The sequence below is a fragment of the Amycolatopsis saalfeldensis genome (assembly GCF_900110575.1).
Classification (GTDB): domain Bacteria; phylum Actinomycetota; class Actinomycetes; order Mycobacteriales; family Pseudonocardiaceae; genus Amycolatopsis; species Amycolatopsis saalfeldensis.
Genome location: NZ_FOEF01000003.1, coordinates 548541 through 605013, shown reverse-complemented (window position 1 = coordinate 605013; position 56473 = coordinate 548541). Strand labels below are relative to the sequence as shown.

Here is a 56473-nt window from a genome sequence, read left to right as displayed (position 1 = left end):
CGCCGACGGCAACGTGCTCGGGCTACTCCAGGACAGCTGAGGACCCGCCCGGACCTGCTTAGATGAGCCAGCGACGTAGCACGAGACGGAGACACCGATGAGCAAGACCGCCAAGCCGGGCCCGCAGTCGGCGGCGCCGCACGAGGCCGACCGCCACGACCTGATCCGCGTGCACGGCGCCCGGGTGAACAACCTGAAGGACGTCAGCGTCGTGCTCCCGAAGCGGCGGCTGACGGTGTTCACCGGCGTCTCCGGCTCGGGCAAGAGCTCACTGGTGTTCAGCACGATCGCCGCGGAGTCGCAGCGGATGATCAACGAGACCTACAGCGCGTTCGTGCAGGGCTTCATGCCGGCGCTGGCGCGGCCCGACGTCGACGTCCTCGAAGGGCTGACCACGGCGATCATCGTCGACCAGCAGCGCATGGGCGCCGACCCGCGCTCCACCGTCGGCACCGCCACCGACGCGAACGCGATGCTGCGCATCCTGTTCAGCCGGCTCGGCACCCCGCACATCGGCTCGTCCCAGGCGTTTTCGTTCAACGTCGCTTCGATCAGCGGGGCGGGCGCGGTCACCGTGGAGCGCGCCGGGCGGAGCACGAAGGAACGCCGCAGCTTCAGCATCATCGGCGGCATGTGCCCGCGCTGCGAGGGCCGCGGCTCGGTCAACGACATCGACCTCACGCAGATCTACGACGAGGGCAAGTCGCTCAGCGAGGGCGCGCTCAGCGTCCCCGGCTACAGCATGGACGGCTGGTACGGCCGGATCTTCGGCGGCTCCGGCTTCTTCGACATGGACAAGCCGATCCGCAAGTTCACCAAGCGGGAGCTGCAGGACCTGCTCTACAAGGAGCCGACCAAGATCAAGGTCGACGGGATCAACCTGACCTACGAGGGGCTGATCCCGAAGCTGCAGAAGTCGATGCTGTCCAAGGACGTCGACTCCCTGCAGCCGCACATCCGCGCCTTCGTGGAGCGGGCGGTCACCTTCACCGTCTGCCCCGACTGCGACGGCACCCGCCTGAGCGAGCTGGCCCGCTCGTCGAAGATCAACGGCACCAGCATCGCCGACGCGTGCGCGATGCAGATCAGCGACCTCGCCGAGTGGGTGCGGAAGCTGGACGAGCCGTCGGTCGCGCCGCTGCTGGGCTCGCTGCGCCACACGCTGGACTCGTTCACCGAGATCGGTCTGGGCTACCTGAGCCTCGACCGCCCGGCGGGCACGCTCTCGGGCGGCGAAGCCCAGCGCACCAAGATGATCCGCCACCTCGGGTCGTCGCTCACCGACGTCACCTACGTGTTCGACGAGCCGACGATCGGGCTGCACCCGCACGACATCGAGCGGATGAACGCCCTGCTGCTCCAGCTGCGGGACAAGGGCAACACCGTGCTGGTCGTCGAGCACAAGCCGGAGGCGATCGCGATCGCCGACCACGTCGTCGACCTCGGTCCCGCCGCGGGCGCGGGCGGCGGGGAGGTGGTGTTCGAGGGCACCGTCGACGGGCTGCGGAACAGCGGGACCCTGACCGGGCGGCACCTCGACGACCGGGCGTCGCTGAAGCCGTCGGTGCGGAAGCCGACCGGGGCGCTGGAGGTCCGCGGCGCGGACACCCACAACCTGCAGAACGTCGACGTCGACCTGCCGCTCGGCGTGCTGACCGTGATCACCGGCGTGGCCGGGTCGGGCAAGAGCTCCCTGATCCACGGCTCGGTCGCGGAAGGCGAGGGCGTGGTGGCGGTCGACCAGACCCCCATCCGCGGTTCGCGGCGCAGCAACCCGGCGACCTACACCGGGCTGCTCGAGCCGATCCGCAAGGCGTTCGCCAAGGCCAACGGGGTGAAGCCGGCCCTGTTCAGCGCCAATTCCGAGGGTGCCTGCCCGGCCTGCAACGGCGCCGGCGTCATCTACACCGACCTGGCGATGATGGCCGGCGTCGCCACCACCTGCGAGGTGTGCGAGGGCCGGCGGTTCATGGCCGAGGTGCTCGAATACACCTTCGGCGGCAAGGACATCAGCCAGGTGCTCGCCATGCCGGTGGCCGAGGCGGCCGGGTTCTTCGGCGAGGGCGACGCGAAGATCCCGGCGGCGCACAAGATCCTCACCCACCTGTCCGACGTCGGGCTCGGCTACCTCAGCCTCGGCCAGCCGCTCACCACGCTGTCCGGCGGCGAGCGGCAGCGGCTCAAGCTGGCCACCCACATGACCGACAAGGCCGGCGTCTACATCCTCGACGAGCCGACCACCGGCCTCCACCTGGCCGACGTCGAGCAGCTGCTCGCCCTGCTCGACCGGCTCGTCGACGCGGGCAAGTCGGTGCTCGTGATCGAGCACCACCAGGCGGTGATGGCGCACGCCGACTGGATCATCGACCTCGGCCCCGGCGCCGGCCACGACGGCGGCCGGATCGTCTTCGAGGGCACGCCCGCCGAACTCGTGGCCGACCGCTCCACGCTCACCGGCGAGCACCTGGCCGCCTACGTCGGCGGCTGATGATCACCGAACGCGGCGGCCGGTAAGGTGGGCGGGAAATCGGCCGGCCGAGGGGAGAACGGCGGATGGTCACCCGCGCCGAGCGGAACGCGACGGATCCCGATCTGGGCGTGCTGGCGGGCCGGCTGCTGTTCGCGGTGCAGCGGGAGCTGTTCACCGAGCTGGCCGCACGGGGCTTCGACGACCTGAACCACCGCCACGGCGCCGTGCTCGCCTACCTCGACCCGGACGGCGTCCGCGCCACCGACCTGGCCCGGCTTTCGGGGCAGCACAAGCAGATCATCGGCACCCTGATCGACGAACTGGAAGCCCTCGGCTACGTCCGCCGGCGCCCCGACCCCCGCGACCGCCGCGCGAAGCTGGTCTGCCCCACCGCCCGCGGCCTGGCCCAGTCCGAGGCGGCGGACGCCATCATGGCGACCATCCAGCAACGCCACGCCCGCCGCCTCGGCCGCACGGAGTACGACCGCTTCAAGCAGCTGTTCACCGACATCACCGAACACCAGCGGCGGCACACCGGCACCTGATTCCGGGGCGGTCGCCGCGCGGCAGAACACGCTCGGCGAAAGCCCGGGGCCACGGTACCGTCGGGCAGATGGACACCTTGGCGGCCTTCCGCATCGTCCCGCTGTACCTGGCCCTCTTCGCGTGGCCAGTGCAGCCTCGCCGCGCGCGGTGAGCAATTCCCGTGGCGCGGGGACCCGGTGGACGGCAGCCGAAATCCCGGACCAGAGCGGGCGTACGGCCGTGGTCACCGGCGCCAACAGCGGGCTCGGGTACGAGACCTGCCGGGTGCTGGCGGCCCGCGGCGCGCACGTGGTCATGGCCTCGCGCGACGAAGGCCGGGGGCTCGCCGCGCTTGGGCGGTTGCGCGCAGAGGGCGCCGGGGAGTTGGAGATGCTGCGCCTCGACCTCGCGGACCTCGGCTCCGTGCGCGAGTTCGCCGCCACGCTCGGCGCGCGCGGGCGGCCGATCGATCTGCTGGTCAACAACGCGGGCATCGGGATGCCGGGGCGTTCGCTGACCGCGCAGGGGTTCGAGTCGCAGTTCGGGGTCAACCACCTCGGGCACTTCGCGCTGACCGGGTTGCTGCTGCCCCTGTTGCGGCGGGGCACCGGCGCTCGAGTCGTCACGGTCAGTTCGGAGGCCTACCGCGACGGGTCGATCGACTTCGACGACCTCCACGGCGCACGGGTGTACCGGCCGCTGAAGGCGTACCGGCAGTCCAAGTTCGCGAATGTCCTCTTCGGACTCGAGCTGGACCGGCGGCTGCGCGCGGACGCGGTGCCGGTGGCGAGTGTGCTGGCGCACCCGGGGTTCACCTCGACGAACCTGCCTTCGTCCGGTGCGCGCGGGTTCGCCGGGCTGCTGCTGCGCGTGGGCAACGCGCTGGTGGCGCAGCCGGTCGGGCGCGGCGCGGCGAGCCAGCTGCGCGCCGCGACCGCGCCGGACGTCGAGGGCGGCCAGTTCTTCGGGCCGGGCGGGCGCAGCGGGATGTACGGCCCGCCGGTCCCGCTGCGGCCCGGCCCCCGCGCCACCGACCCGGACGCCGCCGCGAGGCTCTGGGAGATCTCCGCGGAACTCACCGGCGTCCGGTACTCGTTCCGCTGACCGGCCGGGGCTCAGCCGAGCGCGCCGACCACCCGCTCCAGGACGGCGCTCGGGCTGGGCTGGGTGGCCATCTCGTCGCGGACCTGCGTGGCCGCGGTGCGGAAGGCCTCCTCCTCCAGCAGCCGCCCGACCATGGCGCGGACGGTGGCGACGTCCACAGTGGCCGGATCGTGGGTCAGGCCCACCCCGCGGTCGGCGACGCGCTGCGCCGACATCGGGTTGTCCGCGAACGCCGGCAGCACCAGCTGCGGGATCCCGTAGAACAGCGGCGCCGCGGTGGTGCCCGAGCCGCCGTGGTGCACGATCGCCGCGCAGGTCGGCAGGAACGCCGACAGCGGCAGGAAACCGACCGAGTCCACATTGGACGGCAGCTCGCCGAGGCCGGTCAGGTCGGCCGTGCCGGCGGCGAGCACCACGTCGACGTCCATCCCGCCGAGCGCCTCGATCACCACGCGCAGGCTGCTGACCCCGGACATCGCCGGCACCACCGTGCCGAGCGTGACCGCTACCCTCGGCCGCTCCGGGCGGTGCAGCGCCCACTCCGGGACCACGGTTCCGCCGTTGTAGGGCACGAACCGCATCGGCCACCACGGCACGCCGTCGCGCTCGTCGGCGTGCTCCTCGCCCGCGCCCATCCCGCCCATGCTGGGCGCCCGCGGGTCGATCCGCGCGACGACTTCCGCCTTGGCGTCACCGATCCCGAGCTTCTCCCGCATGATGACGCTGACCTCGTCCTCGCCGAACGGGTTGCGCCCGGCCTCGCGCCAGTCCATGTCCCGCATCGACCACGAGACGCGGTTGCCGACCTCCAGCGCCGGCACGCCGAGCGCCGCGGCCGCCAGCATCCCGGCGGCGTGGTCGGAGGTGTAGACGACCAGCTCGGCGCCGAACGCGCGGCCGGCCTTGATCGTCCCCTCGGTCATGGTCACCACGAACAGCCCGAACGGGTTGCCGGCCTCGCGCGCCAGCCGGTACTCCTCCGGCACGTCGTCGTTCGACCCGGCCCCCGGCCGGATCGACGACATCAGGTCGTGCCACACGTCGCGCTGCGGGAAGACGTCGCAGACCGGCAATCCGGCGCGGGCGCCCGCGTCGGTCATCTCGGACGTGGTGGCCAGCAGCACCTCGTGACCCGCGGCGCGCGCGGCCCAGATCAACGGGATCAGCGGCAGGGTCAGCCCGTAGCCGGGCGCGGAGCAGAACAGGATCTTCACCCACCCGAGCTTGCCAGATCCGCGCCGCCCGCGGAGACGTTCACGCAACCGCGGCCGCTGAAGCCTTTCGGCGGAAATTCCCGGCTGTCCCCGAGTAGCGGCCACACCCTGTCCGCTTCCCCTGCCAGAATCGTGGTGACTCGATCACGACCGGAGGAAGCCACCACCGTGAGCACCCACTCTCGACCCCGAGCGCGCCGACCTCGTCACCCGCGAGGTCCCGCAGTGGACGATCGCGCACCAGCACGAGTACGGCCGGAAGTCCCATTGAGTCAAGGGAATCGACGAAGAAGCGGCATGGTGAACCTCTGTGGGCCGGGTGGACCGGCATGACCGTGCTGGACGCCCGGGCGCTCAATCGCGCGACGCTCGCCCGGCAGCTCCTGCTCGAACGCGCCGGCCTGCCGGTGCTCGACGCCGTGACGCACCTCGGCGGGCTGCAGGCGCAGGAGCCGCAGGCGCCGTTCACCGGGCTCTGGTCGCGGCTGCGCGCGTTCGGCCCGGCTTCGCTGGACGAGCTGCTGACCGGGCGGGAGGTGGTGCGGACGCACCTGATGCGCCGCACCGTCCACCTCGTGGCCGCCGGCGACGCACTGGCCTGGCGGGCGCGGCACGACGCCATGCTGCGGCAGCGGGTGCTCGGCACCTACCGCGGCGAGCTGGCCGGGGTGGACCTCGGCGAGCTCGCGGCGGCCGGCCGCGCGGTGCTGGCCGACGGCGAGCCGCGCACCATGGGCGAACTCGCGCGGGCCGTCGCCGATCGCTGGCCGGAGCCGGGCCCGCAGGCGCTGGGCGAAATGCTGATCGCGGCCCTCATCCCGGCGGTGCAGGTGCCGCCGCGCGGGCTGTGGCGCACAAAAGCGGGCGCCCGGTACCTGCCGATGTCCGATTGGCTCGGCCGCGAGGTCGACCCGCTGCCGTCCGGCGGCTCCACGGGCGCACCGGCTCCGGCCGGGAAAGCCGACCCAGCGGGAAAAGCCGATCCGGCCGGGAAAGCGCTGGCACGACGCTACTTGGCCGCCTACGGCCCGGCCGCGACGGCCGACCTGCGCGGCTGGAGCGGCGTCGCCGGGCTGCCGGGCGCGGTGGCCGCGATCCGCGACGAGCTGGTGTCCTTTCGCGACGAACGCGGCCGGGAACTGCTGGACCTGCCCGGCTCGCCGCGACCGGACCCCGAAACCCCCGCCCCGGTGCGATTCCTGCCCGCGTTCGACAACGCGGTGCTCGGTTACGCCGACCGCGGCCGCATCATCGACGACGCCCACCGGGGCCTGTCCGTCGCCGGCGAGCGCTTCGTCCTGGTCGACGGCCGGGTCTCCGCGACCTGGACGGACGACGCGGGCACCGTGACCGTCCACCCCCTGCGCCGCCTCTCCCGGGCCGACCGCACCGCCGTCACCGAGGAGGGACAGCGGCTGTCCGCGTTCCTCTCCGACGGCGCTGAGGAAAAAGTAGTGGTCACAGACGATTGCTAGCATGCTAGTATCGACCGGTGGCCGAAGAGGACGTCAAGCAGTTCAACGTGTACCTGCCGGTCGGGTTGATCAAGCAGGTGAAGTTCCGCGCCATCGAGACGGGCTCGTCCCTCTCGGCACTGGTCGCGGACGCGCTGCGCGCCTACCTCGACGAGCCCAGCGAACAGCGTCCACCGGGGAAGGAACCATCATGACCACTCAAGGGATCGAAGCCGTGTTCCTGGAGACCCACAACTGGGGCAAGGCGGCGAAGTTCCTCCAGGCACTGGGTTTCGAGCTGGATTTCGAAACCGACCACAACTCGGGTCAGCTGCGGGGCGGCGACGGGCCGCGGGTGTTCATCGTCGAGGTGCCCGAGGACCAGGATACCCGGTCGCGGCTCGTGCTGACGGTGCCCGACGCCGACGCGTTCGAACCGGATCCCGCGCTCGAGGTCGTCGCCCCGTTCGAGGAAACCCATTACGGCACCAGGGAAATGGCCGTCCGCGATCCCGACGGGCGGATCTGGGTCCTGCAGGCACCGGGATCGAAGTGACCGGCGAAGCGACCACAGTGGACACTATGGACACCGAGCCGGACCACACCGCCGTGCGCGTCGCGCTCTGGCGGGCGCTGCACCTGGAAGCCGACGCGCCACCGCACGTCTTCGAGGACGATTTCGCCCTGCGGCTCGCCGATCCCGGCGAGGGCTGGCGACGGCGGCCCGACATGGACCCGGACGGCACCCGGCCGTTCCGGGCCGGGGTGGTGTCCCGCGCGCGGTTCGTCGAAGACCTCGTCGCCGAGCAGGCCGGGCGCAGCGTCGGCCAGTACGTGCTGCTGGGCGCGGGACTGGACACCTTCGTCCAGCGCCGGCCGGACCTGGCCGCGCGGCTGCGGGTGTTCGAGATCGACCAGCCCGGCACCCAGGCGTGGAAACGGCGGCGGCTGCTCGAACTCGGCCACCCGGTGCCCGATTCGCTGCGCCTGGTGCCGGTCGACTTCGAATCCGGGCAGTCCTGGTGGGACCGGCTGGTCGCGGCGGGCTTCGACCCGGCCGAGCCCGCGGTCGTCGCCTCGACCGGCGTCAGCATGTACCTCGCGAAAGAGACCACCCGGGCGACGCTGCGACAGCTCGCCCGGCTCGCCGCCGGGTCCACTGTGGCCATGACGTTCCTGCTGCCGCCCGAGCTGCTCGACGAGGCCGACCGCCCGGGGCTCAAGACGGTCCGGACCGGTGCGAAGGCCTCCGGCACGCCGTTCGTCAGCCTGTACCCACCGCGGGAAATGCTGGAAATGGCCCGGGAAACGGGCTTCACGGACATCCGGCACGTTCCCGGAACCGCACTGTCCGAACGCTACTTCGCCGGCCGCCCCGACGGCCTCCGCCCGTCCAGCGGCGAAGACTTCCTGGTCGCCGCCACCTGAACCACCCGGGAGGTGAACACCGGCTGACGCGCGGCGGTGCCGGCGCGACCGGGGCGGCCGGGCCGGGCAGACTGACCCGGTGAGCTCTGAGCAGAACGAAGCGAAGCCGTCCGCCCACGGCGCCGGGCACCCGCGGCGGTCCGCGGGCGCGGCACTGGCCCTGGGCGCGCTCGGGGTGGTGTTCGGGGACATCGGCACCAGCCCGCTGTACGCGTTGCAGACCGTGTTCTCGATCGACAACGGCGCGGTGAAGCCGGTGCCCGACGACGTCTACGGCGTGCTGTCGCTGGTGTTCTGGTCGATCCTGGTCGTCGTCTCGGTGAAGTACGTGCTCTTCGTGATGCGCGCCGACAACGACGGCGAGGGCGGCATCCTGGCGCTGGCCGCGCTCATCCGGCGGCAGATCTCGGACCGGAAGCGGCTGGTCGCGGTGGCCACGATGCTGGGGGTGATCGGCGCGTCGCTGTTCTTCGGCGACAGCGTCATCACCCCCGCGATCTCCGTGCTGTCCGCGGTGGAGGGCATCGACGTCGTCGCCCCCAGCATCAGCGGGTCCATCCTGCCCATCGGCGCGGTCATCCTGATCGTGCTGTTCCTCGCGCAGCGGTTCGGCACCCACCGGGTGGGCCGGCTGTTCGGGCCGGTGATGCTGCTGTGGTTCCTGGCGCTGGCGGTGCTCGGCCTGCCGCACATCTTCGAGCGGCCGGGGATCCTGCGGAGCCTCTCCCCCACGTACGCGGCGGGCTTCTTCTTCGATCACCCGTACATCGCCTTCATCGCGATGGGCGCCGTGGTGCTGTCGATCACCGGCGCCGAAGCGCTGTACGCCGACATGGGGCACTTCGGCCGGCCGCCGATCCGCCGGGCCTGGTTCGCCGTCGTGTTCCCCGCGCTGATCCTGAACTACCTCGGCCAGGGCGCGCTGATCCTCGGCGAGCCCGGCTCCGTGAAGAACCCGTTCTACCTGCTCGTCCCGAGCTGGGCGCAGATCCCGATGGTCGTGCTGGCCACCTTCGCCACCGTGATCGCGTCCCAGGCGGTCATCTCCGGCGCGTTCTCGGTGACCCGGCAGGCGATCCGGCTGGGCTTCCTGCCGCACCTGACCGTCCGGCACACCTCCAAGGAGGAGAGCGGCCAGATCTACGTGCCCGGGGTGAACTGGATCCTGATGGGCGCGGTGCTGGTCCTGATGGCCACGTTCGGCTCGTCGGCTTCGCTGGCCACCGCCTACGGGGTGGCCGTGACCGGCACGCTGCTGCTGACCACCGCGCTGTTCCTGATCCTGGCCGCCTCCGTGTGGCACTGGCCGCGATGGCAGCTGACGCTGGTGGCCGTCGTCTTCGGCGGTGTCGAGCTGATCTTCTTCGCGGCCAACCTGACCAAGGTCGTGCACGGCGGCTGGCTGCCGCTGCTGCTGGGCGGGACGGCCGTCACGATCATGCTGGTCTGGCAGCGCGGGCGCCGCCTGATCACCGACCGGCGCACCGAAACCGAGGGCAAGCTGTCGGACTTCGTCGACCAGCTCCACGAGAACCCGCCGACGCGGGTACCCGGCACGGCGGTGTTCCCGCACCCGACCAAGGAGACGGTGCCGCTGGCGTTGCGCGCCAACGTCGAGTTCAACGGCGCCGTCCACGAGCACGTCGTGATCGTCTCGGTGATCTTCGAGAGCGTGCCGCACGTGTCGCGCAACGATCGCCTCGCCGTCGACTCCCTCTCCCACGCCGACGACGGCATCGTGCACCTGTCGGTCCGCTTCGGCTTCTCCGACGACGCCGACATCCCCGCCGCCCTGCGCGACGCGTTCATGCTCACCAGCGAGCTGGAGACCGACCTGGACAGCGCGTTCTACTTCCTCTCCAGGGTCACCATCGAGCCCGGCCCGCCGGGCGGCATGCCCACGTGGCAGAAGCGGCTGTTCATCGGCCTGGCCCACAACGCCGCGTCCCAAGCCGCCTCGTTCCGCCTGCCGGTCGACCGGACCGTGGTGATGGGGACCCGGATCGAGCTGTAGAAAGCGGTTGTGGCAAGAGCACTGGCCCGAAGCAAGGGGGGCCCGGCCGCGATCGCGGCCGTCGCCGGTGCGGCCGCCATACAGGGCAAGTCCGGCCTGGCGAGGTAGCCGCAGCCTCGCGGGCAGCGGGCGCGGCTGCGGTGATAGTGACCGCCTTGGCGTGGATAGCACTTGCGTGGCTCGGGTTGGCGTCGCCAAGCGGCACGCACCCGCTGTTCTACTTCGGACTGATCTTTCTCGGCGCCGGCGCGTTCGCGCTGCTGCTTTCCGGGATCGGAGCACTCACCAGCTCCCGCATCGCGGCCCGTCAGCCACTGCCGAACGGTGTGCGCACACTCCTGCTCGCCATGTGGCTGTGCGCGATAGTGGTCGATATTTTCGGCTGCCTCATCGTGCTCGCGGTGTCCGGCGGCAGAGGCAACACGACTCCCCTGAGCACCACGGCCCTGGTCGCAGTATTTGTGACCGCAGCGCTGACCGTAGCTTGTGCGACCGTGGCCTCATTCACCCTGCGTCGGCGTCTGCCTCGGTTCTGAAGCGTGAACCGGCGGGGCGGCTCCCGGCGCCCCAGTCTTACTGTTGGGACTCGCACCGTCCGACCCACTACGTGAGAGGAACCGCGTCCGTGAGCGAATGGCAGCTGCCCGAGACCTTTCCCAGCAGCGCCGGCGAAGTCCGGTGGGCCGAGCTGGGGCCGCGTGGGCAGGACCCGGTCGTCCTGGTGCACGGGACACCGTTTTCATCCTACGTCTGGCGGGCGGTGGCGCGGTCGCTCGCCCGGCGGCATCACGTGTTCGTCTGGGACATGCCCGGGTACGGGGCTTCGGAGCAGGCCGCCGGCCAGGACGTCTCGCTCGCGGCCCAGGGCCGGGTCTTCACCGAGCTGCTGGCGCACTGGGGGCTCGACCGGCCGCTGGTTGTCGCGCACGACTTCGGCGGGGCCGTCTCGCTGCGGGCGCATCTGCTGCACGGCGCCGATTACCGCGCGCTCGCGCTGGTCGACCCGGTCGCGCTCGCGCCGTGGGGCTCGCCGTTCTTCCGGCTCGTCGGGCAGCACGCCGAGGTCTTCGAGCAGCTGCCGCCCGCGCTGCACGGCGCGCTGGTGCGCGAGTACGTCGGCTCCGCGAGCAGCGCCGGCCTGCACCCGGCGGTCCTCGACCGGCTCGTCGCGCCCTGGCTCGGTGAAACCGGCCAACCCGCCTTCTACCGGCAGATCGCCCAAGCCGACCAGCGCTTCACCGACGAAGTGCAGGACCGGTACGGCGAACTCGCGATCCCGGTGCTCGTCTGCTGGGGCCAGGACGACACCTGGATCCCGCCGGCGAAGGGACCCGAGCTGGTCGCCCGGATCCCCGGCGCGCGGCTGGAGCCCATCGCCGGCGCGGGCCACCTCGTCCAGGAGGACGCGCCCGCCGAGCTGACCGCGGCGCTGCTCGCCTTCCTCGGCGAAGCCCACTGACCACAAAGGACCGTGCCGTCCCGGACAGGACGGCACGGTCACTACCTCAGTGGCTGCGGATGCCCGGGTCGGTGAGGCTCAGCGACCCGCATTCCACGTGGCCCGCCAAACGGCGGATCGTGGTCCCGGCCGTGACGGTCAGGTCGTACCAGCCCGCGGTCGCGCCGGTGCGGACCGTGTGCTCCGTCCGGGCGCCGGGGCGGAGGCGGTGCGTCTCGGGCCCGGCGTAGCCATACCCGGCGGCGGCGCGGACCGCGACCGTGACCGCGGCGGTGCCCTTGTTGGTCAGCACCAGCGTGAGGTCCCCGCCACGACGCGAGGTGACCGCGGTGACCTCGACTCCGGCGCCCGGCCCGGTGAACTGGCGGAAGAACCCGTTCGGGCCGTGCACGGTGTAGTCGTAGTTCCCGGACACCGCCCAGCTCCCGGTGGTCTGCTGCCCGGCGCCGGCCGTGTAACTCCACGGGCCGTTCTTGTCCGTGGACGAGGTCACGTGGAAAACCGCCCCGGCCGCGCCGTGGCTGGCGAACTTCACCGTCAGCTTGCCCTGGTCGACCGTGCCGTCGGCGGCCAGGTCGTAGGGCAGCGGCAGCGCGGGCCGCTGGCCGGGCTCCTGCTTCGGCAGGGCCGGGTTGCCCGGCGGCACCGGCTTGTAGTCCGGGTGCCGGTCGTGGTCCGGCGGGACGTACGCGGCGGTCGAGGGCAGGCTCGGCACCTTGGGGTCGGTGCCGGAGAAGTCGAACGCCGAGGTCAGGTCGCCGGTGATCGCGCGGCGCCAGGTCGAGATGTTGGTCTCCCGCACGCCGAACCGGCGTTCCAGGAACCGCAGGATCGAGGTGTGGTCGAAGACCTCCGAGCACACCCGGCCGCCCTTGCTCCACGGCGAAACGACCAGCATCGGCACGCGCTGGCCCAGCCCGTACGGCAGCGAGTCGTTGATCTCGTACTTCGTGTCGACCGTCGAGCCGCCCTGCGCGGCGGTGGCCGGCGGGTACGGCGGCACGATGTGGTCGAAGAACCCGTCGTTCTCGTCGTAGGTGATGAACAGCGCGGTCTTGCTCCACACCTCGGGCGAGGCGGTCAGCGCGTCGAGCACCTGCGAGACGTACCAGGCGCCGTAGTTGGCGGGCCAGTTCGGGTGCTCGGTGAACGCCTCGGGCGCGACCACCCACGAGACGCTCGGCAGCTTCCCGGCCTTGACGTCGGCCTTGAAGACGTCGAAGAAGCCGTCGCCGTTCTTCGCGTTCGTCCCGGTCCGTGCCTTGTCGTACAGCGGGTCGCCCGCCTTGGCGTTGCGGTACTGGTTGAAGTACAGCAACGAGTTGTCGCCGTAGTTGCCGCGGTAGGCGTCGGGGATCCAGCCCCACGAGCCGGCGGCGTCGAGGCCGTCGCCGACGTCCTGGTAGATCTTCCACGACACCCCGGCCTGCTCCAGCCGCTCGGGGTAGGTCGTCCAGCTGTAGCCCTTTTCGTCGTTGCCGAGGACCGGGCCGCCGCCGACGCCGTCGTTGCCGGTGTACCCGGTCCACATGTAGTAGCGGTTCGGGTCGGTCGACCCCATCATCGAGCAGTGGTAGGCGTCGCAGATGGTGAACGCGTCGGCCAGCGCGTAGTGGAACGGGATGTCGTCGCGGGTCATGTGGGCCATCGTGGTGGTGCCCTTGGCGGGCACCCAGTTGTCGTACTTCCCGCCGTTCCACGCGGAGTGGGTGTCGCTCCAGCCGTGCGGCAGGTCCTGGACGAACTGCAGCCCGAGGTTGCTCACCTCGGGCCGGAACGGCAGCACGTCCTTGGCCCCGTCCGGCTGATTCCACACCGGCTTGCCGCTGGGCAGCGTGACCGGGCGCGGGTCGCCGAAGCCGCGGACCCCGCGCAGGGTGCCGAAATAGTGGTCGAACGAGCGGTTCTCCTGCATCAGCACGACAACGTGCTCGACATCCTGCAGGCTGCGGGTACGGTGGTTCGCCGGGATGGCCGCGGCTCGGGCGATGCTGCCGGACATCATGGACGCGGCGGCGGTGCCGCCCGCCACCTGGAGGAACCGGCGTCGGTTCAGGTCGGTCATGCGCCCAGTCTCATCACAGCGGGGGGCGGGCACACAACCTACTGGAGAAGGTTGGGCGAACTCCTCGCTCGGCCGGGCGGGTAAACGAAGTGCGGACCACCGGCCCGGTCGGCAGACTCCGATCATGACTTCTCCACCCGCCCCCGGCTCCGCCGCGACCACCGGGGCGACCGAGACCACCCGCTGGATCACCACCCCCGTCACCGCGGACCTCGTGCGCGGCGCCCTCGAGCTGGAGCCCACCGCGCACGGCCTGGCCCCGCACCGGCTGCCGGCCTGGGCCCGCGCGCAGTGGTCCGACGGGCAGCTGGCCATGGCCGAAGCCCAGCCCGCCGGGGTCCGGCTGGTGTTCCGGACCGCCGCCACCGCCGTCGAGCTGGACACGCTGCGCACCCGGGTCGGCTACCGCGACATCCCGCCGCGCCCGGACGGCGTCTACGACCTGCTCGTCGACGGCGTGCCGGCCGGTCAGGCGAGCACCACCGGCGGCAAGGTCCTGCTGCTGGACATGGCCACCGGCACCGCCGAGACGCAGGACGGACCGGTCGGCACGGTCCGGTTCGAGGGCCTGCCCGGCCGGGTCAAGGACGTCGAGATCTGGCTGCCGCACACCGAGATCACCGAGCTGGCGCAGCTGCGGACCGACGCCCCGGTCGAGGCCGTGGCCCGCCGAGGCCGCCGTGTCTGGCTGCACCACGGCAGCTCGATCAGCCACGGCTCCAACGCCGCGAGCCCGGCCACGACCTGGACCGCGCTGGCCTCGTCGCTCGGCGGGGTGGACCTGGTCAACCTCGGCTTCGGCGGCAGCGCGATGCTCGACCCGTTCACCGCCCGCACCCTGCGGGACACCCCGGCGGACCTGATCAGCGTCAAGATCGGCATCAACCTGGTGAACGCCGACGTGATGCGGCTGCGGGCGTTCGGCCCGGCCGTGCACGGCTTCCTCGACACCATCCGCGAGGGCCACCCGGAGACGCCGTTGCTGGTCGTCTCCCCCATCCTCTGCCCGATCCACGAGGACACCCCCGGGCCGGGCGCGGTCGACTTCAGCTCCGGCACGCTCCAGTTCGCCGCCACCGGGGACCCGGCCGAGCGCGCGGCCGGGAAGCTGACCCTCAAGGTGATCCGGGACGAGCTGGCCCGCATCGTCGCGCAGCGCGCCGCCGACGATGCCGCTCTGTACTATTTGGACGGTCTGACCCTTTACGGCGAGGCCGACTTCGCCGAGCTGCCCCTGCCCGACCGCCTCCACCCGGACACCGCGGCCCACCGCCGCATCGGCGAGCGCTTCGCCGCGCACGCGTTCGGGAGCGACGGGCCGTTCGCCGAGGTGAAGGCTTGAGGCGACCGGTGCGCGGAACCGGGCCGGTTCCGCGCACCGGGGTCACTCCTCGGGCAGCAGGTCCTCGATCATGATCGGGATGTGCCGGACCCGGATGCCGGTCGCGTTGGCGATCGCGTTCGCCACCGCCGCCGCCACGCCCACGGTGCCGATCTCGCCGAGGCCACGGGCGCCGACCGCGTTGTGCAGCGTGTCCAGGTATTCGACGAAGCGGACGCCGATGTCGGGGATGTCCGCGTTGACCGGCAGCAGGTAGCCGGCGAAATCGCCGTTGGCCAGCCGGCCGTTCTCCTCGATCTCCAGCCCCTCGTGGAGCGCGGCCGAAACGCCCCAGATCATGCCGCCCATGATCTGGCTGCGGGCGGCCTGCCCGTTGATGATCCGGCCGCCGTCGAACACGCCGAGCATCCGGGAGACCCGGGCCTCGCGCGTCCACTTGTGCACGCGGACCTCGCAGAACTGCGCGCCGAACGAGCTGAACGAGTGCTTGGTCAGCTCCTCGCCCGGCGCCGAGGAACCCGTGACGTGCAACGACGGGAGGTCCAGGGCCCGTAGCAGCTCGCCGAAGGTCATCGACCGGCCGCCGGCCAGCACGCGACCGTCCGCGTACAGCGCGTCCTGCCCGTCGAACGGCGCGCCCGGCGCCGACGCCAGCGCCAGCAGCTCGTCGATCGCCTGGTTCGCGGCGATCATGATCGCCGTCCCCACGCTCGCGGTGGCGGTCGAGCCACCGGAGAGCCCGCCCGGCGGCAGCCTCGAATCACCCAGCTGCGGGACGATCCGCTCCGGCGCGATGTCCAGGGATTCCGCCCCCACCAAGGAAAGCACGGTCAGCAGGCCGGTGCCCGGGTCCGCGCCGCTGGTCGCGACCTCGGCCGTGTCGTCGTCGCGCAGCGTGATCCCGACCGTGGCCGGGAAGCGCAGGGCGGGGAACATCGCGGTGGCCGCGCCCATGCCGACCAGCCAGTCGCCTTCGGTGCGCCCGCCCGGCCGCCGGCCGGTCCAGCCGAACTGCGCCGCGCCGACGCGGAAGCACTCGTCCAGGTGCTTGCTCGACCACTGCAGGTCCTTGCCGGGCGGCGCGGTCGAGCTGTTGCGCTGCCGCAGCTCGATCGGGTCCATCTCCAGCGCGACCGCCAGCTCGTCGATCGCGCTCTCCAGCGCGAACGAGCCGGGCGCCTCGCCCGGCGCGCGCATGAACGTGGTCGGCGGGATGTTCAGCGGCACCATCTTCTGGCTGATGGCCAGGTTCCGCGTCGCGTACCACTCGCGGGACGTGCCGTGCGAGGTCGGCTCGACGAACGACCGCTGCGCGTCGGTGCTGCACCACGAGTCGTGGCGCAACGCGACCAGCGTGCCGTCGCGCTCCGCGCCGAGGGCGATCTTCTGCACCGTCGCGGCCCGGCCGGCGGTCGCGGTGAACACCTGCTCACGGGTGAGCGCGGCCTTGACCGGGCGGCCGAGGGCCCGCGCCGCGGCGGCCGCCAGGAACGCGGGTGAGGCCGTGCGGCCCTTGCCGCCGAAGGCCCCGCCCACGAACGGGTTCACCGAGTGGACTGCGGACGGCTCCAGCTCCAGCGCGCTGGCCAGCTCCAGCGCGTGCAGGTGCGAGGCCTGGTTCCCGCTGTACACCGTCATGACGCCGTCTTCCCACACCGCGACCGCGGAGTGCGGCTCCATCGCGGCGTGGTTCTGGGTCGCGGTGGAGTAGGTCGCCTCGACGACCACCGGGCTCGCCGCCAGGGCGTCCTCGATGGACTCGACGCCGGGTGCGAGCACGGCCAGCGACGAGGGCACCCCACGCGACTCCGGCGCGTCCTCGGCCGTGGCCAGGCCGTCGGCCAGCGAGGTCAGGGCCGGCCGCGGGCGGTACGAGACGCGGACCAGCATCGCCGCGTCCCGGGCCTGCTCGAAGGTCTCCGCCACCACGAAGCCGATCGGCTGGCCGTAGTAGGTGACTTCCTTGTCCTGCAACGGAACCCAGGTCTCGCCGAACATCGGCGAGCTGGCGGTGCGCAGGGCCAGCGGGTCGAACGGCGAGTACACGCCGACCACCCCGGGCGCGCTCTTGGCCGCCGTCACGTCCATGGCCTCGATCTCGCCGTGGGCGATCGTGCTGACCACGACGTAGCCGTAGACCATGCCGGGCAGGGTGCGGTCCAGCCCGTAGCCGGCCCGGCCGGTGACCTTCAGCGGTCCGTCCACCCGGGTGAGCATCAGCGGTTCCCCTCGGTCAGTTCGAGCAGCGCGCGGACGATCGTCCGGCGCAGCAGTGACGGTTTGAACCCGTTGGCGGACAACGGTCGCGCCCCCTCGGCGGCCACCGCGGCAGCAGCCTCGAAAGCCTCCTGGGTGACCGGCGCGCCGCGCAGGGCGGCCTCCACACCGGGCAGCCGCCACGGCACGGTCGCGACGCCGCCGGCCGCCACGCGGGCGTCGGCGATCCGGCCGTCCCGGATGTCCAGCGCGACCGCGGCGGAGCACAGCGCGAACTCGTAGGACTGCCGGTCCCGCACCTTGACGTAGGTGGAGTTCTCGGCCCAGTCCAGCCGCGGCACCCGGACCTCGGTGATCAGCTCGCCGGGGCGCAGGTCGTGCTCTACCTCGGGGGTCTCGCCCGGCTCGCGGTAGAACTCGGCCAGCTTCACCACGCGGGTGCCGTCTTCGCCGGCGAGCACGACCTCGGCGTCGAGCGCGACCAGCGCGACCGCCACGTCACTGGCGTGGGTGGCCACGCACGCGTCGCTGGTGCCGAGGACGGCGTGCATCCGGTTGGCGCCGGAGATCGCCGGGCAGCCGCTGCCGGGCTCGCGCTTGTTGCACGGCATGGCGACGTCGCGGAAGTACGAGCAGCGGGTGCGCTGCAGCAGGTTCCCGCCGATGCTGGCCATGTTCCGGATCTGCTGCGAAGCGCTCAGCAGCAGCGCCCGGGAAATCGCCGGGTAGACGCCGGGGTGTGCGGCGATGTCGGCCATCCGCTCCAGGGCGCCGAACCGCAGCCCGTCGCCGGTTTCGATGCCCAGCAACGGGATCTGGTTGATGTCCAGGACGTGCTGCGGGGTCAGCACGTTCAGCTTCATCAGGTCGACGAGCGTGGTGCCGCCGGCCAGGAACGTGCCGGTCCCGGCGAGCGCGTCTTCGACCGTGGTGGGGGCAGTCAGCTCAAACGGACGCATCGGCCCGCCTCGCCTGCTCGATCGCCGCGACGATGTTCGGGTACGCCGAGCAGCGGCAGAGGTTGCCGGACATGAACTCCCGCACGTCTTCGACGCCGGTCTCCACCGCGGCCACCGCCGACATGAGCTGGCCGGACGTGCAGAACCCGCACTGCAGCGCGTCCTGGTCGAGGAAGGCCTGCTGGACCGGGTGCAGCTCGTCCTCCGTGGACAGTGCTTCGACCGTGGTCACGGGCTGGCGGACCGCGGCGGCGAGGGTGAGGCAGGCGAGCACCGGGCGGCCGCCGACGTGCACCGTGCAGGCGCCGCACTGGCCGCGGTCGCACCCCTTCTTCGGGCCCGTGACCGACAGCCGCTCCCGCAGCGCGTCCAGCAGGGTCACGCCCGGATCGACGTTGAGGCGCTCGGTCGCGCCATTGACTTCGAGTACGATGTCCACTACATCTCTTTCCCGCAGAACGTCGGGCAGATCGCCCCTCGCAGATCGGATATTTATCCGCTCGGCCCCTCGACGCGAGGGTATCGGATGGGAATCCGCTCCGCAATGAACCTTCTCACCCTTGAGTTGCTCCAGGTCAAGTGCTTGCCTGCACTAACATCCCTGCGAGGCGGAGAGCAACGGGAGGGACGATGACAACCGGATCGGTCAGCCCCCGGCGTGCGGACACCCGGCGCAACCACGAGCGCATCCTCACCGTGGCGGCGGACTCGCTGGCCCGGTCGGAAGAGGTCTCGTTCAACGCCATCGCGAAGCGGGCCGAAGTGGGCGTCGGCACCGTGTACCGGCACTTCCCCACCCCGGAGGCGCTGATCCTGGCGGTCTACCGGCGCGAGGTGCAGCAGATCGTGGACATCGTGCCGCGGCTGCTCGAAGCCCACCCGCCGGAACAGGCGTTCCGGCTCTGGGCCACCGATCACGTGGCGCACTACATGATGACCAAACGCGGCCTGGCCAACGCCCTGCGCACCGCCACCGCGTCGCGCGGCGAGCTGCCGATGGACCCGTACCTCGCCATGGTCGACGCGGTCGCCACCCTGCTGGCGGCGAACGTCGAGGCCGGCACCGTCCGCCCGGGCCTGGCCCCGGAGACGGTGCTGCGCGGGCTGGTCGGGATGCTGTTCCTCAACCCGGAGAGCGAGTGGCGCGGCCTCGCCGCCGATCTGGCCGACCTGCTGTGGCGGGGCATGTGCGCGCGCCCGTGCGGCGAGGACGGCTGAGAAGCCGTTACCGCGCAGGCAGAATCCGCCCGCGGACCTCGCCGAAGCCGATGCGGCCGCCGTTCGCGCCGGGGGCCGTGGCGGTGATGACGACCTCGTCGCCGTCGAGCAGGAAGCTCCGCTCCTCGCCCTTGACCGTGACCGGTTCCTGGCCGCCCCAGGTCAGCTCCAGGAAGGCGCCTCGCTGGTTCTTGGCGGGGCCCGAGATCGTGCCGGAGCCGTAGAGGTCGCCGGTGCGCGACGAAGCGCCGTTCACCGTCATGTGGGCCAGCATCTGCGCGGGCGACCAGTACATCTCGCGGTACGGCGGGCGGCTGACCTCCTCGCCGTTCCACTCGACGGCGAGGTCGATGTCGAGTCCCCACGAGCGGCTCTCGCGCAGGTAGGGCAACGGCTCCGGGTCGGTCTGGCCCGGCAGCGGGACGCGCGCGGCCTCCAGCGCCAGGATCGGCACGACCCACGGCGAGATCGACGTGGCGAAGCTCTTGCCGAGGTTCGGGCCGAGCGGCACGTACTCCCACGCCTGGATGTCGCGGGCGGACCAGTCGTTGAGCAGGACCGCGCCGAAGACGTGCCGGGCGAACTCGTCCACCGGGACCGGGGTGTTCAGCGGGGTGCCGGTGCCGACGACGAAACCCAGCTCGGCCTCGATGTCCAGCCGGGTGCTGGGCCCGAACGACGGCAGCGCGTCGCCGGGCGCCTTGCGCTGCCCGCTCGGGCGCACGATGTCCGTGCCGGACACCAGCACGGTGCCGGCCCGGCCGTGGTAGCCGACGGGCAGGTGCTTCCAGTTCGGCAGCAGCGGCTCGGCGTCCGGCCGGAACAACCGGCCGACGTTCGACGCGTGGTGCTCGGAGGCGTAGAAGTCCACATAGTCGGCGACCTCGAACGGCAGGTGCAGCCGCACGCCGGCGACCGGGTGGACGGCGCGGTCCGGGACGTCCCCGGCGATCAGCGCGGTGACCTGCTCGCGGACCGCCACCCAGCGCTCGAAACCCTGGGCCATGAACGGATTCAGCGTCGGCGCGGCGAACACCCCGGAACCGAGCGCCACGGCCAGGTCGACCACCGAATCACCCACCCGGACCCCGACGCGCGGGCCGTCCCCGCCGACGGAAAAGACGCCGTAGGGCAGGTTCTCCGGCCCGAACGGCGAGCCGGCGGGAATGTCGAGCGCGGTCATGCGGCTCCTCCGGGTTCGGTGAGCAGGCCGAACCCGGCCAGCTCGGTCAGCGGATCGGTGACACTGCAGGTGCCGAACGAGATGAACCGGGCCCGCGCCGCGGCGGTCCGCTCCGGCCCCATCTCCCGCACCCCCGCAGCGACGACAGCCCCATCCCGCTCCGCGAGCAAGCCCCGGACGATGGCTTCGACGGCGCCGCTGCGCTCGGCGGCGGCTTGGGTGGCAGTGATCCCGCGCGCTCCGTCGGCGGCAGCTTGAGTGCCCGCGATCCCGCGCGCTCCGTCGGCGGCGGCTTGGGTGGCAGTGATCCCGCGCGCTCCGTCGGCGGCGTCCTCCTTGGTGCCGCGAGCAGCCGCGTCGGCGGCGAGCAGGAGGTTGAGGAAGCCGTGCTGTTCGAAGCCGGTGTCCGGGTCGGTGTTGCGCAGGGCGTGGTGCAGCCCCGCGGTGGCCTTGAACGGCACTCCGGCTTCGACCGCCGCGAGCACGGCGGCGGCCAGCTCGGCCTCGTCGGGGTAGAGCTCCGCCCGCACCCCGCCGGTCCGGAACTTCGCCCGGTACCGGGTACCCGCGAGCGCGGCGAGCAACGGATCCCGCCGCGCGTCACGGGGGATCTCGACGAAAACCTCGGGCCGCACGGCCTCCGGCGTCACCGCTTTGGGCAACGCGGTGGCAAGTGCCGCAAGCAGCTCACCCGGCTCCATCCCGTCCGGGACGGCGATTTCCAGCGCCTCCAAGGAAACCGGCAGCTCGGCGCTCGCTTCCAGCGCTTCGGCGACCCGCGCGGGCCCGCCGGGGAAGGTCAGCGCGAGCCGCAACGTGCTTCCGGCACCGGCGTCCGCGCGCAGCACCTCCGCCAGCTCACCCAGTGCGGAACCCGCGATCACCAACGGCCCCACCAGCGCGCCGTACCAGGCGGCCTCGTGCCGGCGGTGCGCCGCCACCGCGTCCGGCAGCGGGGCCAGGCCGGGTGGGAACACCGCGGCGTCGTCGAGCAGGCCGAGGGCGAACAGCGGGAGCGACGGGAGCGGCCCGGTCACGCGGGGCCCCGGCCGGCCCAGGTCCAGGCGTACGCGGAGTCCTCGCTCGCCAGGCCGCCCTCGCCGAGGTCCAGCGGGCGGAAGGTGTCGACCATGACGGCCAGCTCGTCGAAGAACTCGGCGCCGAGGGATCGTTCGACCGCGCCCGGCTGCGGGCCGTGGCTGTGCCCGCCCGGGTGCAGGCTGATCGAGCCCTGCCCGATGCCGGAGCCCTTGCGCGCCTCGTAGTTCCCGCCGCAGTAGAACATCACCTCGTCGGAGTCCACATTGGAATGGTAGTACGGCACGGGCACGGCCAGCGGGTGGTAGTCCACCTTGCGCGGCACGAAGTTGCAGATCACGAAGTTGGCACCCTCGAACACCTGGTGCACGGGCGGCGGCTGGTGCACGCGCCCGGTGATCGGCTCGAAGTCGGCGACGTTGAACGTGTACGGGTACAGGCAGCCGTCCCAGCCGACCACGTCGAACGGATGCGTCGGGTAGACGTAACGCGTGCCGGTGATGCCCCGGGTGCTGCGATGCTTCACCAGTACCTCGACGTCTCCGCCGTCCTCGGCCACCAGCGGCTCGGACGGGCCGTGCAGATCGCGCTCGCAGTACGGCGAGTGCTCCAGCAGCTGGCCGAAGCGCGACAGGTAGCGCTTGGGCGGCGCGATGTGCGAGTTCGCCTCGATCGCGTAGGCGCGCAACGGTTCCGTTCCGGTCGGCACCCAGCGGTGGGTGGTCGCGCGGGGCAGGATCACGTAGTCCCCCGGCCGCGCGGTGAGCACGCCGAAGACCGTCTCGACGCGCGCCTCGCCGGACTCGACGTACACGCACTCGTCGCCGATCGCGTTGCGGTAGAGCGGTGAGGACTCGCCGGCGGCGACGTAGGAGATCCGCACGTCACCGTTGCCCAGCACCAGGCGGCGGCCGGTCACCGCGTCGACGCTTTTCCAGTCCTGGCCGGAAAAGAGCGTGTGCAGCTTCAGGTGGCGCGGGATCAGCGGGCGGTTCTCGGTGAGCGTCTGGTCCGGCAGCTCCCACGGCGTCGCGTCGACGATCGCCGACGGCACCCCGCGGTGGTAGAGCAGCGACGAGTCCGAGGAGAAGCCCTCCTCCCCCATCAGCTCCTCGCGGTACAGGCCGCCCTCGGGGGTGCGGTGCTGGGTGTGGCGCTTCGGCGGGATGCTGCCCGCGCTGCGGTAGTAGGCCATGGCCGCCTTCCCACTCGGTGAATACCAACTGATCAAAGTATTAACTACCCGGACCCCAGGCTAACCCCGCGCGGGCGGTACCGGAAGGGGTCAGCTCCGGCTGCGGGCGTCGAACTCCGCGCGGCTGGTGATCAGCTTGTCCAGCAGCATCACCAGCACGCGCTGCTCGGCTTCGGTCAGCGCGTTCGTCCAGCTGAACTCGCGCTCGTTGTGCTCGCGGAACACCTCGACCATCTCGGCGTGCCCGGCCTCGGTCAGCGAAAGCCGCACCGAGCGCCCGTCGTGCTCGACCGGGGTCCGGTCCAGCAGGCCGTCCGCGATGAGCGTTTTGCCCAGGTTCGACACGGCGGCGCGGCTCATGCCGGTCAGCCGGGCCGCCTCCTTGGGCTCGAGCGGCCCGGCCAGCCACACCACGAACAGCAGCCGGAAGCCCGACCAGGACCGCCCGCGGGGCCGGTGCACGGCCGCCTCCAGGTCGTAGGTGACCAGGTCCGAGGCGCGGTTCAGGGTGAGCAGCACCTCGGTGGCCAGCTGGTGGCGGAAGCCGTACTCCTCGTGCAGCCGCCGGTTGGCGAGCGCGACGAACGACCAGAAGTCCAGCTCGGCGGGTGACTCGGGCATGCCGAACCCTAACCCGGGCCAGACCCTGCGAGAAAGTCAAAGCCTGAATTACTTTCGCGCGCCGCGGGTCCCGGCCTCACGCGGCACCTTGAGGAAGGCGAGCATGATCGCCGACAGCACCAGGCAGCCGATCGGGAAGTACAGCCCGACCGTCACGTCGGTGTCGGTCGCGGCCAGCCCGATCGCGTAAGGCCCGAAGAACCCGCCCAGCGCGGCGATCGAGTTGATCGCCGCCAGCCCGACCGCGGTGTGCTCCTTCGACAGCACCTTCGACGCCATCGCCCAGTACGGCGCGAGGTAGCCGAGCACGCCGATCGCCGCGAGCGAAAGGCTGATCAGCGACAGCACCGGCACGGACTTGAACTGGATGGCGCCGAAGAACCCGACCGCGGCGACGAGCACCAGCACGATCACGTGTCCCTTGCGCTCGCCCGTCCGGTCGGAGTTGCGGGCCAGCAGCAGCATGCCCACCGCCCCCACCACGTACGGGATCGCGCCCAGCAGGCCGATGTTGGTCGAGGCGTAGCCCGGGTCCAGCTGCTTGACGATCAGCGGCAGGAAAAACGTCAGCCCGTACAGGCCGCAGGCGATGAACAGGTTCGAGAACGCCAGGTGCAGCACCTTGCCGTCGCGGATCGCGCGCAGCTGGCCGAGGAAGGTCTCCTTCTCCTCCGGCACGTACTCCTGGTCGATTTCGGCCTGCAGCCAGGCGCTCTCCTCCTCGGTGAGGAACCGCGCGCCGGCGGGCCGGTCCGGCAGGTAGAAGAACGTGACGACCCCGATCAGCACCGCGGGCACCCCCTGCAGCACGAACACCCACTGCCAGCTGCTCAGGTTCAGCCAGTGCACGTGGTCGAGGATCCAGCCGCCGGTGAGGCTGCCGAGGATCAGCGCGATCGGCTGGGCCAGTGCGAGCGCGGCGATGGCGCGGCCGCGCTCCTTGCCGCGGAACCACAGGGTCAGGTACAGCAGCAGCCCCGGGAACAGCCCGGCTTCGGCGATGCCGAGCAGGATCCGCGCGATGACCAGGTGCGTCACGCTCGCGACGAACCCGGTCAGCACCGTGACGATGCCCCAGCTGACCGCGATGCGGCTCAGCCACAGCCGCGCGCCGACCTTCTTCATCACCATGTTGCTGGGGATCTCGAACACGACGTAGGCCAGGAAGAAGATCGCGGACGCGGCGCCGAAGGTCGCGGCGGTGATGGTCAGCTCCTTCGCCATGCCGAGCTGGGCGTAGCCGATGTTGGCCCGGTCCATGTAGTTGAAGACGTAGAGCAGGCCGATGATCGGCATGATCCGCACCGCGACCTTGCGGACGGTGCGCCTGCCGAGTTCGCTCTCGGCCGGGGCCGGGCCGGTGTGCACGGACATCTGGTTTCTCCTCGACGGTGAGTGAAAACTCTGGGTGGCGCTCAGGTTCCCGAAGCGTTTTCCGCGGCGGCGCGGCCGGCGATCCGGCCCATGGTGATGGCGTTGGCGACGGCGTTGCCGCCCCCGACGTACCGCGGGCCGAGCACCCCGGCGCCCGCCTCCCCCGCGGCGAACAGCCCGGGGACCGGGTTCCCCCGCTCGTCGAGGACCGCGGCGCCGGCGTTGATCTCCAGGCCCGCGTGGGTGCAGACCAGTTCGGCGGGCAGGGTGCGCGCCGCGTGGAACGGCGGCTGCCCGATCGGCTCCGGCGGCCCGGTCACGCCCTTGGCCGCCAACGTGCGGTGCCGCAGGAACTCCGGGTCCTCGCCGCCGGCCGGGAGCTGGGTGTTCCAGCGGTCGACGGTCGCGCGCAAGGCCGCCGCGGGCACGCCCATCTTCCCGGCCAGCTCCTCGACGGTGTCCGCGCGCAACGTGCGTCCGGCCTCGGCTTCGGCGAGGACGTGCGCAGCGTCCCAGTGCGCGTACCCCGGGGGCAGCCCGGCCCGCGCGCGCTCGTCGAAGACCGTCCACACTGGACCGTCCTGGGCGCTGATGATGCCGCTGGACACGGCGTACGACGCGTCCTCGTCCATGAAACGGCGGCCATGGGCGTTGACCAGGACCCGTGACGGCGGCGGGAAACCGGACTGCCAGTGGTGCAGCCGCTGGAAGTAGGCCGTGGGCAGCAGCAGGCCCCAGCCCTCACCCGCGATGGACGCGCCGACCTGCTCGCCGAACCCGAAGTGGTCGCCGCGCGAGCCGGGGGCCGCGACGACGAACAGGTCTTCCCCCGCCGCCTCGGCGTCCGGGTAGTACCGGGCCCGCAGTGCCGGGTCCCGGGCGAACCCGCCGGTGGTCACGACCACCGCCCCGGCCCGCACGTCGATCCCGTCCGCGACCACCCCGGCGACCCGGCCGCCGTCCACCAGCAGCCGTTCGACCCGGGTGTTCAGCACCGCCTCGGCGCCGAGCCGCCGCCGCGCCCGGTCGAGCACCTGGACCAGCCCGTAACCCTGGTCCTTCGGCACGTGCCCACGCCAGACGTCTTCCACGCCCGCCCGGGTCAGCCCCGGGGTGTGCGCGTCGTGGGACACCTTCGCGGGGATCTCCACGCCGAGCCCGAGCAGCCACTCGACCGAAGGCCCCGCGTGCTCGCAGAACGCGCGCACCAGGCCGGGTTTCAGCAGCCACTGGTTGAGGTCCTGGTAGTGCTGGAAGAACTTTTCCGCGCTGTCCTCGACGCCGAGCCCGGCCTGCACGCTGGTGCCGGCCGCGGTCAGCATGCCCGCGGACAGCTGCGTCGAACCGCCCAGCTCCCGTTCCGCTTCGAACAGCAGCACCGACGCACCCTGCTCGGCCGCGGAGACGGCGGCGGCGAGCCCCGCCCCACCGCCCCCGATCACCACGACGTCGACCTGATTCTCGCTCATCCGAGGTCACCTCCGGCGCCCGCGAGGATGCGGTGGTAGAGACCGTTGGAGACCAGGCCGCCGTCGACGGTGACCTCGCTCCCGGTCAGGTAGGTGGACCGGTCCGAGAGCAGGAAGAGCACCGCGTCGGTGATCTCGTCCGGCGTGCCCACCCGGCCCGCGGGGATACTGTCCACAGCGGACTCGACGAACGCGTCCGCGCCGGCCAGCAGCGCCGTGCCGACCAGCCCGGGGTGCACCGAGTTGACCCGGATGCCCCAGCGGGCCAGGTTTCCCGCCGCGGACTTCGACAGTCCGGTCAGGCCCCACTTGCTCGAGGAGTACGCGGGCGAGAAGTAGCCGATCTGCCCGGAGATCGACGAGATGTTGACGATCGACCCGCCGCCGGAGTCCCGGATCAGCGGTGCCGCCGCCCGCATCCCGTGGAACGGGCCGGACAGGTTGACCGCCAGCACCCGGTCCCAGACTTCCGCGGTGGTGTCCATGAACTCCAGCCGGCGGGAGATGCCGGCGTTGTTGACCAGCCCGCCGAGCGAGCCGTGGTCCACCCGGATCTGCTCGACCACGGCCGCCCACCGCGCGGGGTCGGTCACGTCGAGCGTGTGCGCCGACGCCGAGCCGCCCGCGGCGGCGATCTCCCCGACGACCCCGGACGCGTCGGCCACGTCCGCGGCGCACACGTGCACCCCGCGGGCGCCGAGCGCGCGGGCGTGGTGGGCGCCCATCCCGTTCGCCGCGCCGGTGACCAGCACGACGTCCGGGTAACGCACCGGTTCGCGGGCCTCAGACATGCCGGGAGCCGCCGTCGACCGCGATGCTGTGCCCGGTGACGTACCGCGCGCTGTCCGAGAGCAGGAACAGCAGCACCCCGAAGACCTCCTCGGGCGAGCCGATCCGGTGCAGCGGCACGGCTTCGAGCGCTTTCGCCAGCGCGGGGGCGTCGTCCTGGATCCAGCGCGTCATCTCGGTGTCGATGTAGCCGGGGGCGATCGCGTTGACGCGGATTCCCTGGTCCCCCAGCTCGACCGCGAGCGATTCGGTCAGGTGCGCGACCGCGGCCTTGGAGCTGCAATAGGCACCCCGGCCCCGGCGCACGCGCACGGCGGACACCGAGGACATGTTCACGATCGCGCCGCCGGGCCGCAGGTGCGCGGCCGCCGCCTGGGCGCCGAACAGCACCCCCTCGACGTTCACCGACAGGGTCGCGCGGATCTGCTCGGCGGAGATGTCCGCGACCTCCGCGAACGGGAAGATCCCGGCGTTGTTGACCCAGAAGTCGATCCGGCCGAACTCGTCGACGGCCCGCCGCGCCAGCGCGAGGTGCTCCTCCGGCTTGGTGACGTCCACAGTGGACGCGACGATCCGGCCGGGCTTCTCTTCCAGCGACCCGTTGGCCGCGTTCAGCTCTTCGGCGGTGGCGGTCATGGCCTCGCCGTTGATGTCGCCCGCGACGACGTCGACGCCCCGCGTCGCGAGTCCGGCCGCGAATCGGGCGCCCATCCCCCGCGCCGCCCCGGTGATCACCGCGACCTTGCCCGGCAGCTCCGGGTAGCGCGCGGTCACCGGCTGGTGCAGCACCCGCCCGGAACCGGTGGGCTCATAGCTCGTCATGCCTGCGTTCTCCTTTTTTCTTTGGTACTACGGCTGTTCAGGCGTCGCGATGAACGGTGCGACGCCGGATCCGCCAGCCGTCGGCGGTGCGGCGCAGTTCGTCGGCGACCACGGTCAGCCGGTGCAGCCGCGGCGGTGACCCGCCGATGATCTGCAGGTACGCGTGGGCGGACAGCTCGTCCGGCGCGTCGCCAGGGTGGACGTCGACCGTGCTGATCACGTGCCGCAGCGTCTCGCCCGAGGCGAGGCAGCCGGCGTGGAACCGCTCGGCGAACGCGACCAGCTCGGCCGTACCGGCCGAGGGCGCCGGGTAGCTGGGCGAGACGAACTCGCCGTCCGGGGTGAAGGTCGCGGCCCACTCGTGCGCGCGGCCCGAGTCGATGGCGTGGCTCTGGCGGCCGTAGAGCTGATGCACCGCGAGCACGTCCTCGGCCGGGACTCCCTCTGTCATCGGAACCTCCATTGCCCCGTCACCGTTAAACGTGCTATATTCGCACGCAGTGTGCGAATATGAGAAGACAGTAGGTCGCACCATCGGCGGTAGTCAAGGGAGTCGTGTGTCCATTCCGGATCCGAGCGGGCCGCCGGGCGCGTCGGGCACGTCCAAAACGCTGCACCACGGGCTGCAGGTGCTGGAGCTGCTGGTCACGCACCCGCAGGGGCTGTCGCTGACCGAGATCGCCGAGGGCATCGGGGTGCACCGCACGGTCGCGCACCGGCTGGTCCGCACGCTCGAAGCGCACCACCTCTGCCGCCGGGACCGGTTCAAGCGGATCTCGCTGGGCACCGGGCTGGTGCGGCTGGCCGAGCCCGTCGAGCAGGATCTGCGGACCCTCGCCCGGCCGGTACTGGAGGAGCTGACGGACGCGGCCGAGGCGTCGGCGCACCTGGTCGTGCGCGAAAACGCGGAGCAGGTCCGGATGCTGATGATCGTCGAGCCGCGGCAAGCCCGGATGCACGTGGCGTTCCGCTCCGGGCAGCTGGACCCGATCGGCCGCGGCTCCGCCGGGCTGGCCATGCTCGCCGCGCGCCCCGCGGTGGCGGGCGAGCGCGAAGAGGTGGCCCGGGCCCGCGAACGGGGTTACGCCGTGTCGACCGGGGAGATAGCGCCGGGCATCACCGGGATTTCCGCGGTGGTCCCGACCGGCCGGGACGCCGCCGAAACCAGCATCGGGCTCTCCCTGTTCGAAGCCCCCGACCCGGACCGGCTGGGCCGGCTGGTCGTCGCCGCGGCCCACCGGCTGGGCGCGCTGCTGAAGTAGGGGCTGCCCGCCTCCGCCCGTTGCCCGGCATGGAGCCGGGCGCCGGGGTCAGCGCCGCGAGACCGGCAGCCGGACCGCCGGTGGCAGCTCGGCCGCGACCGGCTCCGCCTGGAAAGACTGGAGCATCAGCGCGGCGAACCGGCGTGAGGCGGCCACTCTGGCCCCGGGCGAGGCGGCGCGGATGCCCTCGTTCGCCATCAGCGCCAGGCTGATGTCCTCCAGCACGAAATCCGCGCGCAGGGCACCGGTTTCCTTGGCGCGCCGCACCAGTTCGAGCAGCAGGCGCAGCGTCCGGTCGCGGTCTTCGGCGAATTCGGCCGGGTCCGGGAACCGCGCCGTGAACACGCGGGCGAGGCCCCGGTCGAGGGCACGGACCTCCATCAGCCGCTCGATCACCAGGCCGAACCCGCGCCACGGGTCGGCCGCGGCCAGCCCCTCCTCGACGATCGCCGAGCACGGCGTCAGCTCCTCGGCGAAGGCTTGGGCCAGCAGTGCTTCCTTGGTCTCGAAGTGCCGGTAGACGGTCGCGACGCCGACCCCGGCACGCCGGGCGATCTCGCGGATCGGCACCGTGAAGCCCTCCGCGGCGAAGGCGGCGCGAGCGGCCGCGAGGATGCGCCCGCGGTTGTCACGGGCGTCCGAGCGGAGCTGCGTTCCCACTTGAGCCGTCACCACTCTCACTTTAGCCAACCGGGCGGGGTGCCCCGGTTACGTTCGATTCATGAGAGCAATCGAGTTCACCGATTACGGCCCGGCCGCCGACGTGGTGCGCGTCGCCGAAGTGCCGGAGCCGCACGCCGGAGCGGGTCAAATCCGCATCGCCGTGCGGGCCTCCGGGCTCTCGGCCGGGGAGGTCCGCATCCGCTCCGGGGAGATGCGCGCCGCGGTGACGCCGGAGTTCCCCTACCGGACCGGGTTCGACGCCGCGGGGGTCGTGGACGAGATCGGCGAAGGCGTCACCGGCGTGGCCATGGGAGACGAGGTGTTCGGCTGGACCACGATGGCCGCGCGCGGCGCCAACGCCGACTTCGACGTCCTGGCCGCCTGGGCCGCCAAACCGTCGGCGTGGGGCTGGGAGGAATCCGGCGGCGCCGCGGGAGCCGTCGAGTCGGCCACCCGGGTGCTGGACCGGCTCGCGGTCGGCGCCGGGCACACCGTGCTGATCCAGGGTGCGGCCGGCGGCGTCGGCACCGTCGCCGTCCAGCTCGCGGCCGCCCGCGGGGCCACGGTCATCGGCACCGCCGGCGAACGCAACCACGAATTCCTGCGTTCCCTCGGCGCGGTGCCGACGACCTACGGAACCGGCCTGGCCGAACGGATCCACGCGCTCGCACCGTCCGGAGTGGACGCGGTGTTCGACTGCGCCGGCGGCGCGCTGCCGGACCTCGTCGCCATCGCGGGCGACGCCGCGCGAGTGGTGACGATCGCCGACACCACCGCGGCGGCCCACGGCGTCCACCTGTCGCACGGCGCGCCGTCCGACGAAACCGGCAAGACCGTGGGCACCGCGGATCCCCTCGCGGTGCACGCCTTGGCGCTGGCGGTGAAGCTCGCCGACGAGGGACGGCTGCGGATACCGGTCGCCGCCGCGTTCCCGCTGACCGAAGCCGCCGCCGCGCACGAACTGAGCGAAAGCCGCCACGCACGCGGGAAGATCGTGCTGGTGAACTGAAGCTCGGTAGCCTCGGTTCATGCCCGAGCTGATCGCGCCCACCGCCCGGCTGCACGCGGCCTGGCTCGAGGCGCACCACGAGTGGGGGCCCGGCGCGCACGAGGACGGGTTCGGGCTGGACGACGGCGACGAGGTAGAGTCGCCGTCCGGGTTCGCGGCCTGGGTGGCGTTGCTCGCCGACGAGCCGGACCCGTCCCGCGCGCGCTGCACGTTCCGGTGGATCGTCGAGGACGGCCGGGTGCTCGGCGGGATCGCGCTGCGGCACCGCGACGACGACTTCACCCGCCGGGCCGGCCACATCGGCTACGGCATCCGCCCGTCGGCGCGCCGCCGCGGCCTGGCGTCCTGGGCGCTGGGCCGCATGCTCGTCCTCGCGCGCACCGCGGGCCTGCGCCGGGTCCTGCTCGTCTGCGAGACGGGGAACCTGGCCTCCGCCAAGACAATCGAGCTGAACGGCGGGGTGCTCGAAACCACCCGCCCTGCGCGCCGTTACTGGATAGACCTCGCGCCGGCCCACCGAGCCTGACCCGGCCGTTTCACCGGGGTTGGCCGTTTTTTCATTCCCGCTGAGCGGGCCGGGCCTGGACAGGACCGCGGGCGGACCGGGAGAAAGGACGCAGGCACAACGGCGTCGAGGCGAGGAAACAGACATGACGAAGGTATCGGCCAGGCGCACGCGCTCCCGGATCGGGACCGTGCTCGGCCTCACCGCGGTGGCGGTGCTGGTCCCCGTGTCGGCGGCCCACGCCGACCCGCCGCACAACCTGCCGCAGAACGCGAACGGCTACGAGGCCTCGTTCTCCCCGGCCTACGACTACGACGGCGACGGCTGTTACGCCACCCCCGCCATCGGGCCGGACGGCACCCTCGCGCCGGGGCTGAACACCACCGGCGCGGTGAACGGCAACTGCCACGACCAGTCCGACCTGGACAACTCCCAGACCTACGCCCGGTCGAAGTGCAACAACGGCTGGTGCGCCGTGATCTACGCCAGCTACTTCGAGAAGGACCAGGCCGTGGACGGCAGCGGCCTCGGCGGCCACCGGCACGACTGGGAGCACGTGATCTCCTGGATCGACCAGTCGAGCAACCAGGTCGAGTACGTGAGCACCACGCAGCACAGCAGCCAGGTCACCTACCCGCGCGCACAGGTGCTCTTCGACGGCACGCACCCCAAGACCGTCTACCACAAGGACGGCCTCGGCACGCACTTCTTCCGCCTGGCCAACGGGAACGACGAGCCGCCGGAGAACTACTACCACACCTGGCGCCAGCCGCCGATCGTCGGCTGGGACGGCTGGCCCGGCACCGCGCTGCGGGACAAGCTCATGAGCGCGGACTTCGGCGCGGCCACGATCAAGATCAGCGACGGCCGGTTCGAGGACCTGCTCACCGCGGCCAAGCCGGGCGGCATCCCGTTCGACCCCCGCGGCTGAGGCGACCGGCCACCGCCGGGAAATGGCTAAGCTCGACGGTGTGGAACAGGATCAGGGCGCGACAGGCCCGGGTGGCCCGCCCGGCTCGGAACCGGGGACGATGACCGACGACGAACTCATCGTCGAGCTCGCCCTGACCCGGCTGGACCACCCGGGCCTCGACCTGGAGGAACTGGCCGCGCTGCTGGTCCGGCGGCTGGGGCCGGACCACATGCTGGACTTCGCCGCCCGGAACCTGGCCACCCGCGGCGAGCTGCGCGCCGCGGTGTTCCCGGCCGCCGTCGAGCACGTGCTCCGGGTCGTGCTGACCCTGCGCGGGCCCTCCGACTGAGCGGCCCGCGTCACCCGAACGACTCGCGCATCGGCCGCTGAACTTGATTGACTCCAGAAAATGGGGCAGACTTCGGCCGTGCCCACAGCTTCGGACTTCGAGCGGATGCTCCGCGGGGTCTCCCTGCGCGTGACCCGCCCACGGCTGGCGGTGCTGTCCGCGGTCCACGACCACCCGCACGCCGACACCGATTCGATCATCGGCGTCGTGCGGACCGACCTCGGCGGCGTGTCCCACCAGGCCGTCTACGACGTGCTGCGGGCGCTGACCACGGCGGGCCTGCTGCGGCGGATCGAACCGCCGGGCTCCGTCGCGCGGTACGAGGCACGCGTCGGGGACAACCATCACCACGTCGTGTGCCGATCGTGCGGGGTGGTGGCCGACGTCGATTGCGCCGTGGGTCCCGCGCCCTGCTTGACTGCCTCCGATGATCACGGGTTCACGATCGACGAAGCCGAGGTCATCTTCTGGGGCCTGTGTCCCGACTGCACCGCGCTCACATCCTGAGCACCACCACCGAAACCGGAAGGATTTCTGTGTCTGACAGCCCTGACGCCGTCGTCGGCGAGAAGAACGAGGAGAGCGCGGGCGGCTGCCCGGTCGCGGCCGGGCGCCTCGGCCACCCCACCGAGGGCGGCAGCAACCGTGAGTGGTGGCCCAACCAGCTCAACCTGAAGATCCTCCGCAAGCACCCGGCCGTGGCCGACCCGATGGACAGCGACTTCGACTACGCGGCCGAGTTCCGGACCGTCGACCTCGACGCGCTGGCCGCCGACGTCGACGCCCTGCTGACCACCTCGCAGGACTGGTGGCCCGCGGACTTCGGCCACTACGGCCCGCTGATGATCCGGATGGCGTGGCACAGCGCGGGCACCTACCGCATCGAGGACGGCCGCGGCGGCGCGGGCGCCGGCATGCAGCGGTTCGCGCCGCTGAACAGCTGGCCGGACAACGTGAACCTGGACAAGGCGCGCCGGCTGCTGTGGCCGGTCAAGAAGAAGTACGGCCGCAAGATCTCGTGGGCGGACCTGATGATCTTCACCGGCAACCGCGCCCTGGAGACCATGGGCTTCAAGACCTTCGGCTTCGCCGGCGGCCGCGCGGACGTGTGGGAGCCCGACGAGGACGTGTACTGGGGCCCGGAGCGCGTCTGGCTCGACGACGAGCGCTACACCGGCGACCGCGAGCTGGAGAAGCCGCTCGCCGCCGTCCAGATGGGCCTGATCTACGTCAACCCCGAGGGCCCCAACGGGAACCCGGACCCGCTCGCCTCGGCGCGCGACATCCGCGAGACCTTCAGCCGTATGGCGATGAACGACGAGGAGACCGTCGCGCTGATCGCCGGCGGGCACACCTTCGGCAAGACCCACGGCGCGGGACCGGAGTCGCACAAGGGCCCCGAGCCCGAGGCCGCGCCGCTGGAGCAGCAGGGCCTGGGCTGGAAGAACGACTTCGGCTCCGGCAAGGGCCGCGACGCCATCGGCTCCGGGCTCGAGGTCACCTGGACCCCGACCCCGGCCCAGTGGAGCAACTGGTTCTTCCACAACCTGTTCGAGTACGACTGGGAGCTCACCCAGAGCCCGGCCGGCGCGAACCAGTGGACGCCGAAGGACGGCAAGGCGAAGAACACCGTGCCGGACCCCGAGGACGGCAAGCTCAACCGCAGCCCGTCCATGCTGACCAGTGACCTCGCGCTCCGGTTCGACCCGGTCTACGAGCCGATCTCGCGGCGGTTCTACGAGAACCCGGACCAGTTCGCGGACGCGTTCGCCCGCGCCTGGTTCAAGCTCACCCACCGCGACATGGGCCCGATCCAGCGTTACCTCGGCCCGCTGGTCCCGGCCGAAGAGCTGATCTGGCAGGACCGCGTCCCGCCCGTCGACCACGAGCTGGTGGGCGACGCCGAGATCGCGGACCTCAAGGCCAAGATCCTCGGCTCGGGCCTGACCGTCGCGCAGCTCGTCTCGACCGCGTGGGCTTCGGCCTCGACCTTCCGCAGTGGTGACAAGCGCGGTGGCGCCAACGGCGCGCGCATCCGCCTCGAGCCGCAGCGCGGCTGGGAGGTCAACGAGCCCGAGACGCTGACCCAGGTGCTCAGCACACTCGAGGGCATCCAGGAGTCGTTCAACGGCGGGCAGACCGGCGGCAAGAAGATCTCGCTGGCCGACCTCATCGTGCTGGGCGGCGTCGCCGCGGTCGAGAAGGCCGCGAAGGACGGCGGCTTCGAGGTGCCGGTGCCGTTCGCGCCGGGCCGCACCGACGCCACGGAGGAGCAGACCGACGCCGACTCGTTCGCGCCGCTGGAGCCGTCCGCCGACGGTTTCCGCAACTACCGCGGCAAGGGCAACAAGCTGCCGTCGGAGTACTTGCTGGTCGACCGCGCGAACCTGCTGAACCTGAGCGCGCCGGAGATGACCGTGCTCGTGGGTGGCCTGCGGGTGCTGGGCGCGAACCATCAGCAGTCCTCGGCGAGGGTGTTCACCACGGCCCCGGGCACGCTGACCAACGACTTCTTCGCCAACCTGCTCGACCTGGGCACGGAGTGGACGGCGGCGGAGGACGGGGCGTACCCGGAGAGCTTCGAGGCCCGTGACGGCTCCGGTGCGGTCAAGTGGACCGGCAGCCGCGTGGACCTGCTGTTCGGCTCGAACTCCGAGCTGCGCGCCCTCGCGGAGGTCTACGCGAGCGACGACGCCAAGGAGAAGTTCGTGCGCGACTTCGTGGCCGCGTGGGACAAGGTGATGAGCAACGACCGCTTCGACCTCGGCTGAGCTTGACGTTCTGAGGTCTTGCGGTCCTGAGGCCCGGGCCGGTCGGCACTACGCCGGCCGGCCCGGGCTTTTTCGTTGGCGGGTAAGGCATTCCCGCCGCCGGGGCCGGTTCCGCGGCGTCATCCGGCGGGTCGTCATCCGGCGGGTCGTCATCCGGCGGGACGGGTCCTGGCGACGGTCGCGGCGAGGCCGTCGAGGATCAGCTCCAGGCCGAACGCGAACTCCCGGTCCCCCGGGTCCGTGTCCCCGGTCGGCCCCTCGAACAGGGCGGACGCGAAAAGCCCCGCCGCGTCCGGGAACCGGTCCCGGTCGACCAGGTGGATCAGCGACCGGCCGTAGTCCTGCTCGATCTCGGCCTGCTCGCGGCCGGAGGCACGGCGGCCCTCGGCGAGCTGCTGCGTCACCGTGCTGGCCTGGCGGACGTAGCCGCCGAGCAGGTTCAGCACGCTCACCTTCGTGGCCCAGTCGAGGCCGGTGCCGCGCAGGACGCCGAGCAGCGCGTCCATCCAGCCGATCGCGCCGGGCCCGCCGGGCGGTCCCGAAACGGGCAGGTGCACCATCCACGGCCGCCGCCGGTAGATGTCCCGGTGGGCGTTGGCCCACTGACGGGCCCCCTCGCGCCAGTCCTCGGCGTCGATCTCCGGGGGCGCGCCGGTGGCGAAGTCCGCCATCAGCCCGAACAGCTCGCCCTTCGAGCCGACGTGCCGGTACAGGGACATCTTGGTGACGCCCAGTTCCTGCGCCACCTTCAGCAGGGTGACGCCGTCCAGCCCGTCGCGGTCGGCCAGGTCCACCGCCGCGCGCACGACCCGGTCCACGTCCAGCTCGGCGGGCCGGCCGAGCCGCGGCCCGGACGGCAGCCGCCACAGGCGCGCCAGCACCGCGGGCACCTTTCCTGTTTCCGTCACGGTCCGCTTCCTCCGGTGAATCGGCTGCCTCTGGCGGACATCATTGCGCACGACTTAGTATCCATGGGATAGTATCCGACGTACACTAACAACGACCGGGGGAAACCATGGCTACTGAGACCCATCCCGCCGCGCCGAGAGCCGTGCGCGGCCCTGTGCGCCCGGGGGAACGCGCGCTGGCACCCGACCTGGCGCGCGGGGCGATGCTGCTGATCATCGCGCTGGCCAACAGCGCTTCGGTCTTCTTCGCGACCGGGCCAGGGCTGGACAAGACACCGCACGGCGCGGAGGGCGTGTACACGGTGTTCCTGTTCTTGTTCGTGCACTCCAGGGGAATCCCGCTGTTCGCGATCATGTTCGGCTACGCGCTGGTCCAGCTCGCGCGCCGGCAGGAGGCGGCGGGGAGCACGCCGGCCGCGGTGCGCCGGGTGCTGGTCCGGCGCAACGCGTGGCTGTTCGTTTTCGGCCTGGTGCACGGGATCCTGCTGTTCGCCGGGGACATCCTCGGCGCTTACGGGCTGGTCGGGATCGTGTTCACCCTGGTCCTGCTGCACCGCGGGGACCGGCTCTACCGCGTGCCGCTGTGGTACCTCGGCCTCGCCGCCTGCACTGTCATCGTGCTGTCCGTGGTCGTGGTGACCAGCCTGGCGACCGGGACTCCCGGCAGCCTGTCCACGGCCCCCACCCAGGACTCCCCCTCGATGGCGGCCGGCAGCTTCGGCGCCGCGGTGGCGGACCGGCTCACGGAGTGGCCCGGGACCGTGCTGAGCATGCTGCCGTTCATCCTGTTCGTGTGGGTCGGCTCCTGGGCCGCCCGGCGGCGCGTGCTGGAGGAGCCCGCGAAGCACCTGCGCGGACTGCGCCTCGGGGCAGCGCTCGGCCTCGGCGTCGCCGTACTGGGCGGGCTGCCGATGGGACTGCTCGGCGGCGGTTTCCTGACCGTCGACCCGGCCATCGGCCCAGCGGTCAAGCTGCTCTACGAAGGCTCCGGCTTCTTCGGCGGCATCGGCTACCTGTGCCTGTTCGGCCTGCTCGCGCACCGGCTGTCGAAGAAGATGGCAGCACCGCGCGACAACCTGATGATCGGCGCCGTCGCGGCCCTGGGCCAACGCTCACTCAGCGGCTACCTCTTCCAGACGGTCGCGTGGCTGGTACTGGCCTCCCCGTTCCTGCTATCCCTAGGCGACGGCCGGGGCAGCCCCACGTTCATCGCCGCCGGATGCGGCCTGGCCGTGTGGCTGGCGACCGTGGTGGGCGCGTACCTCATGCAACGCCACAACTACCGCGGCCCAGCCGAAATCCTGTTGCGGCGCCTCACTTACGGCCGCCGTGGCTAGGTGAGGGTGCGCCTCGGCGATGGCGGCCGCGCCTGTTGCCGGGGCACACTGGTCAGGACTGTTCCGCCTCCAGGTCAGGCTCCGAGGCGGTGCTGCGTGCTAACCACGACATACCGAACGCCACAACCCCCGATGCAACCGGCGACAATCAACACCTCAACCACCGCGGCCCATCCGGATCCTGTTGCAGCACCTCACCCACGGCAACCGCGGCTAGAGGGTGCGCCTCCGCAACCACAGCCGCGCCTGTTGCCGAGGCACACCACTCAGGGCTGCTCCGCCCCCAGCCCAGGCTCCACGGACGGAGCGCACCAACCACCACACGCCGAACGCCGCAGCCCACGACAACGAACACAGCATCCAACACCACAACCACCGTGACCCAGCCGAAATCCCGTTGCGGCGCCTCACTCACCGCCGCCGCAGCTAGGTGACGGCGTGCCTCGGCAACCGCAGCCACGCCCGGCGCCGACGCACACCGCTCAGCCCCCAGCCCAGGCTCCGAAGCGGCGCCGCGCGGGACCGCACGAACCGCAGCAGGCCGAAAACCGCAGCCCGGCGACAATCAACACAGCAGCCAACACCGCGACCACCGCAGCCGAGCCGAAACCCTGCTGCGCAGCCTCACTCACCGCCGTCGCAGTTAGATGACAGTGCGCCTCGGCAACCACAGCCACGCCCGGCGCCGACGCACACCGCTCAAGACCGCTCCGCCCCCAGCCCAGAGCCGCTGCCGGGAGCGCACCAACCACCACACGCCGAACGCCGCAGCCCACGACAACGAACACAGCATCCAACACCACAACTACCGTGGCCCAGCCGAAATCCTGTTGCGGCGCCTCACTTACCGCCGCAGCAGCTAGGTGACGGTGCGCCTCGGGAACCACAGCCACGCCCGGCACCGAAGCACACCACTCAAGACCGCTCCGCCCCCAGCCCAGGCTCCGAAGCGGCGCCGCGCGGGGACCGCACGAACCGCAGCAGGCCGAAAACCGCAGCCCGGCGACAATCAACACAGCAGCCAACACTGCGACCACCGCAGCCGACGAAATCCTGCTGCGCAGCCTCACTCACCGCCGCCGCAGCTAGATGACAGTGCGCCTCGGCAACCACAGCCACACCCGGCACCGAAGCACACCATTCAAGACCGCTCCGCCCCCAGCCCAGAGCCGCTGCCGGGAGCGAATGCCAAAAGCCGCAGCACCGACACAGCCCACGACAACGAACACAGCATCCAACACCACAACTACCGTGACCCAGCCGAAATCCTGTCGCGGCGCCTCACTTACGGCCGCCGCAGCTAGGTGACGGCGTGCCTCGGAAACCGCAGCCACGCCCGGCGCTGAGGTACAGCGGTCAGGGCTGTTTCGCCTCCAGTTCCGGCGCGGGCTCCGAAGTGGTGGCGCGGGCGGAGCGCACCAGCCATGACATGCCGAAAGCCGCGACGCCGATGCAGCCGGCGACGATGAACGCGGCGTGCAGCCCTGAGGAGTCCGGGCTGGTGGCGGAACCGTTCGCGCTCGCGACGGTGGCGACGGTGACGAAAACGGTGGTGCCGAGCGCGCCGGCGACCTGCTGCAGGGTCGAGAGGATCGCGCTGCCGTGGGAGTACAGGTGGTCGGGCAGCACGCCGAGGGACTCGGTCATCAGCGGGGTCATCATCAGGCCCAGCCCGGCCATCAGCAGCACGTGGATGGCGATCACCGCGATCAGCGGCGAGCCCGGTCCGAGGGTGGTGAACAGCCACAGCGCGACCGCCATGGCCGCCGAGCCCGGGATGACCAGCGGGCGGGAGCCGACCTTGTCGAACCAGGCGCCGACCGGGCGGCCGAGCAGGCCGAGGACCAGCCCGCCGGGCAGCACGGCCAGGCCGCTCACCAGGGTCGAGGTGTGCAGCACGGTCTGCAGGTACAGCGGCAGCAGGATCGCGCCCGCGCCGATCAGGCACATGAACAGCAGCGCGGTGAGCACCAGCGCCACCACGAACCCGCGGTGCGTGAACGGCCGCAGGTCCAGCAGCGCCCGGTCGCGGCGCTGCAGCCGGGTCTGGCGCCAGGTGAACACCACCAGTGCGACGACCCCGACCCCGATCGCCACCCACGGCGGAACGAACGGCTGCGCACCGCCGGATTCGCCGGCCGTGGACAGCCCGTACAGCACGCCGCCGAACCCGATCGCGGACAGCAGCACCGACACCACGTCGAGCGGCACCGCGCGGGTCTCACTGGTGATCCGCAGCCGCACCGCGCCGATCACCAGTGCGGCGAGCGAGAGCGGCAGGACGATCCAGAACATCCAGCGCCAGCCCAGCGAGGACAGCACAGCCCCGCCGATGGTCGGCCCGATCGCCGGCGCGACGGCGATGACGATGCTGATCGTGCCCATCATCGCGCCCCGCCGGTGCACCGGCACCAGGCGCATCACCGTGGTCATCAGCAGCGGCAGCATCACCGCGGTGCCGCAGGCCTGCACGATCCGGCCGACCAGCAGCAGCCCGAACCCGGGCGCCACGCCGCACAGCAGCGTGCCGAGGCTGAACGCCGAGATCGAGAAGAGGAACACGCTGCGCGGGCTGAACCGTTCGAGCAGGAAACCCGTGGTCGGGATGACCACGGCCATGGTGAGCAGGAATCCGCTGGTCAGCCACTGGATGGTGGTGGTGGGCACGCGGAGGTCGGCGGTGAGGTCGCGCAGCGCGACGCTGAGGATGGTCTCGTTGAGGATCATCACGAAGGCCGATCCGACCAGCACCGCGATCAGCAGCCCGGGCGCGGACGGCGCGCGCTCCCGGGCCGGTGAGGTGGCGTTCGTGGTGTGCGTCATGCGTGGGGCTCCTGCTGATCCGCGCCGGGGGCGCTCACGGGAAGAAATGGGGGGGCGCCGACGGGGTTCGAACCCGTCGACTGCTCACCGGATCAGGATACGGGTCACCACCGACAAAAACGGCGCGTCACCGTGACCAGGCACACAGTCACGGCAGGGGTGCCCAGGTCCGCAGCCGGTCCCGGAACCCGGCGCTACTGTCCGATATGGACAGACGGGACCGTCGAGCAGGTGGAGCCGCGGACCACAACGGCCGGGACCGGTCCCCGCGCCGGGTCACGACCTTCGCGAGATGGACGTACGGCCGCCGGTCAGGGCGGCGCTGGTGCCCGGTCGGCGTCCTGGGATCGGCACTCCTGCCATCGGATTGCGCCATTCGAGGGAGACACCATGGTCAACTGGCGCAAGCAGCGTCTCGAACTGACGACGCCCGCTGCCGCACCCCCGGAACCGGGGCTTGCCGCGTTCCTGGCCGATCTCCGGCCGCACCAGCCGGTCGCCTTAGACTCTCCGACGGCCGCGGCACGGCCCGCCCCGCACCCGTTGACCGCCGATCTGGAGAAGACGGCAAGTGAGCTGGCGCGAGCCACCTTGCGGGCACGCGACGAGAGCCGGGCCGGTCGTGAGGGCAACGCGGTCACCGAGGTACGGGCGAACGGCTCGGCGCCCAAGGCGGCGGGTTTCTCACGGTGCTGGTGTCCCACCGGGCGCAGTACCTCTTCGATCCGGACTGGCGGGCGGCGCGGGCCGAGGCGCTGCGCCGGCTCAAGGAGCAGCTGGGTGGCGAGATAGCGGGAGCGATGAACAGCGGCGGGCCGATGGTCGGCGTCATCCAGGGCTACTGGGCGGGCATTTGCGGCTGGGAGAGGTGACCGTCCGGCCGGCCGCGGTTCCCCGGCTTCGGCAAGCCGCCGCCGGAAAGTATTACCTGGTCCGAGACGGCTACCGGCCCCACGGCAGGACCGAGGCCGGGACCTGGCGCGCGGCCGATGGGCTCGAGCTGGTCAGCACGCTCACGAACCCGCCACAGTCGAACCGGACCGGATGCGAATTCAGTCGGGCTCGAGCTGGTCAGCACGCTTACGAACGCGCCGCAGTCGAACCGGACCGAGTGCGAATTCAGTCGGGCTCGAGCTGATCAGCACGCTCACGAACGCGCCACGGTCGAACCAGACCGGATGCGAGTTCAGTGCTCGTCGCACTTGCGGGCGTACAGGGTGACCACCGTCTGCTTCCCGACCTTGGCGCCCGGCTTGGGGTCCTGGCCGGTCTGGCACCAGTTGCGGTCGAGGATCATCGCCCGGTGCTTGCCGGTGGAATCGACCTCGCGGAGGTTGTAGAGGCCCGCGGCCTGCATCGCGTTCTGCGCGGCCTGGTGGTTCATACCCGAGACGTCCGGCACCACGACGTCGCCGTCCGCAGGGGGCGCCGGTGCCGCGGAGGGCCCGGCCGTTTCGGTGACGGTCTGCGTGGCGGTCACGACCGCCGTCTGCCCCGGGCCCGAACCCGGCGACGGTGATTCCCCGCACGCTGCGGCCAGCGAACCGAGCACCATCGCACCGGCTGCCAACCCGGCCTTCACAGACCTGTCCACGCGCTCCCCCGCCCTGGCTGATTGTCGCGCTCCGTGCCGCTTCCGTTACACCGAGCAGCACCAGTGTCGCAGAAAACCGGCCAGTCCGAAAAGGACGGTCAGAGCGGGGCGACGAGGCCGGCGGTGCCGCGCATCCGCTCGTGCAGCTTGCTGCATCCGGGTGTCCAGCTGCGCCGCCACGACCGCCGTGCCGGCCAATTCCCCGGCGAAGTCGGCGAAATCCTCGGGCAGCCGGTCGGTGTACTTGTAGTTCAGCTTGTGCTCGAGGGTGGCCCAGAAGTCCATCGCGATGGTGCGCAGCTGCACCTCGACCTTGACCTTCTCCACCCGGTCGGACAGGAAGACCGGGATCCGCACGATCAGGTGCAGGCTGCGGTAGCCGTTGGCCTTCGGGTTCGCGACGTAGTCCTTGCTGCGCACCAGCTCCACGTCGTCCTGGCCGGTCAGCATGCGCGCGACGTGGTAGACGTCGGACAGGAACGGGCAGACCACGCGCACGCCCGCGATGTCGTCGAGTTGCTCGGTGATCGTCGCGGGGTCGGTGCCCAGCCCGCGCCGGCGCAGCTTCTGCCCGATGGCCGCGGGCCGCTTGACCCGGCTGCTGATGTGCTCGATCGGGTCGTGCCGGTGGGCGAAGTCGAACTCCTCGCTGAGGATGCGCAGCTTCGTCATCAGCTCCTCGATGGCGAACTTGTAGACCAGCAGGAACCCGGCGGGCACCGTGAACCCGTCCGTGTCCCGGCCGCCGTCCACCGCGGCGCCGGACTCCCTCGTTGTCGCCATCCCCTGCACTTCGTCCTTCACTCCGGTGTCTTGATCACTGCTTTTCCAACGCGCACGACCCTAGCGCGGTTCCCGCCAGCAGGTCGGCCAGCGCCCGCCGGATCGCGGCGACGTCGACGTCGGTGGCGATCGACGCTTCCTCGGGCCGCTCGTCCAGCGGCGGCTCGACGCCGAGCAGGGCCCGGAAGAGCCGCGGGTACACGGTGCGCCCGAGCAGTTCGCGGGCCAGGTCTTCCGCCGCGCCCGGCCCGAGGTCGAACGACTCCCCGACGAAGGCCGCGAGGCGCTCCTGCGGCGTCGCGAAGATCGCGTCGTAGTAGCGGGCCGCCGCCTCCGGCAGGCGCTCGGCCTCGGTCATGCTCAGCCGGCAGGTGCGCAGCGCGGAGCGCCACAGCAGCAGCTGCAGGAAACGGCCGCAGAACAGCACCGCCGCCTCGGTCGCGTCATCGGCGTAGTCACGCGGGGTCTTGAGCTGCTCGAAATACAGCTCGCGCACCAGGTCGAGGACGGCGAGGAACAGTTTGTCCTTGCTTTCGAAGTGCGCGTACAGCGAGCGCTTCGAGGTCTCGGCCCGCGCGGCCACGACGTCCATCGACGCGCGTTCGAAGCCCGTCTCGATGAAGACGTCCTTCGCCGCCCACAGGATGTGCTCCCGCAGCGCGTCACCGCGTCGTGCCATGCGCTTCGTCCTCCTGGAAACCGGCTGGTACAGCCGAGTTTACGCACCGCCCCGGTCAGGGCAGCGCCGCGAGGAACACGAACGCCGCCAGCAGCACCAGGTGCACCCCGCCCTGCAGCCGGGTGGCGCGGCCGGGGACGACGGTCAGCACCCCCACCACCACGGTGATCACCAGCAGCACGATCTGGGTCGGGTCCAGGCCGAGCTGCAACGGCCCGGACAGCCAGATGGACGCCATCGCGATCGCCGGGATGGTCAGGCCGATGCTGGCCATCGCCGAGCCCAGCGCCAGGTTGAGGCTCACCTGGACGCGGCCGCGGCGGGCGGCGTTGGCCGCGGCGATCGTCTCGGGCAGCAGCACGAGCAACGCGATCACCACGCCGACGAACGACTGCGGGAACCCCAGCGCGGCCACGCCGGACTCGATCGCCGGCGACTCCACCTTCGCCAGCCCGACCACCGCGACCAGCGCCACCAGCAGCAGCCCGAGGCTGGTCAGGGCCGCCTTCGTGGTCGGCGGGGCGACGTGCTCGTCTTCCTCCAGCACCGCGCCCTCGGCGTCGACCGGCAGGAAGAAGTCGCGGTGCCGCACGGTCTGGGTGAGCACGAACATGCCGTACAGGATCAGTGACGCGATCGCGGCGAAGCCCAGCTGCGTCGGCGAGAACTCCGGCCCCGGCCGGGCGGCGGTGAAGCTGGGCAGCACCAGGCAGAGCGTCGCCAGGGCCGCGACGGTGCCGAGCGCGGAGCCCGAGCCCTCGGCGTTGAACACGGTCACCGGATTGCGCCACGCCCCCACCAGCAGGGACAGCCCGAGGATCCCGTTGCAGGTGATCATCACGGCGGCGAAGACGGTGTCACGCGCCAATGAGCCGGTTTTCGGGCCGCCGGAGACCATCAGCGTGATGATCAGCGCCACCTCGATCACCGTCACGGCGACGGCCAGCACCAGTGACCCGAACGGCTCCCCCACCCGGTGCGCCACCACCTCCGCGTGGTGCACCGCCGCCAGCACGGCGGCCGCGAGCACCACCGCGACCACGACCACCGGCAGGGTCCCGAGCGTGCGGCCCCAGGTCAGCAGCAGCGCGACCACCGCGATCGCCGGCGCCAGCGTCGTCCAGCGCAGCCACGGGGAGGACTTCCGAGAGGTCATGGCCGCAGCTTCGCAGATCTCCCGGCGGCCCGCCTCCGCACGCGAAACCGCCGCCGAGGTCAGTCCTGGCGCCGGTACCCGCCCGGCTCGGCCGTGTTCAGGGCATAGCGGACGGCGTCGGCGCGGGAGTGGAAGCCCGCCTTGGCGAAGAGGTTGTTGATGTGGGTCTTGACGGTGGCCTCGCTGATGAACAGCCGTCCCGCGATCTCCGGGTTGCGCAGGCCTTCGCCGATCAGGCCGAGGATCTCGGTTTCCCGCGCGGTGAGGCCGAATTCCGGCTCGTCGGCGGGGCGGGACCGGCGCGTCGCGAGGGAAAGCAGGCGGCGCTGCACCTCCGGGGCCAGCACGACCTGGCCGGCGCCCGCGCTGCGCACCGCCTGCTCGATCTTCGCGCGGTCGGCCTCCTTGGTCAGGTAGCCGCTGGCGCCGGCCTCGAGCGCGGCCAGAATGGACTCGTCGTCGTCGAAGGTGGTCAGCACGACCACCTGCACCGACGGCCGGGCGGCCTTGATCCGCCCGGTCGCCTCGACGCCGTCCATCACGGGCATGTGCAGATCCATCAGCACCACGTCCGGCTCGTACCGCTCGACGGCCTCGACCGCCTCGCCCCCGTGGGTGGCGGTCGCGACGACGCTGATGCCGTCGGCGAGGTCCAGCATCACCGCGAGCGCCTCCCGCACCGAGGCCTGGTCGTCCACCACGACAAGGGAAAGAGTCACTTCGGTATCTCCAGTTCGACGATCCAGCCCGCGCCGTCCGCGCCCGGACCCGTTTTCAGCGTGCCGCCCAGCAGCGCGATCCGCTCGCGCATGCCCACCAGCCCCATGCCGCCGCCGTCCGCGGGACCCGGGCGGGGCTCCCGCGCGGCGGGGCCGTTCGCGACGATCAGGCCGACCGCGCCGGGGGTGTACCGGAGCGTGATCGACCGGTCCGCGCCGGGCGCGTGCTTCGCGGCGTTGACCAGTGCCTCCTGCGCGGCCCGGATCACCGCGTGCGCGATCTCGGTCGGCACCGGCCACTGCTCCCCCGTCACCGTCAGCGGGACGGAGTCCCCCATCGCCATCAGCTCCAGCGTCCGGCTCAGCGGCAGGGAGTCCTCGCGCAGGGCCTCGATCGCGTGCCGGGTCTCGGCGATGCTGCCGACGGCCAGCGCCCGCGCCCGCCGGACGGCGAGGTTCGCCTCCCCGTCACGGCCCTTGCCGTGCAGCGCGTCGGCCAGGTCCAGCTGCAGCGAGATGCCCGACAGCGAGTGCCCCAGCACGTCGTGGATCTCGCGGGCGATCCGGCCGCGTTCCAGCAGTGCCACCTCGCGGGCCTCCGAGCGGTACGCCCGTTCCGCGTTCCGCACCGACTCACGGTGGTCCTGGCGGGAGATGCCCAGGTAGACCGGGGCGGCCACGGCGAGGCCGAGCCACCACGGCCAGCCCGAGGCCATCGGGTGGAGGTGCTCAACCACCCAGACGGCGACGGCCGCGGTCACGGCGCCGGCCACGGCGACCAGGACCGCCGCGCGGCGGGAGGCGAGCTTCTCGCCGGCGACCGCCGAGGCGACGAACGCGAAGCCCGGCGCGATCGTCGACTGCGCCAAGGGCAGCAGGATCGCGGAAAGGACCGAGGCGGCCAGCGCCAGGCCGATCTGGCCGGTCACCGGGATCCTGGTCCAGGGGAGGAAGGCTGCGGAGGTGAGCAGCACGACCGCCGCGAACAGCGTGACCGCGAGCGCCGGGGAAACCAGCTCGCGGGTGGCGAGCTGGACCGAGGCGATCACGACCAGGGCGGCGAAGACGAACGGCCGGAGCAGGTCTTCGGTGCTCCGGCCCAGCCGCGTCCGCGGCGTCCGCACCTGCTCCATGGCCGTCCTCGATGTCGTGTCGGTCGTTGCCCACCCTAACGACCGGGTGCGAGCCTGGTCAGCCGCGGCCGCGGCGGGAAAGCTGCCGCTGGAGGTCGTCGAGCCAGGGCGAGGTCTGGTGCGGGGCACCGTCGCGGCCCTGGGCCCAGATGACCCGCTCGCCGCTGCGCAGCGCCCGGCCCAGCACCACCACGCCCTCCAGCAGCATGCCGATGCCCACGGTCAGGAGCACCGAGTCGCCCAGTGCCGCCGCGCCGTTCTTATCGATCGCGCCGAGCAGCAGGTTCCCGCCGAACTTCACCGCGATGTTGGCGGCCCAGAGCGCGAGGGTCACCCAGGTGTAGCGCATGAAGACGATGCCGTCACGGCGCGAAAGCCGGATGCTCGCGCCGCGCAGGGCGCCGAGGACCGCGCTGATCAGCGCGGTCCCGATGAGGAACAGCAGCGCCGTCCCGGAATGGGCCGGGCCGTCGAGGTTCACGATGCCGATGACGGTCAGGACCGCCGGCAGGAGCAGCATCCGCTTGGCCTCGGCCGGCTCCCCGGCCAGCCGCCGGATCAGCATGTAGGCGATCACCGCGATGATCAGCACCACTTGCAGGGTTCCGTTCATTTCTTCGCTCCGTCTTCGGCGAGTGGGTCTTCGGCGAGTGGGTCTTCGGTGAGTGGGTGGGGCCGGGTCAGCGCGTGGCCGGGGCCAGAGCCGGCCGCTTCGTCGAGCGGAAGGTCCAGAACCCCAGCGCGACGAGGACGACGACCTGCAGGACCTGCGAAAGGTCGGCCGCGACGGTCAGCGGCAGCACGTAGATGCCCACGATCCGCAGCGCGGACTCGGCGAGCAGCCCGAAGCCCCAGACCAGCGAGATGCGGCGCCAGCGCTGCCACATCTGCGGGGTGCGCGCGGTCGCGGCGAACTCCGGCTCCCGCCCCGCCGAGGCGGCCATCCGCTTGGCCGCGTGGTAGACGAGCGGGCGGCCGATCAGGCAGCTGCCCACCAGGACCAGCCCGGAGACGGCCGACGTGGCGGAGTCCTTGGCCAGCATGAAGCGCACGTCGCCGGTCACGAAGGTCAGGACCAGGCCCACACCGAACATGATCAGCAGGAACAGGGCGAAGGGGTCGAGCCGCCGCTGCCGGACCGCCACCCAGACGACCCGTACCCCGGACACCAAAGTGGCGGCCAGCAGGGCGGCGTAGGTGCTCGCCCCGAACAGCTGCGCGGCGAAGTACGCGATCAGCGCGGGGCCGAAGTCCCAGAAGAGGCCCTTCAGCATCGTTTTGGCCGCCGGGTTCCGGAGCGGCCCGCCCGCCTTGGCCTCGGTGTGCCCCACTGCCGTCTCGGTTGTTTCAACCACGGGAATTCCCCTTCGCTCGGTGGTTTCCACGGGCCCGCGCCCCGGCGACTGTCCTTTTCGGATGGTCGCGATCCCCGGTGTCCCCGTCATGGCGACAACGCTAGGGATCCGGGCGGCGCGAGTCGTGCGCCCGAGGCCGTATCCCGGGTGGAGAACCGTCTCCACCCGGGAGCTCCGGAGGGTGGAGGACGGCCCCTGATCACCCTCGGTGCGAGCGATCGGTAACGAATCACCGTTATGGGCGATACTCGATCGGGTCCCGGGGGTGTACCTGGGCTTTCACGAATGGATTCCCGCACATGATTCGTCTGCGTCCGATGCGAGTGCGCCCGGGTGCGCTCGCCGCCGCCGGAGCCATCGCCCTCCTCTGCACGGCGTGCGCCGGCTCGCCCACCGACGGGACGCCGGCCCCCGCCCCCGTCCCGGCCGCCGCCTCGTCGTCCGCCGCCCCGGCCGTGCTGGAAGCGTCGAAGGTCGGCGCCTCGGTGAGCGAAGCCGCGAAGCAGGCCTCCTCGGTACACGTCTCGGGCACCGTCTCGGACGCGGGCACCGTGAAGCTCGACCTGAAGCTCAGCAAGGACGGCGCGAGCGGCACGGTCGACAAGGACGGCGTCGCGGTGCCGGTCCTGCGCGTCAAGGACAAGTACTACTTCCGGTTCACCGACTCGCTGATCAAGGAGGCCGGGATCCCGGCCTCGTCCGGCGTGGTGAAGCAGCTCAAGGACAAGTGGGTCACCTCGACCTCCCAGATCGGCGCGGGCATCGGCGACGCCTTCAAGGAGTTCCTGGACTACACGACCTTCGTCGACAACACCGTCGGCGCACTCGGCTCGACGACCTTCAGCGGCGGCGAGAAGAGCACTGTCAACGGCGCCTCGGTGCTGAAGTACAGCAGCTCGGAAGGCACCGCGTACGTCGCCGCCGACGAGCCGCACTACCTGCTGCTCCTGCAGCAGCCGAACAAGGGCACGATGAACTTCAGCGACTGGGACAAGCCGGTCACCGTGGCCGACCCGCCGCAGAGCGAGATCTACTCCGGCCCGGGCGCCTGACCGCGGTCCGGCCGGGACATCCGGGCGAGCCGCACTGCGCGGCTCGCCCGGTTCGGCAACCGGCGCCGGCTCAGCCCGCGGTGCCGAACCGCAGGAGCGCGTGCGGGAAACCGGGCAGGGCCGCCGCCTCGGCCACCGCGCGCGGCCGTGGCCCGGCGATCACCTCGGTGCCGAAGCCGGCCGCGGCGGCCGAAAGCCGCGCCCGATGCACCACGGCTCCGGCCAGGACGCGGTGGCGGCGCGCGGAGCCGTCGGTGAGCGCCAGGACCGCGGACCCGCCGGAGCCGAGCGTGAATGGCCATTGTGGACGGACCGTGGCCGGTCCGGTCTCCGGCCGCGCACTGCCGTCCAGGATCACCGGTTCCGGCGGCGCACCGTCGATCACCAGGCCGGTCCTCGACGCCGCGCCGGGGTCCACGATCACCAGCTGCGTCTCCGGCCATGCGCTGTCGTCGACGATCGCCTGCAAGGCCGCCGGCGGTGCGGGGGTCACGACGGCGCCCGGAGCGGCGAGGTCCCGGATCGCCGCGTAGCGCCGCCAATCCCGGCCGGCCGGGGAGCTGCGGCCGACCACCCGCAGGACGGCGAGCGGGCCCGGTTCCGCGGGGATTTCGGCGACGAGGTCGTGGCCGAGCACTCGCAGGACCGTCCACGCCGCGGCCAGCGCCGCACCACAGCGATACAGCGCCGCGTTGCCCGGGTCCTGCCCGCCGGGCGGCTCGCGGAACACGACTTCCTGGTCGCCGAGGTCGACGGGCCACGGCCGGGGCGTGGCCCGGGCCAGCGCGTCGTGCAGCACCGCGCGGCTGCTGTCGTCCCAGGCCAGCGGTCGCACGGCCGCCCAGGCTTCGAGTTCGGTCATGGCCGGTGCACCCCTCAGCCGCCGCTGGTGAGGAATCGCCGGGGGTCGCTGCCGGCTCGGGCACCGCTGTCGAGCCAGCGGGCGAAGCCGAGGCTGTCGCGGCGCTCCAGCTCGTCGAGGTACTCCTGCCGTTGCCGGACAACCCGCTGCCGGCTCGGCTCGTCGACGGCCCGCAGCAGTTCCAGGTAACTCCGGCGCCAGGCGACGCACAGTTCGTCGGTGGCGAGGTCCGCGGCCACCAGCGGCGGCAGGACCACCGGGTAACGCACGGGAGGCGCTTCGTCCGGAGCGGGCGGTGCCTTGGCCGCCGTGGAACGCCACCCGGCCCAGGCCGCCACGGCCAGGAGCAGCAGCGTCGAGCTCACGGCCGTGGCGGCACCGGCCACCGCGATCAGCCCGGTGACCGCCAGGCAGAACGTCAGGCACAGCGCCGCCGCCGCGATGCCGGACCACCAGGCGGGCCACCGGGGCCGGGTCACGAACCGGTTCTCCGGCAGATGCCCGGCGCCCTGCCAGGCGACCAGGCCGACCGCCCCGGCCAGGAACACCCAGCCGGCCAGCGCCCCGGGCGGGATCGCCACCAGCCCCACCGCCCCGAAGGCGACGGCCACCACGACCAGAACGGTGACGACGGTTCGAGCGAGCATGGCGCACCTCGGCGTTCGGATCGGGCCGGGATCGACTGGACGGCAACAGCGGCTGGGATCAGCGGGGTGGGAACGGCTAGGTCGGATCGGCGGGGCGGGAACGACGGCTGGCGTTCCCGACCGGCCGGAGTCGTCAGACGGAATCGGCCGGCCGGGGTCGGGCTGGGTGGAATCGGCTGGGCCGCACCGGCTGGGTGAGGCGGGAACGGCGGGGCGGAATTGGGCTCGGGCCGTGATCGGCGGATGGATCGGCTGGGTCGGATCGGCGGGGCGGGGTCGGCGGGTGAGATGGGGACGGCTGGCGGTCTTGTTCGGCCGGGGCGCCAGGCGGAATCGGAGGGGCGGCACCGGCTAGGTGAGGCGGGAACGGCAGGGCGGAATTGGGCTCGGGCCGTGATCGGCGGATGGATCGGCTGGGTCGGATCGGCGGAGCGGATTGGCTAGGGCGGATCGGCAGGGCGGGATCGGCAGGGCGGGATGGAACCGGCTGGGCAGCACCGGCTAAGGCCGTGACCGGGCGGCGTCGGCGGCGCGCAAGGGGGCGCCCACCTCGTGCAGGTGGCGCAGGATCTGCCGGTACGACGCAAGCAGGCCGCCCTGGCTGTAGCTGATGCCGTGTGCGGCGCAGAACTCGCGGACGAGCGGCTGGGCGCGGCGCAGGGTCGACATCGGCATGCTGGGGAACAGGTGGTGCTCGATCTGGTAGTTCAGCCCGCCGAGGGCGACGACGACCCAGCGGCCGCCGTTGACGTTGTGCGAGGTGAGCACCTGGCGGCGCAGGAAGTCCAGCTGGTGGCCTTCTTCCAGGTGCGGCATGGCCTTGTGGTTGGGCGCGAAGGAGCATCCCATGTAGACACCCCACAAAGCCTGGTGCACCGCGATGAACACGAAGGCCTGGCCGAGCGGCAGGACCAGGAACACCGCGGCCAGGTAGCCGCCGATGTGGACGGTGAGCAGCACGGCCTCGAGCCGCCGGGCCCGCAGCCCGCCGTGCCACACCGCCTTGATGCCCGACCAGTGCAGGTCGAGGCCCTCCAGCAGGAGCAGCGGGAAGAACAGGAACGCCTGGTACTTCGCCATCCAGCGCAGGAATCCCGTCCGGCCCTGGCCCTGCGGGGCGCTGAACGCGAGCGCGGGCATGTCGATGTCCGGGTCGGCGCCCTCGACGTTCGGGTTCGCGTGGTGGCGGTTGTGCTTGCCGACCCACCAGCCGTAGCTGAGCCCGACCAGTCCGGCCAGTCCCGAGCCGACCGCGTCGTTGGCGCGGCGGCCGCGGAAGATCTGCTTGTGCCCGGCGTCGTGGCCGAGGAACGAAAGCTGCGTGTACGCCACGGCCAGCAGGACCGCCGTGCCCAGCTGCCACCAGGTGCCGCCCAGCAACGCGAACAGCACCCAGGCGCCGGCGAACACCAGCAGGGTCACCCCGCCCCGCAGCGCGTAGTAGTACGGGCGGCGGCGCAGCAGCCCGGCTTCCTTGACCAGTTCGGACAGCTCGGCGTAGTCGCTGCCGCGGGTCCGGCCCGGCTCCGGCCGAGCGGCGGGTAACACATAGTCCATTGTGGACCTCCGAGTAGAGCGGGGGCCGGGCGCCTGCCGCGCCCGGGCACCCGCGAGGGGTGCGGTGGCCGGTCCGGGAAGTCAGGGGTAGATCGCCCGCGGCACCGGCGGTGGGTGTCCCGTGGCCGGTCTCGGCCGGAGCGCCTGTGGTGTCCCGGCAATCGGGGGCCGGCCGTCGCGGTGGATCTCGGCGCGGGTGCGCCGCACCGCCACGAAAGTCCCACCGGCACCACGGCGAATCCTGGCCGTAGCGAAGGTGGCACCCGGCCCGACGAGCACGAAAGTCCCGCCCGCCTCACCGCGAATCCTGGCCGCAGCGCAAGTAGCGCCCGGCCCGACGAGCACGAAAGTCCCGCCCGCCTCACCGCGAATCCTGGCCGCAGCGCAAGTAGCGCCCGGCCCCACGAGCACGAAAGTCCCGCCCGCACCACGACGAATCCAGGCCGTAGCGCAGGTAGCGCCCGGCCCGACGAGCACGAAAGTCCCGCCGGGCTCACCGCGAATCCAAGCCGCAGCGCAAGTGGCACCCGGCCCCACGAGCACGAAAGTCCCGCGGCGGAAAGCCCATCCGGCCGAAGCGTCGTGGAGCCGTCCGGCCACCGGGGGCCGGGTCATGGTCCGGCCGACGCGGGTTTCGCTGAGTTCTCCCCCATGTCCGGCCCTCCTCGGTCATCGGCAGCCGCGGGGCGGCTCGATCGGTGGCACCGAGGTCTGGGGTCTTGACCGAAGCCTACGCCTGCCGCGGGCAGGCGGCCGGGTTCATCGCGGATCTCCGGTCGGGCTGTGCCGGATGGAGTCGCCGCCCTTGCGGTGGTCGGTCCGGCCGTACTTGCTCTCGAGCAGGCTTTCGAGCTTGCGCACGGCGCCGGCGACCGCCTCGTCCACCGAGCCGGCGTGCTGGGTGACCGCGACCGGCGGGCGGCCGGCGGGGCGGGCTTCGATCACGCACCGCCGGTCCATTCCCTCGGCGCCGGAGCCGATTTCGTCGCCCAGGTGGACTTCGAGCCGGGTCAGGTGGTCGCTGAACCTCGACAGCGCCGACCGCAGCTCGGCTTCGATGCGCTGGTTCAGCTCTTCCCCGCCGTGCACGTTGTTGTCGGTGCTGATCTGGACTTCCATGGTTTTCCCTTCGAAGCCCCGATCCCGGTCAGCGCTCGCGCGCCGCCGAACGGGTCAGGACGACCCTCGGATCGAGTTTCCGGTCGGCGAGGGCGCGGGCGACCTCGCTCAACCGGGAGTTGGTGCCGCGCGAGTAGTCGCGCAGGACGCTGAAGGCGTCGTCCATGTCGAGCCCGCCGGCCACCGACAGCACGCCCTTGGCCTGTTCGATGATCACCCGGCTGTTCAACGCGGCCTGCAGCTGCTCGGACAGGATCTCCCCGCGCCGGATGGCCCGCTCCTGCAGGATGCCGATGGTCGCGGTGTCGGCCAGCCCCTGCGCCAGCTCGAGGTCGTCGGCCCCGAGCTCCCCCGGGCGGTGGCCGAACAGGTTCAGCGCGCCGATGGTCTGCTTCCGCAGCCGCAGCGGCAGCGCGTGCACCGAGGCGAACCCGTCGCGGGCCGCCTCGGCCGCGAACCGGGGCCACCGCGCGGACTGGGCGGCGATGTCGGCGACCAGCACCGGCGCCTGGCCGGTGAAGCAGTCGACGCACGGCCCCTCGTCGATGTTGAGCTGGAACAGCTCGATCAGCCGGGCCTGCTCGGTCGAGGAGGCCAGCACCTGCAGGCTGCCGCGCTCGTCGGCCAGCGTCAGCCCGGCCGCGGCCACGTCGAGCAGCGCGACGCACTGCCCGACCAGCGTGTGCAGCAGATCGGCGATGTCGTAGTCGTCGACCAGTGTGTCGGCGAGCGCGACGAACGCCCGGGTCACCTGTCGTTCACGATCGGCCATGCCTGCCATCACCTGGATTCCTCCTCGCTGTGCTCATAGTGGTCCTTGATCCGGCTCGCCGCCCAGCAACAGCCGCCCGGCGACGATGTCGGCGGCGACTTCCGCGAGCGGACGGTCCTGGCCGAACGCGTGGGCCCGCATCCGCGCCAGCGCCGCGGCGGCCGAAATGTCCAGCTGCGCGATCAGCATGCCGGTGGCCTGGTGCACCTCCCGGCGCCGCATGCCCGACGCGGCGAGCCACGGCCCGTCGCCGTCCAGCCAGCTCGTGCCCCCGGCCTGCAGTCCCGACAACGCGAGCGCCGCCACGTCGGCCACCCGTAACGCCCTGGCGAGGTCCGCCGGGGTGAGGGAACCGGGGGTGGCGCGGTAGGTGTCCAGGGTCGCCACCCGGACCGCGCCGATCTGCAGCGGGAAGGTGAACAGCGCCGCCACCGGGTGCCCCGCCGCCTCGGCGGCGAACATCGGCCAGCCGGGCACCAGCCCGGTCGCGAGGTCGGCCACCAGCACCGGGCCGCCGGTGCGGTAGGCCTCGAAGCACGGGCCCTCGCCGAGGGAGAACTGCAGCTCGGCCAACGCGGTGCTCACCTCGTCGCTGGCGTAGACCAGCTCCCGCCGTCCGGCGTCGGCCATCACCGACACCGCGGCCCCGTCCACCGGCAGCAGCCGGACGCAGGCGCGGCACACCCGTCCGACGGTGTCGACCCCGCTGCCGGCCCCGCCCTCGACGAGCGCGGCCAGCACACTCGCGCGCAGCACCTCGACCTCGGTCACCGGGCGCCGGGAACTTCCGCCGCGCGCCCGGGCGGCGTGTCCCGGGCCGCGCCGGCCGCTTCGCCCAGCAGGCCGCGCGACGGTGCGGAAGTGGTCGGCATCGGCGCCATCCCCTTCGGCCGGCCGGCAATCCGGTGGCAGCGGCGTAGGCGTCCCCGCCGCGGTCCGGAGCCGGCGCCGTGGGGACGCCATGGGAACGATGGACCTCCAGTGTGTCACGGCACCGGCGCGGTCACCAGCGCCGGGCCGCGCTGCGGGGACACAACGTCCGCAGCGTGCCCGCTTTCGCCGTCGATCCGTTGCCGCCGAACGGGTTCAGAGCACCGGGACCGTCCACAAGAGACGGATTCCGTCGGGCTCCCGACGCTCCACGAGGAATTCCCCGCCCGCCTCGGCCGCCCGCTGTTCGAGGTAACGCAGCCCGCCGCGCACGACGGCGGGCGGCAGTCCGGAGCCCGGCCGAGCCACCGTGCGCCCGCGGTCCTGACAACGGATTGACCGGTCACGGGGTTTGCAAATGCCCAGCGAGATGTAAAGCTGCTCTCCGTTCAACAACCCGGCACCGAGTTCGGTTCTGACAACGATGTCATCGCTTCTGGGAGGTGCGCCCCATGAGGACGCAGAGCAGACGGGCGGCCGCGCTCGCGGTCGCGGGCCTGGTGTTCGCCGCGCTGGCGCCCGCTACGGCCGGGGCCCAAACGGCCCCGGTCGCCGATCCGGTCGCACAGGTGAACCCGTTCGTCGGCACGCAGAACTTCGGCAACACCTTCCCCGGCGCCAGCGCGCCGTTCGGGATGGTGCAGGTCAGCCCCGACACCGGCGGCCAGGGCGGCTACGACTACCAGCAGAACGCCATCTACGGCTTCAGCCAGACGCACCTGTCCGGCGTCGGCTGCGGGGTGATGGGCGAGCTGCCGGTCATGCCGACCACCGGCGCCGTGGACAGCGTCGACAAGGACGTCTACAAGTCCGAGTACACGCACGGCGACGAGCACGCCGAGCCCGGCTATTACCGCGTGGGCCTCAAAAAATACGACATCAACGCCGAGCTGACCGCCACCGCCCGCACCGGCTGGCAGCGCTACACCTTCCCCTCGACCGGCCAGGCGAACGTCCTGTTCAACACCGGCCAGGCCAACCAGTCGGTCAAGGACTCCGAGATCCACGTGGTCGGCGACCGGACCCTGGAGGGCCGCGTGCGCGCGGGCGGGTTCTGCGCCGGGCACGACGAGCACACGGTGTACTTCACCGCGACGTTCGACCGGCCGTTCAGCTCCTTCGGCACCTGGCGCGGCTCGACGCGGACGCCGGGCAGCCGGGACGCGGCGGGCACCGGCGGCAACGGCGCGTGGGCGAGCTTCGACGCGACCACCGACCGCGAGGTCATGGTCAAGGTCGGCCTGTCCTACACCGGCGCCGACGGCGCGCGGAAGAACCTCGCCGCGGAAACCGGTGACTCGTACGACTTCGACGCCACCCGCACGGCGCTGCACCAGGCGTGGGCCGACCGGCTCGGCGCGATCAAGATCGGCGGCGGCACCGCGGATCGGCAGACTGCGTTCTACACCGCGCTCTACCACTCGCAGCTGCACCCGAACCTCGCCGGCGACACCGATGGCGCGTACACCGGCTTCGACGGCAAGGTGCACACCGCGAGCGGCTACACGCCGTACCAGAACTTCTCGCTGTGGGACACCTATCGGCCGCAGAACCAGCTGCTGGAAATGCTCGAACCCCAAGTGGCGAAAGACGTCGCGCTGTCCGTGGTCGCGAT

Annotated in this window: 56 protein-coding genes (2 of these 56 only partly in view); 24 read left to right on the top strand and 32 right to left on the bottom strand. The window is 71.9% G+C overall.

Annotated elements, in window-relative coordinates; genetic code table 11:
* The 4 genes from BMY97_RS10405 to BMY97_RS10390 all read left to right on the top strand — a co-directional run.
* On the top strand, positions 1-40 hold the 3' end of the coding sequence (locus BMY97_RS10405) for a VOC family protein (protein ID WP_091615974.1). The gene continues 311 nt to the left of window position 1, outside the view; only the last 40 of its 351 coding nucleotides appear in the window; the start codon falls outside the window, past its left edge; it ends in the stop codon at positions 38-40.
* Positions 41-97: 57 nt separating this feature from the next.
* Entirely contained in the window at positions 98-2488 is a 2391-nt protein-coding gene (locus tag BMY97_RS10400) for an ATP-binding cassette domain-containing protein (protein ID WP_091615971.1), read from the top strand.
* 65 nt (positions 2489-2553) lie between these two features.
* Complete coding sequence (locus BMY97_RS10395; protein ID WP_091615968.1) at positions 2554-3015, top strand: MarR family winged helix-turn-helix transcriptional regulator; 462 nt, start codon at positions 2554-2556, stop codon at positions 3013-3015.
* 121 nt (positions 3016-3136) lie between these two features.
* Positions 3137-4099: an oxidoreductase gene (locus BMY97_RS10390; RefSeq protein WP_245787248.1), complete on the top strand. Its 963-nt coding sequence runs from the start codon at positions 3137-3139 to the stop codon at positions 4097-4099.
* A gap of 11 nt (positions 4100-4110) precedes the next feature.
* Here the strand turns inward: BMY97_RS10390 and BMY97_RS10385 are convergent, their stop codons facing one another.
* Complete coding sequence (locus tag BMY97_RS10385) at positions 4111-5313, bottom strand: nucleotide disphospho-sugar-binding domain-containing protein (RefSeq protein ID WP_177231261.1); 1203 nt, start codon at positions 5311-5313, stop codon at positions 4111-4113.
* 329 nt (positions 5314-5642) lie between these two features.
* Between BMY97_RS10385 and BMY97_RS10375 the strand changes: the two genes are divergently transcribed.
* The 7 genes from BMY97_RS10375 to BMY97_RS10345 all read left to right on the top strand — a co-directional run bounded on the left by BMY97_RS10375 (position 5643) and on the right by BMY97_RS10345 (position 11668).
* Positions 5643-6788 (top strand): winged helix DNA-binding domain-containing protein, encoded by a 1146-nt coding sequence (locus tag BMY97_RS10375; RefSeq protein ID WP_091615960.1) that lies wholly within the window; start codon positions 5643-5645, stop codon positions 6786-6788.
* Positions 6789-6805: 17 nt separating this feature from the next.
* Positions 6806-6982: a ribbon-helix-helix protein, CopG family gene (locus BMY97_RS10370; protein WP_091615958.1), complete on the top strand. Its 177-nt coding sequence runs from the start codon at positions 6806-6808 to the stop codon at positions 6980-6982.
* On the top strand, positions 6979-7323 hold the full coding sequence (locus BMY97_RS10365; RefSeq protein WP_091615953.1) for a VOC family protein: 345 nt from the start codon (positions 6979-6981) through the stop codon (positions 7321-7323). Before BMY97_RS10370 ends, BMY97_RS10365 begins: the two co-directional genes overlap by 4 nt.
* A 26-nt stretch (positions 7324-7349) precedes the next feature.
* Positions 7350-8195, top strand: coding sequence for a class I SAM-dependent methyltransferase (locus BMY97_RS10360; protein WP_091615951.1), 846 nt, complete (start codon positions 7350-7352; stop codon positions 8193-8195).
* Between the two features lie 79 nt (positions 8196-8274).
* Positions 8275-10209, top strand: coding sequence for a potassium transporter Kup (locus BMY97_RS10355; protein ID WP_091615947.1), 1935 nt, complete (start codon positions 8275-8277; stop codon positions 10207-10209).
* A gap of 146 nt (positions 10210-10355) precedes the next feature.
* The gene (locus tag BMY97_RS10350; RefSeq protein WP_245787247.1) at positions 10356-10745 is read left to right on the top strand and encodes a hypothetical protein; all 390 of its coding nucleotides are present in this window, start codon (positions 10356-10358) and stop codon (positions 10743-10745) included.
* Positions 10746-10834: 89 nt separating this feature from the next.
* A complete protein-coding gene (locus BMY97_RS10345; RefSeq protein WP_091615942.1) occupies positions 10835-11668 on the top strand; it encodes an alpha/beta fold hydrolase in 834 nt (277 codons plus the stop codon).
* A gap of 46 nt (positions 11669-11714) precedes the next feature.
* On the opposite strand, the gene BMY97_RS10340 is transcribed toward BMY97_RS10345, so the two are convergent.
* Positions 11715-13733, bottom strand: a complete 2019-nt coding sequence (locus tag BMY97_RS10340) for a phosphocholine-specific phospholipase C (protein WP_091615940.1) — start codon at positions 13731-13733, stop codon at positions 11715-11717.
* 124 nt (positions 13734-13857) lie between these two features.
* Between BMY97_RS10340 and BMY97_RS10335 the strand changes: the two genes are divergently transcribed.
* A complete protein-coding gene (locus BMY97_RS10335; RefSeq protein ID WP_091615937.1) occupies positions 13858-15075 on the top strand; it encodes a GDSL-type esterase/lipase family protein in 1218 nt (405 codons plus the stop codon).
* Positions 15076-15117: 42 nt separating this feature from the next.
* Here the strand turns inward: BMY97_RS10335 and BMY97_RS10330 are convergent, their stop codons facing one another.
* From BMY97_RS10330 to BMY97_RS10320, 3 genes are read right to left on the bottom strand one after another with little or no spacing between them, the layout of a single operon-like run.
* The gene (locus tag BMY97_RS10330) at positions 15118-17292 is read right to left on the bottom strand and encodes a xanthine dehydrogenase family protein molybdopterin-binding subunit (protein ID WP_091615934.1); all 2175 of its coding nucleotides are present in this window, start codon (positions 17290-17292) and stop codon (positions 15118-15120) included.
* A complete protein-coding gene (locus BMY97_RS10325) occupies positions 17292-18251 on the bottom strand; it encodes an FAD binding domain-containing protein (protein WP_091615931.1) in 960 nt (319 codons plus the stop codon). Before BMY97_RS10325 ends, BMY97_RS10330 begins: the two co-directional genes overlap by 1 nt.
* On the bottom strand, positions 18238-18690 hold the full coding sequence (locus BMY97_RS10320) for a (2Fe-2S)-binding protein (protein ID WP_091615929.1): 453 nt from the start codon (positions 18688-18690) through the stop codon (positions 18238-18240). The genes BMY97_RS10325 and BMY97_RS10320 overlap by 14 nt, the downstream gene beginning before the upstream one ends.
* A gap of 191 nt (positions 18691-18881) precedes the next feature.
* Between BMY97_RS10320 and BMY97_RS10315 the strand changes: the two genes are divergently transcribed.
* On the top strand, positions 18882-19469 hold the full coding sequence (locus BMY97_RS10315) for a TetR/AcrR family transcriptional regulator (protein WP_091615926.1): 588 nt from the start codon (positions 18882-18884) through the stop codon (positions 19467-19469).
* A gap of 7 nt (positions 19470-19476) precedes the next feature.
* Here BMY97_RS10315 and fahA read toward each other — a convergent pair whose 3' ends face one another.
* The 9 genes from fahA to BMY97_RS10270 form a co-directional block, all read right to left on the bottom strand.
* Positions 19477-20652, bottom strand: a complete 1176-nt coding sequence (gene fahA, locus BMY97_RS10310; RefSeq protein WP_091615923.1) for a fumarylacetoacetase — start codon at positions 20650-20652, stop codon at positions 19477-19479.
* Entirely contained in the window at positions 20649-21689 is a 1041-nt protein-coding gene (locus BMY97_RS10305) for a hypothetical protein (protein WP_143086170.1), read from the bottom strand. The genes fahA and BMY97_RS10305 overlap by 4 nt, the downstream gene beginning before the upstream one ends.
* The gene (locus BMY97_RS10300; protein WP_091615920.1) at positions 21686-22885 is read right to left on the bottom strand and encodes a homogentisate 1,2-dioxygenase; all 1200 of its coding nucleotides are present in this window, start codon (positions 22883-22885) and stop codon (positions 21686-21688) included. The genes BMY97_RS10305 and BMY97_RS10300 overlap by 4 nt, the downstream gene beginning before the upstream one ends.
* 90 nt (positions 22886-22975) lie before the next feature.
* Positions 22976-23506 (bottom strand): MarR family winged helix-turn-helix transcriptional regulator, encoded by a 531-nt coding sequence (locus BMY97_RS10295; RefSeq protein ID WP_091615917.1) that lies wholly within the window; start codon positions 23504-23506, stop codon positions 22976-22978.
* Positions 23507-23554: 48 nt separating this feature from the next.
* Complete coding sequence (locus BMY97_RS10290) at positions 23555-24880, bottom strand: MFS transporter (RefSeq protein WP_091615915.1); 1326 nt, start codon at positions 24878-24880, stop codon at positions 23555-23557.
* Positions 24881-24921: 41 nt separating this feature from the next.
* Positions 24922-26349, bottom strand: coding sequence for an FAD-dependent oxidoreductase (locus BMY97_RS10285; RefSeq protein WP_091615912.1), 1428 nt, complete (start codon positions 26347-26349; stop codon positions 24922-24924).
* The gene (locus BMY97_RS10280; RefSeq protein WP_091615910.1) at positions 26346-27140 is read right to left on the bottom strand and encodes an SDR family NAD(P)-dependent oxidoreductase; all 795 of its coding nucleotides are present in this window, start codon (positions 27138-27140) and stop codon (positions 26346-26348) included. The genes BMY97_RS10285 and BMY97_RS10280 overlap by 4 nt, the downstream gene beginning before the upstream one ends.
* Entirely contained in the window at positions 27133-27960 is an 828-nt protein-coding gene (locus tag BMY97_RS10275; RefSeq protein WP_091615907.1) for an SDR family NAD(P)-dependent oxidoreductase, read from the bottom strand. The genes BMY97_RS10280 and BMY97_RS10275 overlap by 8 nt, the downstream gene beginning before the upstream one ends.
* A gap of 37 nt (positions 27961-27997) precedes the next feature.
* Entirely contained in the window at positions 27998-28411 is a 414-nt protein-coding gene (locus BMY97_RS10270; RefSeq protein ID WP_091615904.1) for a nuclear transport factor 2 family protein, read from the bottom strand.
* Between the two features lie 106 nt (positions 28412-28517).
* On the opposite strand from BMY97_RS10270, the gene BMY97_RS10265 reads away from it, so the two are divergent.
* Positions 28518-29222, top strand: coding sequence for an IclR family transcriptional regulator (locus tag BMY97_RS10265; RefSeq protein WP_245787246.1), 705 nt, complete (start codon positions 28518-28520; stop codon positions 29220-29222).
* 48 nt (positions 29223-29270) lie between these two features.
* Here the strand turns inward: BMY97_RS10265 and BMY97_RS10260 are convergent, their stop codons facing one another.
* Positions 29271-29894 carry a TetR/AcrR family transcriptional regulator gene (locus BMY97_RS10260; RefSeq protein ID WP_091615902.1) on the bottom strand — a complete coding sequence of 208 codons (624 nt, stop codon included), beginning with the start codon at positions 29892-29894 and terminating at the stop codon, positions 29271-29273.
* Between the two features lie 49 nt (positions 29895-29943).
* On the opposite strand from BMY97_RS10260, the gene BMY97_RS10255 reads away from it, so the two are divergent.
* The 6 genes from BMY97_RS10255 (at position 29944) to katG (ending at position 35432) form a co-directional block, all read left to right on the top strand.
* Positions 29944-30894 (top strand): NADP-dependent oxidoreductase, encoded by a 951-nt coding sequence (locus BMY97_RS10255; protein ID WP_091615899.1) that lies wholly within the window; start codon positions 29944-29946, stop codon positions 30892-30894.
* A gap of 19 nt (positions 30895-30913) precedes the next feature.
* Positions 30914-31420, top strand: a complete 507-nt coding sequence (locus tag BMY97_RS10250) for a GNAT family N-acetyltransferase (protein WP_091615897.1) — start codon at positions 30914-30916, stop codon at positions 31418-31420.
* Between the two features lie 124 nt (positions 31421-31544).
* Entirely contained in the window at positions 31545-32330 is a 786-nt protein-coding gene (locus tag BMY97_RS10245) for an NPP1 family protein (RefSeq protein WP_091615894.1), read from the top strand.
* Positions 32331-32430: 100 nt separating this feature from the next.
* Positions 32431-32661 (top strand): hypothetical protein, encoded by a 231-nt coding sequence (locus tag BMY97_RS10240; protein ID WP_091615891.1) that lies wholly within the window; start codon positions 32431-32433, stop codon positions 32659-32661.
* A gap of 78 nt (positions 32662-32739) precedes the next feature.
* Entirely contained in the window at positions 32740-33168 is a 429-nt protein-coding gene (locus tag BMY97_RS10235) for a Fur family transcriptional regulator (protein ID WP_091616315.1), read from the top strand.
* 29 nt (positions 33169-33197) lie between these two features.
* Positions 33198-35432, top strand: a complete 2235-nt coding sequence (gene katG / locus BMY97_RS10230) for a catalase/peroxidase HPI (protein WP_091615885.1) — start codon at positions 33198-33200, stop codon at positions 35430-35432.
* Between the two features lie 149 nt (positions 35433-35581).
* Here katG and BMY97_RS10225 read toward each other — a convergent pair whose 3' ends face one another.
* Complete coding sequence (locus BMY97_RS10225; protein WP_218156747.1) at positions 35582-36340, bottom strand: TetR/AcrR family transcriptional regulator; 759 nt, start codon at positions 36338-36340, stop codon at positions 35582-35584.
* A 107-nt stretch (positions 36341-36447) separates the two neighbouring features.
* Between BMY97_RS10225 and BMY97_RS10220 the strand changes: the two genes are divergently transcribed.
* A complete protein-coding gene (locus BMY97_RS10220; RefSeq protein ID WP_177231260.1) occupies positions 36448-37677 on the top strand; it encodes a DUF418 domain-containing protein in 1230 nt (409 codons plus the stop codon).
* Between the two features lie 1356 nt (positions 37678-39033).
* Here BMY97_RS10220 and BMY97_RS10215 read toward each other — a convergent pair.
* Positions 39034-40500: a DHA2 family efflux MFS transporter permease subunit gene (locus BMY97_RS10215; RefSeq protein ID WP_091615878.1), complete on the bottom strand. Its 1467-nt coding sequence runs from the start codon at positions 40498-40500 to the stop codon at positions 39034-39036.
* 689 nt (positions 40501-41189) lie between these two features.
* On the opposite strand from BMY97_RS10215, the gene BMY97_RS10210 reads away from it, so the two are divergent.
* Positions 41190-41372: a hypothetical protein gene (locus BMY97_RS10210; RefSeq protein ID WP_091615875.1), complete on the top strand. Its 183-nt coding sequence runs from the start codon at positions 41190-41192 to the stop codon at positions 41370-41372.
* Positions 41373-41686: 314 nt separating this feature from the next.
* On the opposite strand, the gene BMY97_RS10205 is transcribed toward BMY97_RS10210, so the two are convergent.
* The 8 genes from BMY97_RS10205 to BMY97_RS10170 all read right to left on the bottom strand — a co-directional run bounded on the left by BMY97_RS10205 (position 41687) and on the right by BMY97_RS10170 (position 47919).
* Positions 41687-42094: a hypothetical protein gene (locus BMY97_RS10205; protein WP_245787245.1), complete on the bottom strand. Its 408-nt coding sequence runs from the start codon at positions 42092-42094 to the stop codon at positions 41687-41689.
* A 45-nt stretch (positions 42095-42139) separates the two neighbouring features.
* Positions 42140-42877 (bottom strand): GTP pyrophosphokinase, encoded by a 738-nt coding sequence (locus BMY97_RS10200; protein ID WP_091616309.1) that lies wholly within the window; start codon positions 42875-42877, stop codon positions 42140-42142.
* Between the two features lie 34 nt (positions 42878-42911).
* Complete coding sequence (locus BMY97_RS10195; RefSeq protein WP_091615872.1) at positions 42912-43556, bottom strand: TetR/AcrR family transcriptional regulator; 645 nt, start codon at positions 43554-43556, stop codon at positions 42912-42914.
* Positions 43557-43611: 55 nt separating this feature from the next.
* Positions 43612-44712, bottom strand: a complete 1101-nt coding sequence (locus BMY97_RS10190) for a calcium:cation antiporter (protein WP_091615870.1) — start codon at positions 44710-44712, stop codon at positions 43612-43614.
* A gap of 59 nt (positions 44713-44771) precedes the next feature.
* A complete protein-coding gene (locus BMY97_RS10185) occupies positions 44772-45431 on the bottom strand; it encodes a response regulator (protein ID WP_091615867.1) in 660 nt (219 codons plus the stop codon).
* Complete coding sequence (locus BMY97_RS10180; RefSeq protein WP_091615864.1) at positions 45428-46564, bottom strand: sensor histidine kinase; 1137 nt, start codon at positions 46562-46564, stop codon at positions 45428-45430. The genes BMY97_RS10185 and BMY97_RS10180 overlap by 4 nt, the downstream gene beginning before the upstream one ends.
* A 58-nt stretch (positions 46565-46622) precedes the next feature.
* Entirely contained in the window at positions 46623-47177 is a 555-nt protein-coding gene (locus BMY97_RS10175) for a DUF1453 family protein (protein WP_091615861.1), read from the bottom strand.
* 67 nt (positions 47178-47244) lie between these two features.
* Positions 47245-47919: a VC0807 family protein gene (locus BMY97_RS10170; RefSeq protein WP_177231259.1), complete on the bottom strand. Its 675-nt coding sequence runs from the start codon at positions 47917-47919 to the stop codon at positions 47245-47247.
* A gap of 317 nt (positions 47920-48236) precedes the next feature.
* On the opposite strand from BMY97_RS10170, the gene BMY97_RS10165 reads away from it, so the two are divergent.
* Positions 48237-48971 carry a hypothetical protein gene (locus BMY97_RS10165; protein ID WP_091615859.1) on the top strand — a complete coding sequence of 245 codons (735 nt, stop codon included), beginning with the start codon at positions 48237-48239 and terminating at the stop codon, positions 48969-48971.
* A gap of 70 nt (positions 48972-49041) precedes the next feature.
* Here the strand turns inward: BMY97_RS10165 and BMY97_RS10160 are convergent, their stop codons facing one another.
* From BMY97_RS10160 to BMY97_RS45895, 7 genes are all read right to left on the bottom strand, one after another.
* Complete coding sequence (locus tag BMY97_RS10160) at positions 49042-49833, bottom strand: hypothetical protein (RefSeq protein ID WP_091615856.1); 792 nt, start codon at positions 49831-49833, stop codon at positions 49042-49044.
* 14 nt (positions 49834-49847) lie between these two features.
* Positions 49848-50480, bottom strand: coding sequence for a hypothetical protein (locus BMY97_RS10155; RefSeq protein WP_091615853.1), 633 nt, complete (start codon positions 50478-50480; stop codon positions 49848-49850).
* Positions 50481-50981: 501 nt separating this feature from the next.
* Positions 50982-52037, bottom strand: a complete 1056-nt coding sequence (locus tag BMY97_RS10150; RefSeq protein WP_091615850.1) for a fatty acid desaturase family protein — start codon at positions 52035-52037, stop codon at positions 50982-50984.
* A 759-nt stretch (positions 52038-52796) separates the two neighbouring features.
* Complete coding sequence (locus BMY97_RS10145; protein WP_091615848.1) at positions 52797-53156, bottom strand: HPF/RaiA family ribosome-associated protein; 360 nt, start codon at positions 53154-53156, stop codon at positions 52797-52799.
* A gap of 28 nt (positions 53157-53184) precedes the next feature.
* Positions 53185-53928: a GAF and ANTAR domain-containing protein gene (locus BMY97_RS10140; RefSeq protein WP_091615845.1), complete on the bottom strand. Its 744-nt coding sequence runs from the start codon at positions 53926-53928 to the stop codon at positions 53185-53187.
* A gap of 33 nt (positions 53929-53961) precedes the next feature.
* Positions 53962-54699 carry a GAF domain-containing protein gene (locus tag BMY97_RS10135; protein WP_091615843.1) on the bottom strand — a complete coding sequence of 246 codons (738 nt, stop codon included), beginning with the start codon at positions 54697-54699 and terminating at the stop codon, positions 53962-53964.
* 315 nt (positions 54700-55014) lie between these two features.
* Positions 55015-55167 carry a hypothetical protein gene (locus tag BMY97_RS45895; RefSeq protein ID WP_218156746.1) on the bottom strand — a complete coding sequence of 51 codons (153 nt, stop codon included), beginning with the start codon at positions 55165-55167 and terminating at the stop codon, positions 55015-55017.
* A 143-nt stretch (positions 55168-55310) separates the two neighbouring features.
* Here BMY97_RS45895 and BMY97_RS10130 point away from each other — a divergent pair, with 143 nt between their 5' ends.
* Positions 55311-56473, top strand: the 5' end (the start) of a protein-coding gene (locus tag BMY97_RS10130) for a GH92 family glycosyl hydrolase (protein ID WP_091615840.1). Its footprint extends 2110 nt past the window's final position; 1163 of the gene's 3273 nt are visible here — the first part of the coding sequence; it begins with the start codon at positions 55311-55313; its stop codon lies off the right edge, out of view.

What these genes read in the sequence shown, in the direction of transcription:
- BMY97_RS10400 (WP_091615971.1), top strand. Translation starts at nt 98, where the DNA reads ATGAGCAAGACCGCCAAGCCGGGCCCGCAGTCGGCGGCGCCGCACGAG.
- BMY97_RS10395 (WP_091615968.1), top strand. Translation starts at nt 2,554, where the DNA reads ATGGTCACCCGCGCCGAGCGGAACGCGACGGATCCCGATCTGGGCGTG.
- BMY97_RS10375 (WP_091615960.1), top strand. Translation starts at nt 5,643, where the DNA reads ATGACCGTGCTGGACGCCCGGGCGCTCAATCGCGCGACGCTCGCCCGG.
- BMY97_RS10365 (WP_091615953.1), top strand. Translation starts at nt 6,979, where the DNA reads ATGACCACTCAAGGGATCGAAGCCGTGTTCCTGGAGACCCACAACTGG.
- BMY97_RS10360 (WP_091615951.1), top strand. Translation starts at nt 7,350, where the DNA reads ATGGACACCGAGCCGGACCACACCGCCGTGCGCGTCGCGCTCTGGCGG.
- BMY97_RS10340 (WP_091615940.1), bottom strand. Translation starts at nt 13,733, where the DNA reads ATGACCGACCTGAACCGACGCCGGTTCCTCCAGGTGGCGGGCGGCACC.
- BMY97_RS10335 (WP_091615937.1), top strand. Translation starts at nt 13,858, where the DNA reads ATGACTTCTCCACCCGCCCCCGGCTCCGCCGCGACCACCGGGGCGACC.
- BMY97_RS10330 (WP_091615934.1), bottom strand. Translation starts at nt 17,292, where the DNA reads ATGCTCACCCGGGTGGACGGACCGCTGAAGGTCACCGGCCGGGCCGGC.
- BMY97_RS10325 (WP_091615931.1), bottom strand. Translation starts at nt 18,251, where the DNA reads ATGCGTCCGTTTGAGCTGACTGCCCCCACCACGGTCGAAGACGCGCTC.
- BMY97_RS10315 (WP_091615926.1), top strand. Translation starts at nt 18,882, where the DNA reads ATGACAACCGGATCGGTCAGCCCCCGGCGTGCGGACACCCGGCGCAAC.
- fahA (WP_091615923.1), bottom strand. Translation starts at nt 20,652, where the DNA reads ATGACCGCGCTCGACATTCCCGCCGGCTCGCCGTTCGGGCCGGAGAAC.
- BMY97_RS10300 (WP_091615920.1), bottom strand. Translation starts at nt 22,885, where the DNA reads ATGGCCTACTACCGCAGCGCGGGCAGCATCCCGCCGAAGCGCCACACC.
- BMY97_RS10295 (WP_091615917.1), bottom strand. Translation starts at nt 23,506, where the DNA reads ATGCCCGAGTCACCCGCCGAGCTGGACTTCTGGTCGTTCGTCGCGCTC.
- BMY97_RS10290 (WP_091615915.1), bottom strand. Translation starts at nt 24,880, where the DNA reads ATGTCCGTGCACACCGGCCCGGCCCCGGCCGAGAGCGAACTCGGCAGG.
- BMY97_RS10285 (WP_091615912.1), bottom strand. Translation starts at nt 26,349, where the DNA reads ATGAGCGAGAATCAGGTCGACGTCGTGGTGATCGGGGGCGGTGGGGCG.
- BMY97_RS10280 (WP_091615910.1), bottom strand. Translation starts at nt 27,140, where the DNA reads ATGTCTGAGGCCCGCGAACCGGTGCGTTACCCGGACGTCGTGCTGGTC.
- BMY97_RS10275 (WP_091615907.1), bottom strand. Translation starts at nt 27,960, where the DNA reads ATGACGAGCTATGAGCCCACCGGTTCCGGGCGGGTGCTGCACCAGCCG.
- BMY97_RS10270 (WP_091615904.1), bottom strand. Translation starts at nt 28,411, where the DNA reads ATGACAGAGGGAGTCCCGGCCGAGGACGTGCTCGCGGTGCATCAGCTC.
- BMY97_RS10255 (WP_091615899.1), top strand. Translation starts at nt 29,944, where the DNA reads ATGAGAGCAATCGAGTTCACCGATTACGGCCCGGCCGCCGACGTGGTG.
- BMY97_RS10250 (WP_091615897.1), top strand. Translation starts at nt 30,914, where the DNA reads ATGCCCGAGCTGATCGCGCCCACCGCCCGGCTGCACGCGGCCTGGCTC.
- BMY97_RS10245 (WP_091615894.1), top strand. Translation starts at nt 31,545, where the DNA reads ATGACGAAGGTATCGGCCAGGCGCACGCGCTCCCGGATCGGGACCGTG.
- BMY97_RS10240 (WP_091615891.1), top strand. Translation starts at nt 32,431, where the DNA reads ATGACCGACGACGAACTCATCGTCGAGCTCGCCCTGACCCGGCTGGAC.
- BMY97_RS10220 (WP_177231260.1), top strand. Translation starts at nt 36,448, where the DNA reads ATGGCTACTGAGACCCATCCCGCCGCGCCGAGAGCCGTGCGCGGCCCT.
- BMY97_RS10215 (WP_091615878.1), bottom strand. Translation starts at nt 40,500, where the DNA reads ATGACGCACACCACGAACGCCACCTCACCGGCCCGGGAGCGCGCGCCG.
- BMY97_RS10200 (WP_091616309.1), bottom strand. Translation starts at nt 42,877, where the DNA reads ATGGCGACAACGAGGGAGTCCGGCGCCGCGGTGGACGGCGGCCGGGAC.
- BMY97_RS10195 (WP_091615872.1), bottom strand. Translation starts at nt 43,556, where the DNA reads ATGGCACGACGCGGTGACGCGCTGCGGGAGCACATCCTGTGGGCGGCG.
- BMY97_RS10190 (WP_091615870.1), bottom strand. Translation starts at nt 44,712, where the DNA reads ATGACCTCTCGGAAGTCCTCCCCGTGGCTGCGCTGGACGACGCTGGCG.
- BMY97_RS10180 (WP_091615864.1), bottom strand. Translation starts at nt 46,564, where the DNA reads ATGGAGCAGGTGCGGACGCCGCGGACGCGGCTGGGCCGGAGCACCGAA.
- BMY97_RS10175 (WP_091615861.1), bottom strand. Translation starts at nt 47,177, where the DNA reads ATGAACGGAACCCTGCAAGTGGTGCTGATCATCGCGGTGATCGCCTAC.
- BMY97_RS10165 (WP_091615859.1), top strand. Translation starts at nt 48,237, where the DNA reads ATGCGAGTGCGCCCGGGTGCGCTCGCCGCCGCCGGAGCCATCGCCCTC.
- BMY97_RS10160 (WP_091615856.1), bottom strand. Translation starts at nt 49,833, where the DNA reads ATGACCGAACTCGAAGCCTGGGCGGCCGTGCGACCGCTGGCCTGGGAC.
- BMY97_RS10155 (WP_091615853.1), bottom strand. Translation starts at nt 50,480, where the DNA reads ATGCTCGCTCGAACCGTCGTCACCGTTCTGGTCGTGGTGGCCGTCGCC.
- BMY97_RS10150 (WP_091615850.1), bottom strand. Translation starts at nt 52,037, where the DNA reads ATGGACTATGTGTTACCCGCCGCTCGGCCGGAGCCGGGCCGGACCCGC.
- BMY97_RS10145 (WP_091615848.1), bottom strand. Translation starts at nt 53,156, where the DNA reads ATGGAAGTCCAGATCAGCACCGACAACAACGTGCACGGCGGGGAAGAG.
- BMY97_RS10140 (WP_091615845.1), bottom strand. Translation starts at nt 53,928, where the DNA reads ATGGCCGATCGTGAACGACAGGTGACCCGGGCGTTCGTCGCGCTCGCC.